Origin of the sequence: Chryseobacterium joostei (assembly GCF_003815775.1) — a bacterium.
In the GTDB taxonomy this organism is placed as follows: Bacteria; Bacteroidota; Bacteroidia; order Flavobacteriales; family Weeksellaceae; genus Chryseobacterium; species Chryseobacterium joostei.
In genome coordinates this window covers 4,727,170-4,784,840 of the sequence record NZ_CP033926.1, presented here as the reverse complement: position 1 = coordinate 4,784,840, position 57,671 = coordinate 4,727,170, and the positions used below count along the sequence as shown (strand labels likewise).

52 protein-coding genes (2 of these 52 only partly in view) are annotated in these 57,671 nt (G+C 35.9%); 14 read left to right on the top strand and 38 right to left on the bottom strand.

The features are described 5' to 3' along the window. Positions 1–1,342, bottom strand: the 5' portion of a protein-coding gene (locus EG359_RS21785; protein ID WP_076353991.1) for a TonB-dependent receptor plug domain-containing protein. It extends 773 nt beyond the left edge of the window; the window shows 1,342 of its 2,115 coding nt (coding positions 1–1,342); its start codon is at positions 1,340–1,342; the stop codon falls past the left edge of the window. A gap of 96 nt (positions 1,343–1,438) precedes the next feature. On the opposite strand from EG359_RS21785, the gene EG359_RS21780 reads away from it, so the two are divergent. Both EG359_RS21780 and EG359_RS21775 read left to right on the top strand, forming a co-directional pair. Beyond that, complete coding sequence (locus EG359_RS21780; RefSeq protein WP_076353989.1) at positions 1,439–2,251, top strand: T9SS type A sorting domain-containing protein; 813 nt, start codon at positions 1,439–1,441, stop codon at positions 2,249–2,251. Between the two features lie 187 nt (positions 2,252–2,438). Next, positions 2,439–3,755: a T9SS type A sorting domain-containing protein gene (locus tag EG359_RS21775; RefSeq protein ID WP_076353987.1), complete on the top strand. Its 1,317-nt coding sequence runs from the start codon at positions 2,439–2,441 to the stop codon at positions 3,753–3,755. 118 nt (positions 3,756–3,873) lie between these two features. Here the strand turns inward: EG359_RS21775 and EG359_RS21770 are convergent, their stop codons facing one another. The 4 genes from EG359_RS21770 to EG359_RS21760 all read right to left on the bottom strand — a co-directional run bounded on the left by EG359_RS21770 (position 3,874) and on the right by EG359_RS21760 (position 5,762). After that, on the bottom strand, positions 3,874–4,164 hold the full coding sequence (locus EG359_RS21770; RefSeq protein ID WP_076353985.1) for a putative quinol monooxygenase: 291 nt from the start codon (positions 4,162–4,164) through the stop codon (positions 3,874–3,876). Positions 4,165–4,253: 89 nt separating this feature from the next. Further along, a complete protein-coding gene (locus EG359_RS21765; RefSeq protein WP_076353983.1) occupies positions 4,254–5,141 on the bottom strand; it encodes a sulfite exporter TauE/SafE family protein in 888 nt (295 codons plus the stop codon). Position 5,142: 1 nt separating this feature from the next. Beyond that, a complete protein-coding gene (locus EG359_RS22835) occupies positions 5,143–5,265 on the bottom strand; it encodes a hypothetical protein (protein ID WP_262488039.1) in 123 nt (40 codons plus the stop codon). An 89-nt stretch (positions 5,266–5,354) separates the two neighbouring features. Further along, positions 5,355–5,762, bottom strand: a complete 408-nt coding sequence (locus EG359_RS21760; protein ID WP_076353981.1) for an RrF2 family transcriptional regulator — start codon at positions 5,760–5,762, stop codon at positions 5,355–5,357. Positions 5,763–5,905: 143 nt separating this feature from the next. Here EG359_RS21760 and EG359_RS21755 point away from each other — a divergent pair, with 143 nt between their 5' ends. The 3 genes from EG359_RS21755 to EG359_RS21745 all read left to right on the top strand — a co-directional run bounded on the left by EG359_RS21755 (position 5,906) and on the right by EG359_RS21745 (position 7,953). After that, a complete protein-coding gene (locus EG359_RS21755; protein ID WP_076353979.1) occupies positions 5,906–6,334 on the top strand; it encodes a DUF4268 domain-containing protein in 429 nt (142 codons plus the stop codon). A 112-nt stretch (positions 6,335–6,446) separates the two neighbouring features. Further along, positions 6,447–7,085 (top strand): hypothetical protein, encoded by a 639-nt coding sequence (locus tag EG359_RS21750; protein WP_076353977.1) that lies wholly within the window; start codon positions 6,447–6,449, stop codon positions 7,083–7,085. 52 nt (positions 7,086–7,137) lie between these two features. Then, a complete protein-coding gene (locus EG359_RS21745) occupies positions 7,138–7,953 on the top strand; it encodes a DUF2314 domain-containing protein (RefSeq protein WP_076353975.1) in 816 nt (271 codons plus the stop codon). Positions 7,954–8,069: 116 nt separating this feature from the next. Here the strand turns inward: EG359_RS21745 and gldG are convergent, their stop codons facing one another. The 4 genes from gldG to kbl form a co-directional block, all read right to left on the bottom strand. Beyond that, complete coding sequence (gene gldG, locus EG359_RS21740; RefSeq protein ID WP_076353973.1) at positions 8,070–9,740, bottom strand: gliding motility-associated ABC transporter substrate-binding protein GldG; 1,671 nt, start codon at positions 9,738–9,740, stop codon at positions 8,070–8,072. A 4-nt stretch (positions 9,741–9,744) separates the two neighbouring features. Next, on the bottom strand, positions 9,745–10,473 hold the full coding sequence (locus EG359_RS21735) for an ABC transporter permease (protein WP_076353971.1): 729 nt from the start codon (positions 10,471–10,473) through the stop codon (positions 9,745–9,747). Between the two features lie 60 nt (positions 10,474–10,533). Beyond that, positions 10,534–11,085 (bottom strand): CopD family protein, encoded by a 552-nt coding sequence (locus EG359_RS21730; protein ID WP_076353969.1) that lies wholly within the window; start codon positions 11,083–11,085, stop codon positions 10,534–10,536. 172 nt (positions 11,086–11,257) lie between these two features. Beyond that, entirely contained in the window at positions 11,258–12,454 is a 1,197-nt protein-coding gene (gene kbl, locus EG359_RS21725) for a glycine C-acetyltransferase (protein WP_076353967.1), read from the bottom strand. A 158-nt stretch (positions 12,455–12,612) separates the two neighbouring features. Here kbl and EG359_RS21720 point away from each other — a divergent pair, with 158 nt between their 5' ends. Then, a complete protein-coding gene (locus EG359_RS21720; RefSeq protein ID WP_076353965.1) occupies positions 12,613–13,491 on the top strand; it encodes a cupin-like domain-containing protein in 879 nt (292 codons plus the stop codon). 33 nt (positions 13,492–13,524) lie between these two features. Here EG359_RS21720 and EG359_RS21715 read toward each other — a convergent pair whose 3' ends face one another. The 8 genes from EG359_RS21715 to EG359_RS21680 all read right to left on the bottom strand — a co-directional run bounded on the left by EG359_RS21715 (position 13,525) and on the right by EG359_RS21680 (position 25,806). Beyond that, entirely contained in the window at positions 13,525–15,456 is a 1,932-nt protein-coding gene (locus tag EG359_RS21715; protein ID WP_076353963.1) for a M1 family aminopeptidase, read from the bottom strand. An 87-nt stretch (positions 15,457–15,543) separates the two neighbouring features. Then, on the bottom strand, positions 15,544–17,013 hold the full coding sequence (gene dacB / locus EG359_RS21710; protein WP_076353961.1) for a D-alanyl-D-alanine carboxypeptidase/D-alanyl-D-alanine endopeptidase: 1,470 nt from the start codon (positions 17,011–17,013) through the stop codon (positions 15,544–15,546). Between the two features lie 160 nt (positions 17,014–17,173). Continuing rightward, on the bottom strand, positions 17,174–19,621 hold the full coding sequence (gene priA / locus EG359_RS21705; protein WP_076353959.1) for a replication restart helicase PriA: 2,448 nt from the start codon (positions 19,619–19,621) through the stop codon (positions 17,174–17,176). A gap of 114 nt (positions 19,622–19,735) precedes the next feature. Then, the gene (locus EG359_RS21700; protein WP_076353957.1) at positions 19,736–20,644 is read right to left on the bottom strand and encodes an AEC family transporter; all 909 of its coding nucleotides are present in this window, start codon (positions 20,642–20,644) and stop codon (positions 19,736–19,738) included. A gap of 137 nt (positions 20,645–20,781) precedes the next feature. Continuing rightward, a complete protein-coding gene (locus tag EG359_RS21695; RefSeq protein ID WP_076353955.1) occupies positions 20,782–23,262 on the bottom strand; it encodes a beta-mannosidase in 2,481 nt (826 codons plus the stop codon). 137 nt (positions 23,263–23,399) lie between these two features. Continuing rightward, positions 23,400–24,062: a copper homeostasis protein CutC gene (locus EG359_RS21690; protein WP_076353953.1), complete on the bottom strand. Its 663-nt coding sequence runs from the start codon at positions 24,060–24,062 to the stop codon at positions 23,400–23,402. A 14-nt stretch (positions 24,063–24,076) separates the two neighbouring features. After that, a complete protein-coding gene (locus tag EG359_RS21685) occupies positions 24,077–24,640 on the bottom strand; it encodes a hypothetical protein (RefSeq protein WP_076353951.1) in 564 nt (187 codons plus the stop codon). A gap of 170 nt (positions 24,641–24,810) precedes the next feature. Further along, positions 24,811–25,806 (bottom strand): isoaspartyl peptidase/L-asparaginase family protein, encoded by a 996-nt coding sequence (locus EG359_RS21680; RefSeq protein ID WP_076353949.1) that lies wholly within the window; start codon positions 25,804–25,806, stop codon positions 24,811–24,813. Between the two features lie 112 nt (positions 25,807–25,918). Here EG359_RS21680 and EG359_RS21675 point away from each other — a divergent pair, with 112 nt between their 5' ends. The 4 genes from EG359_RS21675 (at position 25,919) to EG359_RS21660 (ending at position 29,651) form a co-directional block, all read left to right on the top strand. Beyond that, the gene (locus tag EG359_RS21675) at positions 25,919–26,524 is read left to right on the top strand and encodes a Crp/Fnr family transcriptional regulator (protein ID WP_174567020.1); all 606 of its coding nucleotides are present in this window, start codon (positions 25,919–25,921) and stop codon (positions 26,522–26,524) included. A 205-nt stretch (positions 26,525–26,729) separates the two neighbouring features. Continuing rightward, the gene (locus EG359_RS21670; protein ID WP_076353947.1) at positions 26,730–27,098 is read left to right on the top strand and encodes a DUF3302 domain-containing protein; all 369 of its coding nucleotides are present in this window, start codon (positions 26,730–26,732) and stop codon (positions 27,096–27,098) included. Next, the gene (locus EG359_RS21665; RefSeq protein ID WP_076353945.1) at positions 27,092–28,249 is read left to right on the top strand and encodes an HlyD family secretion protein; all 1,158 of its coding nucleotides are present in this window, start codon (positions 27,092–27,094) and stop codon (positions 28,247–28,249) included. Before EG359_RS21670 ends, EG359_RS21665 begins: the two co-directional genes overlap by 7 nt. Before the next feature lies 1 nt (position 28,250). Continuing rightward, positions 28,251–29,651 (top strand): efflux transporter outer membrane subunit, encoded by a 1,401-nt coding sequence (locus EG359_RS21660; RefSeq protein WP_076353943.1) that lies wholly within the window; start codon positions 28,251–28,253, stop codon positions 29,649–29,651. Positions 29,652–29,795: 144 nt separating this feature from the next. Here the strand turns inward: EG359_RS21660 and EG359_RS21655 are convergent, their stop codons facing one another. The 6 genes from EG359_RS21655 to EG359_RS21630 form a co-directional block, all read right to left on the bottom strand. Beyond that, positions 29,796–30,278, bottom strand: coding sequence for a DUF6691 family protein (locus EG359_RS21655; RefSeq protein ID WP_174567022.1), 483 nt, complete (start codon positions 30,276–30,278; stop codon positions 29,796–29,798). 26 nt (positions 30,279–30,304) lie between these two features. Continuing rightward, complete coding sequence (locus tag EG359_RS21650) at positions 30,305–30,868, bottom strand: YeeE/YedE family protein (RefSeq protein ID WP_076353939.1); 564 nt, start codon at positions 30,866–30,868, stop codon at positions 30,305–30,307. Between the two features lie 20 nt (positions 30,869–30,888). Then, positions 30,889–32,301 carry an MBL fold metallo-hydrolase gene (locus EG359_RS21645; protein WP_076353937.1) on the bottom strand — a complete coding sequence of 471 codons (1,413 nt, stop codon included), beginning with the start codon at positions 32,299–32,301 and terminating at the stop codon, positions 30,889–30,891. Positions 32,302–32,385: 84 nt separating this feature from the next. Beyond that, entirely contained in the window at positions 32,386–33,189 is an 804-nt protein-coding gene (locus tag EG359_RS21640) for a sulfite exporter TauE/SafE family protein (RefSeq protein WP_076353935.1), read from the bottom strand. A 183-nt stretch (positions 33,190–33,372) separates the two neighbouring features. Further along, the gene (locus EG359_RS21635; RefSeq protein ID WP_076353933.1) at positions 33,373–34,014 is read right to left on the bottom strand and encodes a Crp/Fnr family transcriptional regulator; all 642 of its coding nucleotides are present in this window, start codon (positions 34,012–34,014) and stop codon (positions 33,373–33,375) included. A gap of 20 nt (positions 34,015–34,034) precedes the next feature. Then, positions 34,035–36,284, bottom strand: a complete 2,250-nt coding sequence (locus EG359_RS21630) for a beta-N-acetylhexosaminidase (protein WP_076353931.1) — start codon at positions 36,282–36,284, stop codon at positions 34,035–34,037. Between the two features lie 263 nt (positions 36,285–36,547). Between EG359_RS21630 and EG359_RS21625 the strand changes: the two genes are divergently transcribed. Then, entirely contained in the window at positions 36,548–37,369 is an 822-nt protein-coding gene (locus tag EG359_RS21625; protein WP_076353929.1) for a DUF4197 domain-containing protein, read from the top strand. Between the two features lie 209 nt (positions 37,370–37,578). Here EG359_RS21625 and EG359_RS21620 read toward each other — a convergent pair whose 3' ends face one another. Both EG359_RS21620 and EG359_RS21615 read right to left on the bottom strand, forming a co-directional pair. Then, the gene (locus EG359_RS21620; RefSeq protein WP_076353927.1) at positions 37,579–38,232 is read right to left on the bottom strand and encodes a CoA transferase subunit B; all 654 of its coding nucleotides are present in this window, start codon (positions 38,230–38,232) and stop codon (positions 37,579–37,581) included. A gap of 5 nt (positions 38,233–38,237) precedes the next feature. Continuing rightward, the gene (locus EG359_RS21615) at positions 38,238–38,936 is read right to left on the bottom strand and encodes a CoA transferase subunit A (protein WP_076353925.1); all 699 of its coding nucleotides are present in this window, start codon (positions 38,934–38,936) and stop codon (positions 38,238–38,240) included. 382 nt (positions 38,937–39,318) lie between these two features. Between EG359_RS21615 and EG359_RS21610 the strand changes: the two genes are divergently transcribed. Then, positions 39,319–40,866, top strand: coding sequence for a toxin-antitoxin system YwqK family antitoxin (locus EG359_RS21610; protein ID WP_076353923.1), 1,548 nt, complete (start codon positions 39,319–39,321; stop codon positions 40,864–40,866). A 277-nt stretch (positions 40,867–41,143) separates the two neighbouring features. Here the strand turns inward: EG359_RS21610 and EG359_RS21605 are convergent, their stop codons facing one another. Then, positions 41,144–43,891, bottom strand: a complete 2,748-nt coding sequence (locus EG359_RS21605) for a fibronectin type III domain-containing protein (RefSeq protein ID WP_076353921.1) — start codon at positions 43,889–43,891, stop codon at positions 41,144–41,146. Positions 43,892–44,183: 292 nt separating this feature from the next. Here EG359_RS21605 and rplS point away from each other — a divergent pair, with 292 nt between their 5' ends. Beyond that, the gene (gene rplS, locus EG359_RS21600; protein ID WP_065393784.1) at positions 44,184–44,540 is read left to right on the top strand and encodes a 50S ribosomal protein L19; all 357 of its coding nucleotides are present in this window, start codon (positions 44,184–44,186) and stop codon (positions 44,538–44,540) included. A gap of 70 nt (positions 44,541–44,610) precedes the next feature. Here rplS and EG359_RS21595 read toward each other — a convergent pair whose 3' ends face one another. Further along, on the bottom strand, positions 44,611–45,054 hold the full coding sequence (locus EG359_RS21595) for an SRPBCC family protein (RefSeq protein WP_076353919.1): 444 nt from the start codon (positions 45,052–45,054) through the stop codon (positions 44,611–44,613). Between the two features lie 110 nt (positions 45,055–45,164). Continuing rightward, positions 45,165–45,947, bottom strand: a complete 783-nt coding sequence (locus EG359_RS21590) for an AraC family transcriptional regulator (protein ID WP_076353917.1) — start codon at positions 45,945–45,947, stop codon at positions 45,165–45,167. A gap of 75 nt (positions 45,948–46,022) precedes the next feature. On the opposite strand from EG359_RS21590, the gene EG359_RS21585 reads away from it, so the two are divergent. Next, positions 46,023–47,168 (top strand): MFS transporter, encoded by a 1,146-nt coding sequence (locus tag EG359_RS21585; protein WP_076353915.1) that lies wholly within the window; start codon positions 46,023–46,025, stop codon positions 47,166–47,168. On the opposite strand, the gene EG359_RS21580 is transcribed toward EG359_RS21585, so the two are convergent. From EG359_RS21580 to EG359_RS21535, 10 genes are all read right to left on the bottom strand, one after another. Then, positions 47,169–47,660, bottom strand: a complete 492-nt coding sequence (locus EG359_RS21580; protein WP_076353913.1) for a DUF3592 domain-containing protein — start codon at positions 47,658–47,660, stop codon at positions 47,169–47,171. 27 nt (positions 47,661–47,687) lie between these two features. Further along, a complete protein-coding gene (locus tag EG359_RS21575; protein ID WP_076353911.1) occupies positions 47,688–48,398 on the bottom strand; it encodes a hypothetical protein in 711 nt (236 codons plus the stop codon). Positions 48,399–48,450: 52 nt separating this feature from the next. Then, positions 48,451–49,236 (bottom strand): hypothetical protein, encoded by a 786-nt coding sequence (locus tag EG359_RS21570; protein WP_076353909.1) that lies wholly within the window; start codon positions 49,234–49,236, stop codon positions 48,451–48,453. Between the two features lie 2 nt (positions 49,237–49,238). Beyond that, positions 49,239–49,919 carry a hypothetical protein gene (locus tag EG359_RS21565; RefSeq protein ID WP_123867483.1) on the bottom strand — a complete coding sequence of 227 codons (681 nt, stop codon included), beginning with the start codon at positions 49,917–49,919 and terminating at the stop codon, positions 49,239–49,241. 1 nt (position 49,920) lies between these two features. Next, positions 49,921–52,656 (bottom strand): hypothetical protein, encoded by a 2,736-nt coding sequence (locus EG359_RS21560; RefSeq protein ID WP_076353905.1) that lies wholly within the window; start codon positions 52,654–52,656, stop codon positions 49,921–49,923. 2 nt (positions 52,657–52,658) lie between these two features. Beyond that, positions 52,659–53,135, bottom strand: coding sequence for a DUF4280 domain-containing protein (locus EG359_RS21555; RefSeq protein ID WP_076353903.1), 477 nt, complete (start codon positions 53,133–53,135; stop codon positions 52,659–52,661). Between the two features lie 48 nt (positions 53,136–53,183). Further along, complete coding sequence (locus EG359_RS21550) at positions 53,184–54,173, bottom strand: hypothetical protein (RefSeq protein WP_076353901.1); 990 nt, start codon at positions 54,171–54,173, stop codon at positions 53,184–53,186. Between the two features lie 116 nt (positions 54,174–54,289). Then, complete coding sequence (locus EG359_RS21545; protein WP_076353899.1) at positions 54,290–55,285, bottom strand: alpha/beta fold hydrolase; 996 nt, start codon at positions 55,283–55,285, stop codon at positions 54,290–54,292. A gap of 84 nt (positions 55,286–55,369) precedes the next feature. After that, positions 55,370–56,356 (bottom strand): EamA family transporter, encoded by a 987-nt coding sequence (locus EG359_RS21540; protein WP_076353897.1) that lies wholly within the window; start codon positions 56,354–56,356, stop codon positions 55,370–55,372. Positions 56,357–56,484: 128 nt separating this feature from the next. Continuing rightward, a protein-coding gene (locus tag EG359_RS21535; RefSeq protein WP_228435038.1) for a T9SS-dependent M36 family metallopeptidase crosses the window boundary here: on the bottom strand, positions 56,485–57,671 show its end. 1,450 nt of this gene lie beyond the right edge of the window; the window shows 1,187 of its 2,637 coding nt (coding positions 1,451–2,637); its start codon lies beyond the right edge, outside the window — the gene reads right to left on this strand; it ends in the stop codon at positions 56,485–56,487.

Genomic DNA, 57,671 nt, shown 5'->3' with positions numbered 1-57,671 from the left:
TTTTGTATCTCGCAGAAAGGGAGTAATTAAACTGGTTATTGAATTTTTCACTTACAGAAAGTCTGGCTCCCGGTCTTACAGAGAACTTATCAGAAATATTCCATTCTACTGAAATGAAGTTTGAATACGTGAAAAGTGTTCTTTTGATAGCCTCTGTAAAAAATTTACCGGCAATTAATGAAGCATAACCATCTGTGTAGTCTAACTCATATCCCAATTGAAAATCAAAGGTTTTATTATCAAGGAAATTACTGAACATTCCTCTTGAATACATGACATTCGTTTTATAATAAGACAGCTCCTCATCTTTGTTGATGATAGACCTGTTAGGAATGTCATAATTATAATCCTGGAACTTTCTATCCTGACTTTGGTAAGAAAAATCTCCCATATACTGGATATGCCCCAGATTGGTCTGGATATTAAACTGATGTATCCATCGGTTCGTATTATATTTTCTATCTACACTTCTGTATAAAGCGCCGCCATTTCCATCATTAAGAGGATCTACATTCACTTCAGGGTTGTAGAAATTAAATTTCTCATTCAAATAGGAAAGCTTATAGTAGAAAGAGGTTTTATTCTTTGAATATCGGATCAAGGCAGAAGCATCGTACTGGTCCTTAGGGTTCCATTCATATCCTCTTTTCAGATCACGTTCTAAATATTTATACCCCATTTTATTTCCTTCATACCCCATAAACTGGTTATGATTGAAGTTAATATTGGCAAACCAGTTATCATCGATATTATAGTCTACGTTTACATTCTGGATGTGTCTTCCGTTTCCTTTTTTCTTAATATCGTAGTTATTTCTTACGGTCTCTTCCTGAAGTGAGGCTCTTACACTGATCTTTTTTGAACTCCCTTTTTTCGTAATGATATTGATAACCCCGGCAAGTGCTCCATTTCCATATTCTACCCCCATACTTCCCTTTACAATCTCGATTCTCTCGATATTATTCAATGACAGTTTGGTAAGGTCAATATTACTACCCAACCCTGTATCTCCTACTACGGGAATATTATCGATTAGGATTTTAACATAGCTGCCGTCCAGCCCCATCATGTTGGCTGTTGAATTTCCTGAACGGGTATCTGGCGTGATCTGTATATTAAGACTTTGATTCAAAACATCCGCAACATTGGTAGCAGCCATGTTTTTGATCTGCTGTGCATCTATTACTTCAACCTTATAGATAGATTTGCTGATAGATCGTTGCATGTATTGTCCTGTAATGACAACTTCTTCAATTTTCTTTTGATTAAGAGAATCCTTTGTTTGTGCATTCATCCAAAAGGCAATGGATAATGATAGAATGGAAAGCACTTTCTTCTGCATAAGGCTTTAAAATTTTCGACAAATATAAAACTTTATTTAGAATCATTAAAAATAAATATATACTTTTGTGTAATAATTCTAAATAAATATAACAGCATGAAACTAAAATTACTTTTAGGAGCGTTGATTTTTACAGCGTTTACAGCTAAGGCACAAGTTCCAACTATCAATGAAAACTTCAATACCTTCACTGCCGGGAACACCACTTTCCCTCAGTTTGGCTGGTCTGCAGTAGTAGCCCCTATGGTTGCCAATACGGCGCCATTTCCTGTTCCGCCAAGAATGTTGGTTACCAATACTGCTAACAAAGCTGTTCAATCCTATTCCGGAACTAATCCTTCAGATTCATCTTATTTGATATCTCCACAGATCCAGGCTCCTGCGGGAGACAAAACATTAAAGTTTACGACAACATTAATAACTCCGTCTCCTGGCCCTGCAAACATTCAGATAGGACTGGCATCTAATCCAGCAGACATGTCAACCTTTGTTCCTGTAGGAGATCCCATTACGGTAACTACCATTGGAGCTATCCTGAATATAAGTGTTCCAATTCCTGCATCTACTTCATCTTATATCGTTTTTAAATTTACGCCTACAGCTATGCACGTAGCAGTACAGGTTGATGATGTAGTCTACGATACAACGGCTTCATTGGCAGTTAATGACAAGGCTTTTTCAAAAAATGAAGTTAAATTCGCTGTTAATGCAGACAATACATCTCTTGATTTTGTAACAAAAAAAGATCCTAAAAACATTCAAATCTATTCTTCTACAGGTCAGAAAGTAGCGGAAGGAAAATTGAACGGACAAAAATTTAATATCAATGGACTTCAGACTGGTGTTTACTTCATCGCTATCGAAACGGCTGAGGGAAAAACAATTCAATCGAAATTCATCAAAAAATAAGGTTTATTAGACTATTATTTGACTTTAATAAAGCCGAGAGGAGCATTCCTTTCGGCTTATTTATGCTCCTAATCCAAAGATAATTCCAATAAAACACGATAAAAATCATATTTTTATTTAGAATTATTAAAAATAGTTATATATTTTTGTAGAATCATTCTAAATAAGGATTTGAAAAAAATAAGTTATGAGAACAAAACTACTTTTATCTTCTTTGCTTGCTCTTACTGTTCAACAAACAGTATTGGCGCAAACAGATGCTAACGGATATACAACAGCTAATCTGACGATGGGAAATAGCTATCAAAACCGTGTATTTTTTGACTTTGCCTCCAATAATATCGTAGCAAAACCGGCTAGCACATGGGATGTAGCTTTTTACAGAAATTCAATATATGCTTTTGGTTCAAGAATTAATGATGCCCTTGGTATTGAAGTATACACTGCATCTGTTAATATGGCCGACTGGGATAACATCAGCCTTAGCAATGAAGCATCTTGGGGAGAACCTCTTTATAACCCGGATCAGACGACTGATTTAAGCCAGGGAGCTTTTGAACAGGGACCTGTTACAGGTCCTAATCCTAATACTCCTTCAACAGGTTGGGGAGTATATAATCCCATTACTCATCATATTGTAGGGAAAGCCATCTTTGTTTTAAAATACCCTTCAGGAGACTATATCAAATTTGCCATTGAAGATGCCTATGGAGGATATACTTTTAAGTATTCTAAGTGGAACGGTTCTTCTTGGGGAACAACGGAGACGAGAACCGTGTCTAACGGAACAGATGATGCTTATTTCAACTATTTCTCTTTTACATCCGGAACAACAGTGCCTAGCCAGGAACCATCCAGAAACGCATGGAATCTGATGTTTACTAGATACTACACAGATTATCCTTATGTGGACCCACAAGGGAATCCACAGACAATGAAATACAGAATGGCAGGAGTTATCCAAAATTCCAATATTTCTGTAGCAAAAGTAAGACCTGAAGTGCAGGAAACTGCAACGTCTAATATTCCTGCAAATTCTGCATTCTCTACGAACATCACTACTATTGGTCACTCTTGGAAGCCTACAATGGGAGTTCATTCTGATGCTGTTTATTATGTAAAACAAGGATCAGATTATTACAGAATGTATTTTATTTCCAATGGAGGTACCCAGACCGGTAATATGTATTTTAAATACAAAAAAATTACAGCAACGCTGGGAATTACTGAGGTAGGTAAAAAGGCTTCTTTTGGAGTATACCCCAACCCTACTACCGCTGATAAAAGAGTTACGGTTCTTTTTGATGTAAAGGAAAAAACAAATAATAAAGGTAGTGTAGAAGTGTATGACCTTACAGGAAAGAAGGTACATTCTGCAGAGCTAAGCAACCAAGCCGGATTCTATAGACAGGATATGAATTTATCTCATCTTCCATCAGGAAATTATCTGGTAAAAATTACCTACGGAGGCAATTCGGAGACGAAAAAGCTTATCGTAAAATAAAATATTTTATTTCTAATACTTTCTATTTTTTCTAATAAAAGGGCGATTTCAAAATTTTGAAATCGCCTTTTGTATTTTATAGATTAAGAGAAACTTTGATAGTAGTACACTATTCTTTCTAATAGATCTTGAATCCCTTATAAACCTGAGCCGAGCTTTCCATGATCTTGGAAGCATCCTTACGGAAATCAAGCAAATGATCCTGTCCGTTATGCCTGTTATGATGTTCAACACTTTCCCAAAGCTCAATTAGAAAGAAAGTTCCTTTGTTATCTTTATCCTCAACAAGATCATACTGCAGGCAGCCCTCTTCTTTTCTGGTTTCTTTTACAAGATTCTGAAACAGCTCTACTGCTTCCATCAAATAATTTTCATTAAACTTAAAAAGTGCAATGATATGTAAATTCATGTTTTAATATTTAGTGATGTAAAAGTAAAATATTTTCGAAGTCAAATATATTTTTATTTCCTTTATTTTTTAATGTTAATTAATATTTTTTAGCTGAATACTGATTTATAAATAGTTATAGAACTCATTACAATCACCAGAATTCCTATTACCAGAAACATTTTCTTCACAGGAAGCTTTGCTGTAAGCATGGCAGAAAAAGGAGCTGTGATAATTCCACCGATTAACAGCCCAAGTATAATGTTCCAGTGCTGAATTCCGAGGGTAAGAAAAAAGGTAATGGCAGCGGTAAGGGTCAGAATAAATTTGGCTACTGTGGAACTTCCGACTGCAAATCTTGGTGTAAAGGCATTTTTAATTAATGTCCCGGTTACAAGCGGCCCCCATCCTCCTCCTGCAAAGGAATCTATGAAACCTCCAATCACTCCCAATCTGGTAAGATTTGTTTTTCTTTTAAGAGCCTTATTTTGCTTTTTCTTAAATGCATTGGATAAAATTTGAATTCCCAGATAGAGGGTATAAAATGCTATAATGGTCTTGGTAATCTTAGCGTAGTATTCTCCCAGATAGGTTAGGCTTATAGCGCCAATCACGGCACCAATAACCGCCGGAATAGCAAGTTTTTTCACCAGACTTTTACTTACATTTTTAAGTTTAATATGGCTTATACTTCCTGCTGCTGTTGTAAAACTTTCGGCAGAATGAATACTTGCACTTACAATATGTGGCGGAATATTCAGTAGCAAAAGCGTGGTTGTACAAATTACTCCGTATCCCATTCCCATTGATCCGGCTACAATTTCAGCAAAAACACCCACCAGAAGCATCCAGTAAAATATATAATTATCCTTAGCCAGAATATTGAAAAGCTCATCCAAATATCCCAACTCATACATTGAAAAGAATGTAATCAGCAAAACTGCAATAGTTACAAAAAATACATTGAGCCTTATTTGAATTTTCCGTGAAATAACCATGCTACAAAATTGTTGGTTTAACTGATTCTACATTATTACGGGTATCTTCCCCCGGAACAACAGCATCACTCCATACCTCTTCTGTAGCCTGCTTCACAATATTTGTATCTTCTTTTGGAATCATAGTTTATTCATTTGAAGTTCTACAAATATCCAATAAAAATATTATCCTACCAAATAAGTAGACTAACAATTCAAAAAAAAAGGATCAGGTCAGTCGACCAGATCCATTAAAGTTTTTTTCTCAAGAATATTCAATGAGGCATCCCGAACTTCAATCAAGACGTCATGCAGTCCGCAGTGATCTTCATTACAGTCTTCACACTTTTCATAAAAGTTCAGACTTACACAGGGAAGCATTGCAATGGGACCGTTTACGAGACGAATAATTTTCGCTAATTTTACATTTTCAGGATTTTCTTTTAAAAAATATCCTCCTCCTTTTCCTTTTTTACTATCAAGGATTTCTGCTTTTTTCAGTTCAAGCAAAATATTTTCTAAAAACTTTAAAGGTATCTTTTTATGTTCCGCAATTTCGGAAATAAGAATTGGCCCTTCATTTCTCTTTTCTACAAGATATGAAAGTGCCTTAAACGCATATTGAGATTTTTTTGAAAGCATCACAGCAAAAGTAAGAAAATTGTTTAATATGTTTAAGTGAAAAGGAAAAATTGCAAAAAAATGAACTGGTAAATTAGCCTTTTTACCCTTTTACAACCTCTTAGTTTTTGCCTTTTTGCTATTAAATCATTAAGTTTGCCTCTATGTTCAGTAAACAAGAAGCACAGCAATTAAAAAAGGAGTTTTGGACAGCTTTTGGAAAATCATTCCCTAGAAAATGGCTCCTGTATGACACTAAAGTCAAGGATATGGCCTTTAAATTTTCCGCAGACAATAAAAAAGCAGAGGTTTCCCTTGATATAGAAATGAAAGATGAAATTTTCCGAAATGCCTATTATGAAAAAATATGGTCTCTGGAAGATATTTTAAAAGACTTTATCGGCGATTTCCAAAAAGATGAATTTTATACTCTTGAAAATGGAAAAGTAATCAGCAGAATCTGGGTGGAGATGCATGGAGTCTCAGTTTTTAACAGAAACACGTGGCAAGAAATTTTTGAATTCTTTGTTGACAAAATGGACGGTTTTGAAAGATTCTACTACGAATATGAGGATTTTATAAAGGACATCTAATATACTTATGAAATAAATACCGTTTTACACTTTAGGTTAAGATAAAAAAGAAAACCTATCTTTGCCTCCTACCACTTAAACTAATAGATGAAACTAAATAACATGATTAAAAATGAGAAAAGTGTACAAAAACATTTTTGGAGAAGTCATCTCCAAAAGCAATGCCGTAAAGCTTAATGAATATCATCTGTACTATTATGATGGTGACTCTGATGTACTGAAAGAGATTGAATTTATCAATGATGACAGTATATACAATATCAATTATTTCCTAAGTGATGGTGAAAATGAGGACGAAGTTCTTAATTACCTGAAAGAAAAATCTGACTTCTTTGACATCGAAAAGAGAGAATCTGCTGACGGATTCATTATTTCCACCAATAAACTTTATTCTTTGTCAGTAGATGACAAGCCTCTGATTTCCAAGACTGTTTTTAAGACAGATGACCCCGAAAACTTTATCTGTTCGCAGGTTATTGATAATGAAACACAGGAACCCCAGCTTGAAAGAACAATAAAATGTTGGTACACTACGGATGAAAACGGTGAAAAATATGCAGCCATAGAATGCAGCTATCAAGAGGATGGCAATCTGGAACTCGCCATTGATAAAACATCGGATCCTGATAACGAGCAAAACTGGGCACATTATGAATTTGAGACGTTCCAGAAACTTCAGGAACAACGTTCAACAGACCTAAGTTACTATAAAACAGCAGCATTACTTCCTAAGGAAGCTTACCAAAACTAGAAACCAAAATACAATCACAACAATTTACATCAAACACGCCACAAATTAGTATATGGAAGAGAACCCAACTTTTTTTGCAGATGGGAATGATCCGGAAATGATCAAAGCCTTTAAAAAAGCACAGGAAACGTTTAAATATTTCTGGAGGGAACAATCTTGGGAATATAGAAGAATTATTCCCGGATTGAATGTTTCATGCGTAAAAGCAGCATTTTCCGAAAAAGATGAAGCAGGAGAAACAATTGTTGAACACATGTGGATCAACGACATTAATTTTGATGGGGATACTGTAAAAGGCTACCTGATTAATGAGCCTAATAATCTTAAAAATGTACAAGTGGGAGACTATTTTGAAATTCCTTTGACGGACATCAGTGACTGGCTTTTCGCGATTACACCAAGTGTACAGAAACCTAAGGGACTTTCTAAATTATTCTCTTCCTCCACAGAACCTCTTCCGAAAACCTATGGCGGATTCAGTATCCAAAAGATGCGTTCAGATATGTCTGATGCGGAAAGAAAAGAACATGATAATGCATGGCAGATGGACTTTGGAGACTTTAATGATATTCTGGTCGTTAATAATCAGAAAGAAGAGCCCGAAAACCTTATTGAACATCCAATGAGTAAAAACATGAAGGAGAAATTTATTGAGTTTTTACTACAGAATCCTGACGACATTCGGCATATAGATGAAGATGGCCTCAGTCTTCTTCACAAGGAAACAATTGCCGGAAATTTAACTACTGTAAAGGTTATTTTAGAGTCCGGAGCCGATAAAAATGTTCAATCAAAAGCTGGCAAAACAGCCTTGGATTATGCCAAACAACTGAACTGGGAGCATATTATTCCGGTCCTGGAAAATTAAGATACAAGACTTTAACGTCAAATAAAAATAGGCTGCATCCATTCACGAAGCAGCCTATTTTTTATCATTATTTTCTTAAATAAAAAAGAGAAGTAAGATACTTCTCTTTCTATTTTCTATCCAAATTTCTTCTTTCTTAACCAGAAGAATAAACCTCCAATAAGGCCAATAACAGCCAGAGGAAGCAGTAAGTTCAGCCACTGCCAGTTGGTTTTCTCTTCTTCTATTCTATGTCTGTCCAGAAGTCTTTCTTCGATGTTTCTGTTTCGTAATTCCATCAGATTACTGTCATCCAACAGGTAATCCAAAGCATTTCTAAGGAACTGTTCATTTCCGAATTGCTCATTGGTTAGCATATCTGCACCCAAAGGAAGCGGTTTTCCTTTAATTACTTTATTTCTTCCTATATCCCCATCAGCAATCACGATCATTTTATTTTCAGGGCTTTCTGCCTTAAAGCCTGGGTAAGATTTTCTTTCAATCCTAGACGCATAAGCAGAATTAAATTTCCCTTCCAGTGCTACAGCAAATATCTTTGGGGTACTTGGTTTTTCCATTTGTCCAAGGCTGTCTACGCTGGCAATTTCCTTTAGATCAACATAGTTGGGAACCTGTTTCAACAAAGTTCTTTCACTGGATTCAAAAAGCACCTTGGTCTTAATATTCTTTCTTCCTCCCAAAGTATCTATGGAGGTTGGGAATTCAAACTTTACAGGATTAATATTTTTGGTAATCGGATTATTATTTTCAGCAATTCCCAATGGGAAGTAAGGCCAAGGGAGACTTGTAAACTGAGGGTTTCCACTCACCTCTCCTGTTACCAGCTTCAGCAAGGCAAATTTCTTTACATCCTTTACCAATGCAGTATTAATTCTTATTCCGTAATTGAAGAAGAAATCTGTCATATTAATATCAATTGGGAAAGGCATTACTTTTTTAGATCGAGTTAATGTATCCATTTCAGCATTCACCGCATCAATCATCCAAAGTGTTTTCCCGCCATTCATAATATATTGGTCAAGAATCACTTTTTCATTATCTGTAAAGGCTTTTCTCGGCTTTGCAATAACCAAAGCGCTCATCTGCTTCAATAAAGGAAGATCTTCAAGGCTAAGCTCTGTTTGATTTTTAGGAATAATGGGGCCTGCATCATAATTTTCCATCGCCAGTTGTACAAATCCCTGGAATTCATCAGGGCTTAATTCATCCTGATTAACCAAAATACCTACTTTTTTTCTTTTATCGGCAGCAATATTTTTAATATTTGAAACAAGGCTGTATTCTAATCCCTCAATGGATCTTGTAAGTTGTTGATCAGCATCTATACCTGTTTGCTGAACGATTAAAGGAATGGAAACTCCTGTTTTATTATATTTAATAACAGCGTACGGAAAAATAGTAATCTGTGAGAACTTCCCATCCTTGGAATCTGGAAGGTATGATGGCTGCATTCCCATTGCCGCCAAGCTATCTGCAGGTATTTTAGACTTCAACGGATCGATGAATTTAAAATCAATCTTTGAATTAATTTTTCTGAATTCTTCCAGCATAAACTTCGTTTCTCCCTGAAGCTGCTTAAAGCTTGCCGGAAAGTCTCCCTCAAGATAAACTTCAACGGTTAAAGGCTTCTTAACAGATTCCAATACCTTAATGGTACTCTCAGAAAGGGTGTATCTTTTTTCCTTTGTCAGGTCCAGTCTGATCCCTGAATAGGTCAGAATAATAACCAAAGGAACAATAGCAAATAAGAAAATTCCAAATGGAGATTTAGCATTGATCTTCTTCATAATTCTACTTCTTTTTGTTAATAAAATGATTAGACAATACTAATGAAGCACCGATCACCAGAATAAAGTAGGCTACATCCTTTACATCTACAAGGCCTCTTGTAAAGCCTAGAAAATGTTGATAGAAACCTATATTCTGAAGAATAAAGTCTGCTCCTCCTAATAATTTATAGCTTGCCAGCTGCTCAATTCCAAAATACATAATAAAGCACATGAAAACACCCAACAGATAAGCCATGATCTGGTTTTGTGATAATGAAGAGGCTAAAATTCCAACTCCTGAAAAAGCAGCAATCAGAATAATCAGTCCTATATAGCTTCCGAAAGTCATTCCTAGGTCAATATTTCCCTCCGGAACTCCTAAAACATATACAGTATAGAGATAAATCAGTGATGGAATCAGGCATAAAACCCCGACAATCCATACTGAAAGGAATTTTCCCATTACAAGATCTGAAACCTTTAACGGTTGTGAAAAAAGCCAGTTCAGTGTTCCGGTTTGCTGTTCTTCAGCGAAAGTCTTCATTGAAAGTGCCGGAATGATAAACATCAACAGCCACGGAACTAAAACAAAATAACTCTGCAGCGATGCTGCCCCGATCTCAAAAATATTAGAATCGTTGTCGAAAAAGAACAGGAAAAGAGTCGTGATCAAACTGAATGCGGCAATGATTACCCATGCGCTCCAGTTTCCAAAGTAACTCCAAAGTTCTTTCTTTAAAATTGCAATCATAGTTTTTTAGTAGAATGTAATAATTAGGAATGCATTAGGGCACATGTCCTACTTTCACAATTATTTCTTTTTTTTATTCTTATTAACAAGTTTTACGGTCATCATGATCAGAAATACAAGAACGAAAAATCCTGTAATTAATTGCCACCAGTATGTAATTACCATGGCTTTTAAAATCACGGTAAATACAACAAGAAACAAAATAAATGTAGCAATTTCGTTGGCTTGTCTCAATTTGATATTGGCCGTTTCTAAAGTATTCCCGTTAAGCGCTTTTAAACGAAGCACTTTCTTCCAGCACCAGTAGTGATAAACGGCAAGACCGATCAGGAATGTGAGCTTTAAATGAAACCAACCCATCTTCATTAAACCCGGATTTAAAAAGATCATAACCAATCCACATACCGCCATAATGACTCCGGCCGGAACAGTAATAATATTCCACAGTCTGCGGGCCATAAAGGTGTACTGCTCTCTCAAAATTTTCTTTTTATCTTCCGGAAATTCATCGGTATCCTTATAGTAAACGAAGATTCTTACGAGATAGAAAATCCCCGCAAAATAGCTTACCATAAAAATAATGTGCAGCGCTTTGATTATTGTATAAAGCATTCAGAAAAAATTAACAGCAAAGATAAGCTTATTATGTAATTGTTAAAAATATTTTTCTTTTGATCAGGAAAATATAATTAAACCATATTTATATAGAAAACACTTCGGCTCGGGGCAGCTTTGCTGCCCCGAGCCGAAGATTATATTTTATTGATCGTGTTCAACTCAAAAATTAAGAGATCACACCCAATTCTTTTCCTACCTTTTCAAAAGCAGCAATGGCCTTATCAAGATGTTCCTTGGTGTGAGCCGCAGATAATTGAACTCTGATTCTTGCTTTTCCTTTTGGTACTACAGGATAAAAGAATCCAATGACATAGATTCCCTCATCCATCAATTTTTCTGCCATTTTCTGGGAAAGTGGTGCATCATAAAGCATTACAGGAACAATGGCAGCATCTCCTTCAGGGATATCAAAACCTTTGGATTTCATCTCTGTTCTGAAATATTCTGCATTTTCCATGACTTTATCACGTAATGAAGTATCATCTGAAATCATGTCCAACACTTTCAAAGCAGCACCTACAATCCCAGGAGCCAATGAGTTGGAGAATAAGTAAGGACGAGAACGTTGTCTCAACATATCGATGATTTCTTTTTTACCTGAGGTAAATCCTCCTAAAGCACCACCAAGAGCTTTTCCTAATGTAGATGTAATAATATCTACTCTACCCATTACTTCGTTAGCTTCATGAGTTCCGCGACCTGTTTTTCCGATAAATCCGGTTGCGTGGGAATCATCCACCATTACCAAAGCATCATATTTATCTGCAAGATCACAAACACCTTTAAGATCAGCAACAATACCATCCATTGAGAAAACTCCGTCAGTAACAATAATCTTGAAACGGTGATTCTTTTCTGAAGCAGCAATCAATTGAGCCTCAAGATCAGCCATATTATTGTTTTTGTAACGGTATCTTGCAGCTTTACAAAGACGAACCCCATCAATGATGGAAGCATGGTTCAGTTCATCTGAAATAATCGCATCCTCTTCAGTAAACAATGGTTCAAAAACCCCACCGTTTGCATCAAATGCAGCAGCATAAAGAATCGTATCCTCAAGACCAAGGAAGTCTGCAATCTTTGTCTCTAATTCCTTATGAATATCCTGTGTTCCACAGATAAAACGTACAGATGACATTCCATATCCGTGGGATTCAATCATATCCTGAGAAGCTTTCATTACCTCCGGATTATTGGATAACCCTAAATAATTATTAGCACAAAAGTTCAAAAGCTTTTTACCGTTAGCTTCAATTTCTGCACTTTGTTGAGAAGTGATGATTCTTTCTTTTTTGAAAAGTCCATCATTTTCAATATTTTGAAGTTCGTTCTGTAAATGTTGTAGGTATTTTTCAGAAATCATTTTTAGTAATTTTTTAGATGTGCTAATTTACTAAAAAGGCAGTAAAATAAAACCTTTTATAGGCTTAATTCTAAAATTTGATTCAAGAGTGAGTTTTTAACATAATTAGTCTACAAAATTAGTAGGATAATAATTATATTTGTTTTAAAATTCAGAATATGCGATTGATTCCGGTACAGAAAATAAAGAAAATAGTTTCAAGAACCTTTATAAATGAATATATGAAGCCCAAGGTTCCTGTTATTCTTGAAGATTTTGTAGATCCCGAAAGTCCGGCCTTTAAAAAGTGGAATTATGAATATTTTAAAGAAATAGCAGGAAATCATCAGGTAGATATTTACGGCAGTGAAATGGATTCCATGGACAGAGTAGCAAGTGAGCCCATTATGCAGACTTCTTTTTCGGAATATCTGGATTTGATAGATTCTACTCCCACTGAACACCGTCTTTTTTTATTTAATTTATTAAGCATTAAACCAGAACTTAAAAATGATATTGTTTACAATGATGTTACCAATGGTAAAATATTGAAATGGCTTCCCTTTATGTTCTTTGGCGGACAAGGTTCTGCCACCCGAAATCATATTGACATCGATATGTCCCATGTTTTTATCACTCAATTTCAAGGAATAAAAAAAGTATGGCTGTTTCCCCGTGAACAATCTAGTTTTATGTACAAACTGCCTTATAACTTCCATAGTTTGACTCCTATTAAAAATCCTGACTTCAGGAAGTATCCGGGTCTCCTATACTTAGATGGCTATGAAGCTATTCTTCAACCTGGTGAAACCCTTTACATTCCCGCCGGATGGTGGCATTACATACAGTATGAAACCGGAGGCTACTCCATATCTGTCCGGGCACTTCCCTCAAGTTTTATTGAAAAATGGAATGGATTTAAAAATTTAGTTATTATAAGGAATTTCGATAATGCCATGCGCTATGTCTTTAAGGAAAAATGGTTCAGATATAAAGTAAAAATCGCCAGAGAAAGAGGGGCAAGAGCTGCCAGAAAACAAAGAAGCTTTCAAATTTGAAAGCTTCTTTTATATGATCATATTAAATATATTTTAATGCTTAATAAATTTAATATGTTTTTCATTGACCGTGAAAATATAAGTACCCGGAACCAATTCTGAAATTCCTATTGTCTTACCTGGTTGATAAATGTCTTTTCTAACCAGTTTTCCGTCTATTGCATGAATAGTGTAATCCGCTGCTTTATCAACCCCATTAAGGTAAAGTTCATTTTTTGCGGGGTTAGGATATAAACCAAATTTTTCTTTCTCTACTGAAGAAACACTCAGATTAGCATCCTGAACTACTGTTGAGTTTTTTTGCAGGATCTGATATTCATAGTTAAACTGAATACTCGCAATCGGGAAAGTGACTGCTTCTGTAAAATTTTGATTGTTCGAGGTATTATTCAGCACCAAATAAGCTGTTTGCCCTCCTGTTCCATTCACTTTAATGGGTAAAGGTAGCTCAAAAAAGCTTACAGATGGCATACTTTGCGTTTGGGAAACGTTAAACAGGACTTGATTGCCCAGTTGTCTCCATTTTATGTTGTAAGTAGGATATCCCTCACCATACACCCAGTCATTAAAAAACTCTGTAAAGTCCTTTCCCGTAGACTGAAGCAGCGATGCACTAAAGTCTGAAGTTCGTACATAATTATAAGCCAAAGCCGGTCTTCCGTGATAATCTTTAATAGCCTGATAAAAAGCTGTGTCCCCCAAAATCCATTTCAACATTCTTAAAACATAACCTCCTTTGGCATAAGAAAGCCTGCTGTCGAAAATTCTGTTGACATTGGTAAGGCTCGCATCAGGAACATATACAGTTCCTCCCGATGTTCCTGTAATATAGCTGGTTTGATTGGCCAAATAGCTCATAAATTCGGTGTTAGTCATTAGCAATTTTTCATTGGTTACATGCTCTCCAAAGGTTGCAAAACCCTCATTCAACCAGATGTCATTCCATGCACCACAGGTTACTTTATCTCCAAACCATTGGTGGGCAAGCTCATGAGCAATAAGACTTTTACCCCAACCACTCATAGAAGACATCGTTTGATGCTCCATTCCTCCTCCATTAAGGTATTCCATATGTCCATATTTTTCATCACGGAAAGGATAAGGTCCAAAATAAGTCTCATAGGTGTTCATAACCTGCTTCGTCCATTCAATATTGGATACCAGTGTAGAGTTCGCTGCTGTTGCGGGATAAACATAGTTCACAAACGGAAATGGCGGGTTTCCGATGGTGCTGTTTAGCTTTGTATAGTTGGTGATTCCAAGCGCAATAAGATAAGCAGGAGTAGGATACATTGTTCTCCAGAAAGTAAGCTTCTGCGAAGTTGCAGGAAGATTTGTTTCAGACATCAATTTACCGTTTGCTGCGACATTGTATTGTGATGGGGTTGTAATTTTAAAATCAACTCTTTCAATCTTATCATTCAGACTTTGTTTGGTAGGAAACCAATCCTGTGCCCCATAAGGCTCATTTAAGGTAGAAAAAACAGGAGTCCCTCCCTGAGTTCCCGTCATCACAGTATTGTAATACGGATCTGGAGTTCCGGAATAATGAATAGTTAAAGAATCTAATGTATTGGCTGCAATGGAAGCCGGAAAATCTATTTTAATTTCTTTGCTAGGAAGCTGCTGAAAAGGAATACTGTTTCCATGATATTGTACCTGGGAAACTGATAACAGATTGGTAAGGTCAAAATAAATACTTCCCATATTCTGATTAGGCTTAAAGTGAGACGTTACTGAACCGGAAATATTTTTAACGGTTGGATTTAAAGTAACATCCATTCTTTGATACCTAAGATCATAGTTGAGTGTATTCGGATTGACATTACCTGCAACCATTCTGTTGGCAAAGGATTTCTTTTCCTTTTTAATCAATCCTTTCATTTCGATATTCTGGTCCTGCGTTTGTGCATAAAACTGTTGAGATACCAGAAAACCCAACATCAGGAGGTAAACTTTTTTCATAGATGAAAATATTATAGAATTCAAATATAAAAAAAACCTTTTAATCATTGATTAAAAGGCCTTTATAATATACAAAATAAATACTCTTTACAGTTCCAGAGCCGGTTCCAGAATTTTCTCCATTCTTTTCTTCACCATATCCACCGATCCTGAATAGTTATTTACCATTAAAGAAAATACTAATGTTTTCCCGGAATTGGTTTTCAAATATCCTGCTAATGTTTTTACTTTATTTAAAGTTCCTGTTTTAGCAAAAATCTGTCCGTTCCCCTCTCCAATAAACATTCTTTTCAATGTTCCGGATTGTCCGCCAATTGGAAGAGAAGTTAAATATGATCTGTAATATTTCTCATTCATCAAAGAAGTCAAGAATTTAACCTGAGAAATCGGAGTTACATTATTACTTCTTGAAAGCCCGCTTCCATCCATATAATTCAATCCAATCATATCAAAACCGGCATCTTTTAAATGATCTGTCACTACAATTCTACCTGATTCTGAGGTCTGATCTCCCATTTTTTGGAATCCTACTGTTCTTAATAAAGCTTCCGCCAATGAATTATCACTATGCTGGTTAGTATAGTATACAATATCACTTAAGGTTGGAGACTTGTAAGCTGAGATCATTTTTCTGCTCTCAGGTGCAGCGTCTGTCATTTTAGGAGTTACTTTTCCGGTAACAGGAATTCCGCTTTTCACCAGTGTTGTTCTGAATGAATTAGCCAGATAAGCCGGTGCATCAGGAATTTTTGTGGTTAAAATACCATCTCCTTCATACTTTTCAGCATAAACCATCTGATGGGCATATGGTGAAACATAGAAGAATTTCTTGTCTGTAGAGAAACCTCCTTTCTTTACGATCAGTTTTTCATTAGCCGGGTTAATTCCTCGGGTTGTCCCTGCAGGCAGATAGTAATTATTGTTTTCTAGCCATACAACATTTTCCGGAAGCATTGAAATATTGCCTTTGAAAAGCGCTGTCTGAATAATAATATCACCATTTACCTTTTTGATTCCCTCACGTGAAACCCCACCTATGAAATCTGAGATAATGTCTCTGTAAGATCCTGCTCCAGCCTTATTTGTTCCTAGAGACGGATCACCGCTTCCTACCACATAAAGATTTCCATTTAAAACTCCATTCTCATCAACAGTTCCTGAATACTCCAGCTGAGTCATCCAGCGATAGTTTTCACCTAAAAGGTTTAAAGCTGTTTCTGTAGTTAAAAGCTTTGTAGTAGAAGCCGGAACCAACGGAGTATTCTCATTGTACGAAGAAATTACTTTCTTCGTTTTCGGGTCATACACTACGAATCCCCATGTTGCATTTTTCAGCACGGGATCCGCCATCATTGTGTTTACATTAATATCTACAAGTTCTTTAGCAGACAACACAGTCTTCTCCACCATCGTACTGACAGGTGAGGGCAGATTTAAGCTGCTTTTCTGATTGTCATAATTTTGGGAGTAAAGAACAGTAGAAACGGTAGATTGAGCCATGAAAAAACCAGAAGCCAATACCGCTGCGCTTGAAATATATTTTCTGAAATTTACCATCTATCTTCTTTTTGTTCTATAGTTTGACGCTATAAAAAATGATAAGTTAAATCATTCAATTAAAGAGCCAAACACTTAATCAACGTCCAAAAGTAGAAATTATTGTTATATAACGGACCATAGCCGTCTTATAAAAGAGTGTAAAGTTTGTTAAAAATTGTTAAAAATCAACAAAAACGTCTTTTTTAATGCTTTGATAAGCAGTGATTTCATCGAATTCCTTCAAACTTATTAAAACCAATCCTTTAAACCTCTCATAGTTTTTCCCACGGGGTAATTTTAATAGAATTTGGAATTGATATAAATTATTAAGCCTTGCAATTTGTGCCCTTTCCGGACCTAAAATACAATCCTCAGGAAGATATTTTCGAAGAATTGAGCCTAAAAACTGAGAAGCACGGTCTACTTTATCATCTCTTCTGTGCTTCAGTTCAATCATAATTAACTTGGTAAACGGCGGATAATTAAATTTCTGGCGTTCTGTTAGGATATACTTATAGATCTTCGCAGGGTTATTCATTTTGATCAGCTGAAATACAGAATGATCAGGATTATAGGTCTGAATCAGGATTCTTCCTTTTCCGGAAACCCTCCCGGCTCTTCCGGAAACCTGTGTTATTAATTGATACGCTCTTTCCTCGGCTCTGAAATCCTGTACATATAATAAGGAATCAGCCTTAGGAATGGCTACCAATTCTATATGGTCAAAATCCAGCCCTTTGGAAATCATCTGTGTACCCACCACAATATCCGTTTCTCCATCCTCAATCTTTTCATACAGCTTTTCGTAGGCAAATTTCTTACGCATGGAGTCTACATCCATCCTATCCACTTCATTTTCAGGAAATATTTTGGAAACCTCCTCATGAATCTGCTCTACACCAACACCTCTTTCATTTAGTTTTTCAGAATTACACTTCGGGCAGGTTTTTGGTTTTGAGGCTCTTTGCCCACAGTAATGGCATTTCATTTCATTGGCAGCCTTGTGATAGGTCATTACCACATCACAATTGGAGCAATAATTAACGTAGCCACATGTTTCACACTCAACAACGTTAGCATAGCCCCGTCTGTTATGAAGAACGATTGCCTGATTTTTTTCATCAACCGTTTTCTTAATCTCATCAATCAGTCTTAAGGAAAAATTTCCGGACACTTTCTTGGATTCCTGAGCTTCCTTGAAATTGATAAGTTCATATTCCGGCAGATTAACATTCCCGAACCTTGCATCCAGAAAGATGTATTTCATCTTATCTTTTCTGGCTCTGTAATAGCTTTCAACGGATGGGGTTGCAGATCCGAGAATCACTCCCGCTTCATATAAACCTCCCAAAACCAAAGCAGCATCCTTCGCATTAAAATACGGGGAAACTTCTCTTGGCTTATAGGCAGAATCATGTTCTTCATCCACTACGATCAAGCCAAGATTCTGGTAGGGTAAGAATAGGGCATTTCTAGTTCCTACAAGGATACGAATGTCATTCTGCTTAACTCTTCTCCATACTTCTACCCTTTCAAAATCAGTTAATTTTTGATGATAGAAACCTAATTGCCTGCCATATTTTTTTTCTAATCTTTGGGTAATTTGCTTGGTTAACGAAATTTCAGGAAGCAGAAACAGAACATTTTGTCCGTTTCTAACGCATTCCTCTATTTTCTCTAAATAAATATGGGTTTTTCCGGATGATGTTACTCCATGAAGTAAAACATTCTTTTTTTCTTCAAAGGCTTCATCAATTTCGGATTTTGCTATTTTCTGTTGTTCAGAAAGTTCCTCAAGCTCTTCAATTTCTCCATCATAGCTTTCAATCCTGTCTTTCTGCATATGATATTCCTCTACAAGACCTTTGTCTGCCAATGCCTTGAAATGGGAACTTCCGAAGTAACCGTCTTCAAACAGCTCCGCCTTTTTAATATGAAGATCAGGCTTTTCAGTTTGTTTTTCCAAAATAAGAAGAAACAATTCTTTCTGCTTGGGGGCTTTATTTAGTTTTAAAAGAATTTCCGTAAGGTTCTGATTGTTCAGAACATCTCCGTTAACTTTCACATAGGCAACTTCTTTTGCCTTATACTTTTCAGCAATTTTCTCGTCGATCTCAATATACTGCAGATCAATAAGTGAATTGATGGTTTTAATAATTTCTTTCTTAGGAATAAATGCCTCGATATCTGTGAGATTCACCAGCTGTCTTACTTCCAACGCCTGAACCAGATACATTTCATTGACATCAAGGTTTTCAAAGTCAACAACAACTCCAGGCTTTAATTTTAAATAGGTTTCACTTTCAAGTTTCAGAGAAGATGGAAAAGCAAATCTGTAAATTTCCCCAAGATTACATAGATAATACTCGGAAAGCCAGTTCCAGAAGCTGATCTGCTCTTCGGGAAGTATTGGTTTATCATCCAAAATACTGATAACGTCTTTCGCCACAAAGTTCTCCGGCGCAAGATCATGAAGCTCGAAAACAATTCCCGTATAGATCTTTTTACCTCCAAACGGCACTAAAACCCGCATTCCTAACTGAATTTCAGACATTAATTCTTCCGGAACCCTGTAAGTAAAGGATCCTTTTAAATTCAGCGGTAAAACAATCTGAGTGTATTGCAAGGGAAATATTTAAGGTGTAAAATTAATTTTTTCTTGAGAGAACTGCAACTTTGATGAAATTCTTTCGTGTCATAAAAAATGTCTGTTTAAACTTCTGGTACTAGCCATGAGAAGTTAAAAAAGCAGTTCAGTAATTTCATACCACATGGCAGAGGTAAAAAATCCAACAATAATACTGACTCCGATGATAAGATTGGTCAGCTTTGTATTTAATCTGAACTGTTCTGCAATGATACTTGAAGTGACTAACGTAGGCATTGCTGCTTCAAACACGGTAATTTTTGCGACATCTCCTTTTATTCCGAATAATAATGCCATTCCTAAGACAATTGCCGGTGCCAAAATCAATTTATAAAGCATGGAAGCAGACATTTGCGGAATGAGTTTTTTCCAGCCGTTAAACTTCAATTGTAATCCTACTGAAAATAATGCCAACGGACTTACTGTGGCTGCAAGTTTATCAAAAAATGGCTCTGCAATAGTGAAATCTATGAATTGAGATAACACCAATGCCGAGATACATCCAATTAACGGTGGAAATGTGATCAGGCGTTTAAGAATAAATATTGCACTTACTTTTCCGGACTTACTTCCACCTTTTACAGCGGCAATAATTCCTAATGTTGAAAGGGCAAAGAACATGGTTTGGTCACAGATAATAGCGATGCTTAACAAACCCTCTCCATAAAAGGCGCTAATCAGGGGAAAACCGATGAATGACGTATTACTGTACCCACTCGCCAGCTCCAAGGTACTTCTGGAGCGCCTTGAATAGCCCCGGCTTTTACTATAAAACATCATATAGATGAAGCAAAATACAGAGATTAAAAAAGTGGCTGCAATCGGAAAAAGCATCTCCGTTGTCCATTGTACTTTTGGCAGATATTTAAAAGAAACTGCGGGTAGAGCAAGATAAAGAATCCAGGTATTGATCCCCTTATGGGCATCCGGGTGGATAGATTTTGTTGCTTTGAATACCATTCCTGCAATAATGCACACTGCAATCAGAACAAAATTTACCATAACTGTAAAAATATGGTGCAAATTTACGGCTGATTTTTGAGTTGGGAATGGAAAAATTCTATTTTTTTGAACAGACTGTTTGCTAAAAAGAATAAGATTTATTGTAGAGCAGATTCTTGCAGATTCTGCAGATTTAATTATTCAATCAAAGCATCTATCAGGCTCATGACTTCTACTTTATCAAAGGATTTGGAAAGAGTGATTCTCTTTGAAGTGTTGGGTAACAGATCAAAAAAGTTATCACTGAAATGAGTGTCTCCTATCAGGTAAACATCTTTTGCCAAAACATCTGTAGAGACTTCAATTTCTGTCGGGGATATTTTTTTGATGGTGAGATTAGGTTTTGAAAGTTTTAAATCCTTGGGTTTTACAAGAAAGAAAAGTTTCTCTAACTTGGTTGAATCATTGTTTGAGGTGATTTTTAGAAAAGCTTTCGACAAGTCAAATTGGGAAAGTTCAGATTTATTAATGCTAAAAATATTCTCACTGATATTCCCATCAATTTTTTTCATCTTATTGGATTTCCAAATTTGTCTTCCCTCAAAATCTACCAACTCAAATTTTGCATTTATCGTTATCTCTTTTAATAAATCATTGATTATAAAAATATCATAAGTCTTATCTTTCTCTGCCATTGAAAGCAATACAGGTTCAAAACTTCTTTTTACCTGATAGTGAAAGGCTTTCCAGTTTCCTAAATAATCTATGGAAGACCATGAAACTACGGGCCAGCAATCATTAAGCTGCCAATATAAGGTACCCATATTGTAAGGTTTTGCACGTCGGTGAGCCTCCATTGCTATTTGCATTCCTCTTGCCTGTAGGAGTTGTGAAACATAGTTATACTTCACAAAGTCTGTCGGAATTTTATAGTCCCGTTTCATGTATTCATTGATAATTTCCCAACCTCTTGCATGTTTTTCGTGAGCCTTAATGGTAGAATTCTGTAGGTTTAGATCCGGAACACCTGAAAACATTGTTTTAGAAGTTCCCAGTGTAGGCATTCCCTGAAAACCGTATTCAGACATAAAACGGCCTACTTTTTCATTGTAAATTTCAAAGGGCTGTTCTCCCCACCAAACTCCCCAATAATGAGAATCTCCCTCTGTAAGGCTCTTTTTGTGTCCCCACCCTATGGATGGTGAGCTTGGCCAATAGATATTTTTATCTGGTGTAAGGTTTTCTTTTAATGTATTGGGGATCACTTCATGAAACAGTTTTTTATAATCTTTCCAGACCTGTAATGAGTCATTTTTTGAATATTTAAACTGCTTTTGATATCCCCAGTTGACAATGGCTTCATCAATTTCATTATTTCCACACCATAAGGCTATGGACGGATGATTCTGGAGTCTGTTGACCTGATCTTTTACTTCTTCTTTTACGTTATTCAGAAATTGTTCATCTGCGGGATAGAAACTGCCTGCAAACATAAAGTCCTGCCACACCAGGATTCCGTTTTCGTCGCAAGCTTTATAAAATTCTTCGTCTTCGTATATTCCGCCACCCCAGATTCGGATCATATTCATATTGGCTTCTTTTGCAGCCTTAATCAGTCTCTGGTATTTTTCTTTTGTGATTCTTGGTGAGAAACTATCGGCAGGAATCCAATTAGTTCCTTTGATGTATAAAGGATTTCCGTTTACCTTAAAATAAAACGTTTTTCCTTTTTCATCCTTTTCCTGAATAAGTTCAACATTTTTCAAACCATAGGTAACATTGATATCACGAATAAACTTCCCTCCTTTTTTATATAGTGTGATCTTCGTAGTATATCGATCGGGTTCCCCCCTTCCGTTAGGCTGCCATATTTTTGGGTCCTTAATCTTATAAGGAAGTACGATGGTATTTGAGCCTTTTTTAAGATGAAAACGATGCATTCCTCTATTCAGGTTGAACCGTGTAAAGTATTCTCCATCTTCATCAGCAAAGACTTTCATATTAAAAGAAACCTCAGCTAAAGTATCTGTCAGTTTTTTCTGTTGAACCTGAACATTATTAACCTTTGCATTATTCCAAAATTCCAGCCTTACGTCTTTCCATATTCCGGCAGTAACGAGTCTTGGACCCCAGTCCCACCCGAACTGATATTGTGCTTTTCGTACAAAGCTTCTTGGTGTTTCCGGCATGGTAAACGGAACTTTTTTTGCCAGTTCTTTTCCTGTATTGATGGCTGATTTAAACCTGACCTCCACTATATTATCACCTATTTTCAGATTCTGTTTCACCGGAATTTCCCACGTTCTGAACATATTATCTGTTTTCCTCAGTAATTTTCCGTTAAGGTAAATTTCGGAAAATGTATCTAATCCGTTAAAAACAAGATCAATATTACTGTATTCCAATTCTTTTGAGGAAACTTTAAAGCTAGTTTGATAATCCCAGTCTTCATCCTCTATCCATTGTACTTTCTTTTCATTTTCATCCTTGAAAGGATCCGGAATGAGTTTATTAGTCATCAGATCCAGATGAACTGTTCCGGGTACTTTTGCAGGCAGCCATTGTTTATCTTTGGTATTTTTGAACTGCCATTTCTCAGAAGATAAATTCCTTTCAGAAAACTGTGCAAAAAGGATATTCTGAATGAAAAGGAAAGCAATAAGGAGAGATTTATTCATGAATGGTTTTTTAGAGTGTACTGGAGTGCAGTTTGTTTAAATGAATAAAAAATTACTACCATTCCTTACTCAATTAATATCAAACAATTTCATTTAAAACTTTTTGTTTAGGATACCCTAAACAAAAAGCTCTGGCTTTATTTATTTTTCAGGGTTACCACCTCATCAGCATTGGCAAATGCTCCACCATCAGTGATGGCTGAAGAATGGAAATACTCTGCCTTTGTATAAGCTCGTATATCTTCAATATTTGAGGAACGAAGGCCTCCACCTACAAGAATTTCCAGTCTTCCATCTGCAAGTTCTACCAGCTTTTTCAGATTTTCCTTTCCTTCAGAAACGTTAGGTTTTTGACCTGAAGTAAGAATGGTAGTAAAGCCACATTCAATTACTTTTTCCAAAGAACTATCTAAACCTTTAGCTCTGTCGAAAGCACGATGGAACGTACAAGGAAGTGGCGATGCCAGTTCTACCAGAATCTTATTCTGTTCGCGGTTTACCTCATCATCTTCATCCAGAATACCGAATACAAAGCCGTCTACATTTAATGACTTCAGGGAAATTAAATCAGTTTTCATCTGCTCAAATTCGGCATCGGAATAGGTAAAATCACCTCCTCGTGGACGGATCATCACGAAAATGGGGATGTTTATTTTCTCCCGAAGTTTTTTTGTTGTTTCAAAATTAGGAGTTGTACCTCCTTCGCTTAATCCGTCACACAATTCTATTCTGTCTGCTCCGCTTTCAAAGGCAATGATTGCTGATTCCGGATTGAAGCATGCTATTTCTATTTTTGACATTTTATTGTTTTTAATTAATTAGGTTCTTCCTGCAATACATCTGCAATCAGAAAGGAACCGTTTTCCTTTACTACTTTTACAACAGAGTAATAGTGAGCTTTAAAACCATCATCTCTCAATACTACATTGAAGACATATTCATCCTTTGAAGATGATTTTAAATCACAATTTTCAACTTCAATATTGATCCAATCCTGCGAAGAAATAAGAAATCCTATACCAATTCCTGCTTTTTTTGTATCAAACTTAGATTTCCATTTATCATCGAATTCTTTTTCTGTAAGGCTTCCGTCTACATCCATATCTACATTCATTGCATCGGTCTTATATTCATAGTAATCCTTGGTTGTTATTTTCTGCATTTCCTTATCCAGATTACCAAGATCAGTCTTAAAATAGCTCACCACATTTTTTTTCAGCCACTGTTGTGCTTCCTGAGATTCATTTACAGGAGTCTCTGCTTCAGTCTTTTCAACAACATTTTCCTTTATCTGAGGTTCTGTTTGTACGTTTGTCTCTTTCTTTTCTTCCTTGCATCCTAACATTAAAAATAGGGAAGCTATCATTATTCTTTTCATATTCTTTCTGTCTATTTATATTTTGCTAAGCTATTTAGTGTAAAATTATGGAATTAAACAAAGGCCGCGAGTTGATACCATATGTATCATTACATCTCAAAGTATCGGTATTCAATTTTATCAAAGATAAAATCGTTGTGCATTTGCCTAAAACCAATATATTAATTAAGTTATTTTAAAGCAAATTCAGGTTTTTCAAGGCGGTTTCCTTTTTGATCATATACCGCAAAGTTGAATCCATCCTGAATACAGTAAGATCCATATTCACCATTCTTGTTGATGGCAATAAAGCCTACCTGAATATCTTTTAAATTTTTATTTCTTCTCTGATTAATCTTTACAATTCTGTCTACTGCTTCTTTGCAGGCTTCCTGTGGACTTCTCCCTTGTCTCATCAATTCTACCACCAGATGGGTTCCTACTGTTCTAATGACCTCTTCACCGTGACCAGTTGCCGTTGCAGCCCCTACCTCATTATCTACAAACAAACCTGCACCAATGATTGGGGAATCTCCCACTCTGCCATGCATTTTAAACGCCATTCCACTGGTGGTACAAGCACCGGAAAGGTTTCCTTGGGCATCCAATGCGATCATTCCTATGGTATCGTGATTTTCAATATTGGCAATGGGTTTATATTTACTTGTTTTCAGCCACTCTTTCCATTCTTTTTCTGATTCGGGAGTGAGAAGATTTTCTTTTTTAAAGCCTTGTGAAAGGGCAAACTGCAATGCTCCATCACCTACCAGCATTACGTGAGGTGTTTTTTCCATTACCGCTCTGGCAACAGAAATTGGATTTTTAATGTTTTCCAGACATGCCACAGAACCGATATTATAGTTTTCATCCATGATACAGGCATCCAGCGTAACTCTTCCATCTCTATCCGGACGTCCGCCATAGCCTACACTTCTTTCTTTGGGATCCAGCTCTACCAGACGGACACCTATTTCCACGGCATCCAGGGCTTTTCCTCCCTTTCCAAGAATTGTCCAGGCTTCTTCGTTTGCTTTTAACCCGAAATTCCAGGTAGAAAGAACAATGGGTTTATTGATGGCTTTATTGTTTTGAGGTAATTTTGCAGCCATTAAGTCTAACGGATTTACAGCAAGCGCTGCTGTTGCAATTCCCAGCTTTTTGATAAAACTTCTTCGGTTATTGTTCATTGTATTTCAAATTATATAATACCTAGCAAATATCTTAAAAAAAGTTCAATGAAAGCCACAAGACTACTTAACCGGCATGTATATATTATTTTTATTTATCTTTACGACTGTAATGGACCCATTTAAAACTTTCAGAAATATTGTTTTCTTTCAGGAATTATCTGATGAGGAGATTAATATTTTGGTGAGTATCAGTACTCCAAAACTTCTTCGTAAAAAGGAAAAACTAGTGGCTCCTGGACAGTCTTTTAACCATTTGTTTATTCTTTCCAATGGTTTACTAAGATGCTTTTTTGATGATGAGAATGGTATTGAGACGAATCTTTTTTTACCTTCGGAAAAGGAAGCCGTTATTATGGAAAGCCCAGAATCTTATTCGGGAGAAATTGAACGAAAATATACTATAGAAGCTGTTATTGAAAGTCAGATTTTTTTATTTAACAAGAGTGAATTTGAAGAAATGGCTTTTCAGCACAGAGGCATTTATAATATCTACCTGAAGTCTTTGAAACAGATTATCAGTATTTTAAAATTTCGTACTGAGCAGTTCTGCTCTACTTCTCCGCACTCCAGATATGAAGAGTTTCTGGAAAGCCGCCCATTCACTTCTCAAAATGCCAACAGAAAGTATATTGCTAATTTTCTGGGCATTACTCCCAACTCTCTTTCACGCATGACTGCACGCATTCATAGAAAAAGGAACGAAAGAAAAAAATAACTTAGGAATACTTTTTCTCACTTTATTCATTCTATTTTTGCTTACTCAAAATACTGTTACACAATTTATTAAAAGCAAAATGAGAAGAATATCATTCACTAAACATTATCTATTATAGAATTATCTTTAAACTAAGGTAGCTACCCTATTATGGTGTAGTTACAACCTTGTTTAACATTTCATTATTACCTTATACAATTATATTATGCAAAGAATATCCTTACTTCTCTGCCTGTTATTATCATGCAATTTTGTTCAAGCATCAACAGGTCATGTAGAAGACAATATAGCAAATGCCGCTTCATGGTTCATTTTACTTGTTTTACCAATCGCCGGCATCTATCTTTTCTGGAAAGTTCACATCTATCCTGAAAAGGTTGCTGAGGAAAAGAACCATCCTCAGCTGAAAGCCATAAAAAGCATGTGCCTCCTTTCCCTAATTTTTGGAGGCCTTTTATGGCCGGTTGCCTTAATCTGGGCCAACTATGATTATGGTAATCAAAATGATCAGAAAAAAGACACAGATCACACTGAAGAAGAACGTAACACAATTGAAAATCAAACCCAATGCTAGAATTACTTGTTGCCATATATGCCGGAATCTGCTGGCTGCTTATCAAAAAATTTAAACTTATTCCCTGGACATTTACTACTCAGGTTGTGGTATACTCTCTTCCTATTTTCGGGAGTATTGCTTTAATTCTGAGTCTTAATTACTACTGCCCCATTACTTCTGATGTAAAGGTGGGAAACAGAAGTGTTGACATCACTACCCAGGCTTTGGGAAAGGTAAAAAAGGTATATGTAAATACCAATCAGGAGGTAAAGAAAGGAGATACATTATTTGTTCTGGACAGAGAACCTTATGTACAGGAGATTAAATCTCTGGAGGCGAAACTCAGCAATATGAAAGCTACTGTAAATTCCTATAACACAGATATTTCAGCCTCCAGAAAAAATATAGCGGGATTGCAGTCTCAACTGGATCTTGCCAATAAAAGGGTTGCCCAGTATCAGGAATTGGTAGAGGCAGGTGCTGCAAACAAGTTCGATCTGGAGCAGGCGATTACCAATGTACGTGATCTTCAGTCCCGAATCAGTGCGGCACAATCACAGCAACAATCTTTGGAAACAAAATCCAATGCTTCCTATGGTGGAGAAAATTCATCTGTTTCTGAGATTCAGGCGAAACTGGATCAGGCGAAATGGAATCTTTCCCAAACGGTTGTTCTGGCGCCTACAGATGGTATTATTCCCAATGTTCAGTTGAATGAGGGGGCTATCATGGCTCCATTTAAGTCGGCCTTTGTTTTAATTCAAAAGCAGCAATCTGTTATTGGGTTCTTTGCCCAAAATGAGCTTGAATCTGTAAAAAATGGAAATGAGGTTGAACTTGCTCTTAAAACAGAACCCGGAAAGGTTGTAAAAGCCAAGCTTGAATATGTTATTGATGCCACCAGCCAAGGTATTATGAACAACGCAGGAGGAATGCTGGGCGGAAACGGATCTACCGCAGGACTTCCGGACACAGCCAGACAACTCCCTGAAACGGATGGAAAACTTATTGCCAAGTTTGTATTGGTAGATGAACAAAAACAACTTACTGTTGGGGCAAGAGGTACAGCCGTGATCTATTCTGATCACATCAAGCCACTTCATCTTATCCGAAAGGTAATGGTGCGCATTAGCAGTAAAATAAACTTCCTGATCCCTAAACTTCACTAAGATGTATAAAAAATTAATTGTACTGGGAGTTCTTTCTTTAAGCCTAAGTTCTTGTATTGGATACAAGGAACCTACGAAAGAAAATATGGATCAGCTCAAAGAAAAAAGCGAAATTGTTTCTCATCTTCAAATTCCTGATGACTGGATCTTTGACCGAAAAACTGATGCCGACTCATTTTCTTATGAATGGATCACAGATCTTAAGGACCAGCAACTGGAAGCCCTGATTAATGAGGGAATGCAATACAATGCTGATATTATTATCGCCAGAGAAAAGCTCAATCAGGTGGAACTGGCTATGGAAATTGCAGGAAGTGATCTGTACCCAAGTGTAAGTGCTGTTGCCAATACCTCCAATAATCTGGTGAGTGAAACCCAGCTTCGTCGTCTTGCATTGAAAGCTAGCTGGGAAATAGATCTGTGGGGTAAAAATAAGTCTTCACAAATGGCAAGTACAAGCAATTATTTTTCGGCAAAGCATCAAAATATCCTGCTGCATCAATCTATTGCGGGCATGATTGCAAAGGCTTATTTTTTAAATATTGCAGGAAATATTCAGGAAGATAAGATTGAAAGTTATATTCAGAAGTCTAAGGATCTGGAAAAGCTGTACACCCTCCAAAAAAAGGTGGGAACGGCTAATGCATTGGATATTTCTAATATATCTGCGGAAATTATTTCTCTGGAAGAATACCTCGAAAAGGTTAAAAACGCGAATATCCAGTCCAGAAGATCTCTTGAATTGCTTACAGGAAAATATCCTGAGGGAAAGCTAATGACACAGAGTTTTTTTAATCCTGTAAACAATGATATCCCTGAATCTTTTCCGTTACAGCTTCTAGAAAACAGATCAGATATACAGGCCAGTCATTTTCAAATAGAAAAAGCTTTTTATGAGGTACAGCAGGCCAAAGCGGCAAGACTGCCTTCCATTAGCATAAGTTCTTCTTTAGGAACCGCCGGAAGTAATGTGGAATCTCTCAATTCTTTATTTTCCAATCCGTTATTAAAGGTAGGTAGTGGATTGGTTTCTCCTTTATTCAACAATGGGAAACTGAAAAAGAATGTAGAAATAAAGGATTCTCAGCAAAAACAGATCGTAGAAGAGTATTCAAAAACGGTACTGAATGCTTTAAATGAAGTGGAATCATCTTTAGCCAATCTACACTCCATTGAAAAACAATCCTCCTATAACACAAAGGCGATCAATGAATTGAAAAACAATATTAGTCTCACTCAAAAACAAATAAAGGTGGGTGCTAACAATAGTTTTGTACTGATCCGAAAGCAAAGGGATCTTCTTAAAAATGAGATGAACCTGATTAATCTGGATCTTCAGTACAGAATAGAACGCATTAATCTTTATATGGCCCTGGGAGCTGAGCACTTCATATCTTCATAATTTTATACAAAAAAAAGACTACGGATTATTATTCGTAGTCTTTTTTATTTGGGCTAAAACCCTCCTCCAATTTTTCAATCTGAATTTCTACAATACAAAATTGTTATATGGAAATGGTTCTTTAATTATTTCTTGTTTAAAGTATCAATGAGGTAATTGATCCCTGAAGTATCCGTATACCCAGGTTCCGGCTATAGCACTCAACAGGGTAACAGACACTGCGAGAGCTCCTGTTCCAATCTGAGCAAAGAGAGGTCCGGGACAGGCTCCTGTAATAGCCCAGCCAAAACCGAAAATTAATCCACCGTAAATCTGTCCTTTATTGAATTTTTTCGGAGCTAAGGTAATGGGTTCTCCATATATTGTTTTGATATTGAATTTCTTAATCAAAAACACTGAAATCATTCCCACCACCACGGCACTTCCGATGATTCCGTACATATGAAAAGACTGCAGGCGGAACATCTCCTGAATTCGGAACCAACTAATCACTTCAGCTTTTACGAAAATAATTCCGAATATAATTCCTGCTGCAAGGTATTTCAAATTATGATACCATTTATGCTGAAGACCGCCTTCGTTTACACAAGAAGTATCTTGAACGTCATGTTCTTTTTCTTTTATCATTTCTTTCATTCAGTTTAAAATTAGATTTATAGGGAAAGTATCATGGGCAGGATAATATTGGCCATTAGAAAACCTCCTATCATAAAACATACAGTTGCCACCAAAGATGGCCATTGAAAGTTAGAAAGTCCCATAATGGCATGCCCACTGGTACATCCACCTGCATATCGTGTTCCGAAACCCACCAAAAATCCGCCTACAACCATCATTATAAAGCCTCTCAGTGTAAAAACACTTTGAAAATTCATCAGCTGAACCGGAACAAGATTACTGTAATCTGTAATTCCATAGCCTGCCAATTCTGTTTTCAGATTAGGATTAACCATAATTTCAGTTGGATTGAGCATAAAGTTGGCGGCAATCATTCCACCGAAGAAAATTCCCAATACGAAAAATAGGTTCCATGTTTCTTTTTTCCAGTCATATTTAAAAAAATTGACATTAGCCGGTACACAGGCAGCGCAGATATGCCTTAGTGAAGAACTTATTCCAAAGGATTTATTTCCCATAATAAGTAAGGCGGGGACAGTTAACCCGATCAAAGGGCCTGCAATATACCATGGCCATGGTTCTTTTATCATCTCCAACATATATTCTTTTTTAATCTAATTTATTTTAAAATTTTAGTCTGACATACAAAATCACTTTTTTTAATCTGTGTAGAGGCAATGGCTTTAAAACCACCCTCAATTTCCGTGAAATTTCTGTACCCTCTTGCCTGAAGAATACTTGCAGCCATTGTGCTTCTGTAACCGCTTCCACAATGCATGTAAAAATGTTCTTCCGGATCTAAAGTATGAATCCACTCATTGATATAGGCTAAAGGCTTACTGTAGGCTTCATGAATGTGTTCCGCATTGTATTCACTTTCTCTTCTTATATCAATGATTTTTGCGTTTTTTCCTTTAATCTCCTTTTCAAATTGTCCGGCAGAAATACGAGGGACATGATCTATTTCTTTTCCACTTTTTTTCCATGCATCAAAGCCTCCATCCAAATATCCTAAAACCTGATCAAACCCTACTCTGCTTAATCTGGTTACTGTTTCTTCCTCATCTCCTGTTTCTGTCACCAGCAGAATAGGCTGATTCACATCTGCAATTAAAGCACCTACCCAAGGGGCAAAGTCACCATCCAATCCTATATTTACTGATTGCGGAATGAAATCCTGAACAAATGTACTGCTGTTTCTCACATCCAGAACTAAAGCTCCGGAAGCTTCTGCTATTTCCTCAAACTGTTCAGGAGCAAGAGGCTGCAATCCTTGTGACAAAACCTCATCAAAGCTGTGATAGCCTTTTTTGTTCATCATCACATTCATTCCAAAATAGGCCGGTGGTGGTAAAAGTCCATCTGTTACTTCTTTGATGAAGCTTTTTTTATTTTTTTGATTCAGGACATAATTGGTTTTCTTTTGATTTCCAAGAGTATCCATAGTTTCTTTCTGCATATTTTTCCCACAGGCAGAACCTGCTCCATGAGCGGGATACACCATAATATCATCTGCTAAGGGTAGAATTTTTTTGTATAGGCTTTCATATAGTAATCCTGCAAGCTCATCCTGTGTCATATCTGTGGCTTTCTGAGCAAGATCTGGACGTCCTACATCTCCCAAAAATAAGGTATCTCCACTGAACAGAGCTTTTTCTTTTCCATGTTCATCCATCAACAAATAGCAGGAACTTTCCAACGTATGTCCCGGTGTATGAAGAACCTTAATTTTAATTTTCCCCACTTCAAATATCTGATGATCTTCAGCGATGATAGCCTCAAAGTCAGGCTTCGCAGTCGGTCCATAGACAACTGGAGCGTTTGTTTTTTTGCTTAAATCAACGTGTCCACTTACAAAATCAGCATGAAAATGGGTTTCAAAAATATATTTTAATTGTACTCCGTCTTTTTTCAGCTTTTCTATGTAGGGTTTTGTTTCACGTAAGGGATCAATGATCGCAGCTTCTCCATTTGAAATAATATAGTAAGCACCCTGAGCCAAACAACCTGTATAAATCTGTTCTATTTTCATTTTTAAATATTTTGATTCTGTTATCTGATACAAATCTCCTGTTTTTCATTTTCAGCCACAGTTACTTTTGTTACATAACTGTTTTTAAATGATTAATATATGATAGATTTCCTTTGTAATAATGTAAATGCCCATTACCAAGATAAACCACCCGAATGCAGGCTTGAGCTTTTTACCATCTATTCTTTTTGATAGATGTATACCAATAACAATTCCTATTACAGCAATAAAAGTAATGGACATCAATAATTTCCAATCTATTACAGAATGATTTATAGAGGAAGCAAAGCCAATCAGCGAGTTTAGGGAAATAATCACCAGAGAAGTTCCTATGGCTGTTTTCATCGGAACTTTCAAAAGATTAACGAGAGCGGGAATAATCATAAATCCTCCGCCGGCTCCCACCAATCCTGTTACAATCCCAACAACAGTTCCCTCTCCTGCTGCTGACAAAGAATTTTTATCTGAATGATTTTCCGGTGAAACAGTAGAAGAATTGTTTCTGATCATTTTGTAGGAAGCAAGGATCATCAAACCTGCAAAAATCAGAAGCAAGAAAATATTTTTAGTGATAAGAAAACTCTTTATCTGAATGAGTTCATCAGGAATCAGGGGAAGCAAATAGGTTCTGGTAATAAAAATTGAAGTAATGGACGGTATTCCAAATATCAATGACATTTTAAGATCCACCAATCCTTTTTTTAAATACGAAAATGATCCTACCACACTACTTACTCCTACTATAAAAAGAGAATATTCCGTTGCCAGCAAAGCATCTATACCAAAGAGATAAACCAATACCGGAACGATGAGAATACTTCCGCCTCCACCAATTAATCCTAAAGAAATCCCTATTAAAACTGATGCTGTATACCCTATAATTTCCATTGTAATCTTTTCTTTCTGAGTACAAAAATGGAATTGTTTGGAGGGATATACAGCTACTTTTGTTACATAAGGGTGCTTTTAAACACAAATTGTTTCACGTTTAGATTGTTTAGAAACTTCAAAATGAACCACCCCGTCAAATCTTTGATTTGCCACCCCTCTAGCGGAGGGGAATATGGTCGTTTACAACTGATGGAGAGTTTCCAGAAGAATAATTTTGTTTCTTCCGAGCTTCACCTTTCCTTCGTCTTCAAGTTGTTTCAGGAGTCTGGAAACTACTACTCTGGCGGTTCCCAGTTCATTGGCAAGCTGCTCATGGGTAGTATTGATGGTATTTGTACCGGTAATTTCTGCCTTTTTATGAAGAAGATTCAGTAATCTTTCATCTACTTTCTTAAAGGCAATGGCATTGATGATATCCAGTAATTCTTCAAAACGTTTGTGATAAAGCCTGAAAATATAATCCAGCCATTCCGGATATTCCTTGATGAATAAAGAAACCTTATCTACGGGAAGAAAAAGAATCTCTGCGTCTTCTTCTATCTCTGCTTTTACAATACTTTTTTCATTGTGCATTCCGCCCAGAAAAGACATAATGCAACTTTCTCCTGCCTTGATGTAGTAGAGCAGGATTTCACGCCCGTCTTCTTCAGTTCTGATCACCTTCAACATTCCTTTCATTACGATAGGAATAGAGCGTATGGAAGCATTTTCGTCTAAAATAATATCTCCCTGATTGTAATTTTTAGTAATCCCGTTCTGGTATAATTTTTCAACCAATTCCGGTGATGATGAAAACTCTGAGGAAAGTATCGTGTCTTGCATCTTGTAAAATTCAATAGTTGCTAATTTACGCCAATTTCATCAACAAACAGCCATGCTTTTGAATCAGCACCAGGGTTTCCTGCCGGAATAATTCCAGCATTTTCTATTCTCAGCTTCATATATCTTGAGCTTTGCTGGCCAACATTCAATTTAATTTTCCCATTGGCATTTTCAATTTTCGCCTTTCCTATTTCCTTGATGAGTTTAAAGTTTTTATTGTCATCAGAGACGAAAATCTGGGCAGATTTTGCAAGGTGGATCCAGCTTCCTTTATTTTGCAATGTATTAAAATAAACCTCTGAAAAATCCGTCTTCTGTCCGAAATCTATTGTTGCCGCCACATCTTTTCCCATAAAGCCCAACCATGTTTTGCCCAGCTGCTTTGGGTTGCCAATAATTCCGTCTACAAGGGTAAAGGCGCCCCCAAAAGAATAATTTTCGCTTGGTAGCTGTTCAAGAGTAATATTTTTTCCTGTTGCTTTTGAAATGATAAATTGCTGTGAAGAGACAGCGCTTTTAAGCTTCCCATCTTCAAAATAAGCAGATTTTATAGTTAAAGAACCAGGTATTGAAACAGGACCCTGATACGTTTTAGAATGTATTGTGGGAGTAGTTCCATCCAGAGTATATCTTATTCCATTTGAATTTTGTGAGGTTGAAAGTTCATAGGCAATACCTTTATTGGCAGAAATTACCTTTCCTGAAATATTGTAAATGCTTTTGGCATAATTTACATTCATTTTGTCCAAAACCTTAAACTGGTGTATCACTCTGCTTTCAAATTCTTTATAATTCTTAGGATCCGAAGTTCCCCATCCTACTTCCGAAAGCGCCATCAATCTAGGAAAAATCATATACTGAACCTGCTTGAAATCCAGAATGTATTCTGTCCATAGATTGGCCTGAACCCCCAAAATATACTTTGCCTGCTCCGCATTCAATTCATCAGGAATCGGATTATAGGAATAAACTTTTTCCAGTGGTGTAAAACCTCCAAAAGCATTGGGTTCTGTCTGCGGATCTCCCTGATAATGGTCAAAATAACAATATGCTCCGGGCGTCATTACAGCAAAATGCTTTGACTTTGCGGCTTCAATACCTCCGTTTACTCCTGTCCAGCTCATAACCGCTGCATTAGGAGCCAATCCTCCCTCTAAAATTTCGTCCCAGCCAATAATCTTTCGACCTTTACTGTTGACATATTTTTCAATTCTTTGGATAAAATAACTTTGCAACCCATGTTCATCCTTCAAATTATTTTTTTTGATAAGTTCCTGGCAATGGGCGCATTCTTTCCATCGTGTTTTAGGGCATTCATCTCCGCCAATGTGAATATATTGTGATGGAAATAGCTGAATAACCTCATCCAAAACGTTTTCCAAAAACTTAAATGTTTCATCTTTAGGGCAAAATACATCGTCAAAAACGCCCCATTTTGTGGCTGCCTCAAAAGGTCCTTTGGTACATGCCAGCTCCGGATAAGCTGATAATGCAGCCAAGGCATGCCCAGGCATTTCAATTTCAGGAACAATCGTTATGTGTCTTTCCTGAGCATATTTCACTACATCTTTTATTTGCTCCTGAGTATAAAAGTATGGTCCATAAGGCTTTCCGTCAAAAGTATTATCAACGTAAGCACCAATCATGGATTCCTTACGTTTTGAACCGATTTGTGTTAACTTTGGATATTTTTTAATTTCAATTCTCCAGCCTTGATCATCTGTTAAATGCCAGTGAAAGGTATTCATTTTGTACATCGCCAGATAATCGATGTATTGCTTTACCTCATCAACGGTAAAAAAATGACGGCAAACGTCCAGATGCATTCCCCGCCAAGCAAACTTGGGTTGGTCCTCAATCTTCATGGCCGGAATTTTCTTTTCAGTCTGATAATTTTCAAATAACTGAATCAGGGTTTGAATCGCCAGAAAATATCCTTGCTGAGTATAGGATTGAATGAGAATTCGTTTGGGTAAAATCTCTATACTATAAGATTCTTCCTTTCCTGCAGAGGCTTTTGGCCACTGAGAATAAACCAATTGGGCATCTGATTTTTTAGAGTCTTTCAATGTTATCATAGAACCCATACGCTTTCTGAAATAATCTGTTTCTTTTTTAGGCAAATCATTGCTCATATTCAACACTTCGGAAAGAATAAAACTCCCCTCTTTTATCTCAACATTTTGAGGATAAGGGATCAGGTTCAATTTATTTTGTGAAAAAACAAGACTTGAAGTCATTATAAAAAATGCTAAAAAAATACGAGTCATTGGATTGGGTTAACGGTATAGCTAATATACTTATTTTCTAAAACTTTTGAATAATTAAATGGTCGAGAAGTTTATTTTAAAACTTATAATTGTAGGAATGTTTCCATTTAAAACTCAGTAAACACTAATATTATAAGTAACTACAAATCAAAATTTTGAATTAAAAAAAAGATAATTATTTAAATTTATAAAATTTTATGGTTTATTTTTTGATAGCATACGTCACTTAAAAGATTAAACATCTAAATTTGTAAAAAAATACAATGAGAAAAAGCATTTTTATAGCAGCAGGATTATTATTTTCAATATCTACTCAGGCTCAGCTTCTTGATATCATCAAGTCTACGGTTAAGGATAAAACAGGTATTGACCTTAATACGCCGCCAGCTACTAAAGGTTCCACAACAACGAGTACGAATACGAATACAACAACTGCTACACCTATTAAAAGTTCTACGGCCAACCTTGGAAATCTTACATCAACCCAAATCTCTTCGGGATTAAAGGAAGCCTTGAGTATTGGGGTAACGGATGGAGTGAAAAAACTGGCTTTAAATGACGGTTTTCTAAAAAATGAAGCGGTAAAAATCTTAATGCCTGAAAAACTGAGAAAGGTTGATACTACGCTACGTTCCCTTGGTATGGGAAGCCTTGCAGATGAAGGAGTAAAGTTGCTTAACAGAGCTGCTGAGGATGCAGTAACGGAAGCGGCTCCTATTTTCACCAATGCGATCACCTCTATGACCATTACAGATGCTAAGAATATCTTATTGGGAACGGATAATGCTGCTACCAACTATTTAAAAGGCAAAACACAAAGTCAGTTATTTACAGCTTTCCAGCCCAAAGTAAAAGCTTCACTAGGAAAAGTAGGTGCAGATACTGTTTGGAAAAACCTTATTTCAAAATATAATACATTTACAGGACAATCTGTAACAACAGACCTTAATGAGTATGTTACCACTGAAACCATCAATGGGGTTTTCAAAATGGTAGCTGATAAGGAAAGCGGAATCAGAAATACTCCGGCTATGAGAACTACCAGCATATTGCAGAAGGTTTTCGGGGCACAGGATAATAAATAAGAATTAGAAGTTAGATATTTGAGGTTACAAATTAGATTGATAATAACCGCTGTATCTTAATGGATAAAATAAAAGACTGCTTCATAACTGAGACAGTCTTTATTTTTTGTGTTTCGGCTTCCTCTGTCATGTAAAGGAATACATATCCCCACAAAAAACAATCTTGTACAATAAAAAAACCTCGCTGTGGGCAAGGTTTTGTATTTTACTTATAGCTGCATTTCAGGAACTTCGCCATCAATGATCAGATCTGCTTCTGTAGCTTTGATAATGTCTTCTACTGAAACACCCGGTGCTCTTTCCACCAGTTTGAATCCGTTCGGGGTGATGTCCAATACGGCTAATTCCGTAACCACTCTTTTTACACAATTTACTCCTGTTAAGGGCAGTGTACATTTTTTAAGAATCTTGCTCTCTCCTGCTTTGTTTACGTGCATCATTGCTACGATAATATTTTCTGCAGAAGCCACCAAATCCATTGCTCCTCCCATTCCTTTTACCATTTTTCCCGGAATTTTCCAGTTGGCAATATCTCCGTTCTCTGAAACTTCCATCGCTCCAAGAATGGTAAGGTCAACTTTTTGTCCGCGAATCATTCCGAAACTAAAAGCTGAATCGAAGAATGAACCACCCGGCAAAATAGTGATGGTTTGTTTTCCGGCATTGATGATGTCTGCATCTTCTTCACCTTCAAAAGGGAAAGGCCCCATTCCCAGCACTCCATTTTCACTTTGAAATTCTACGGAAATATTTTCTGAAACGTAGTTGGCAACCAGAGTTGGAATTCCTATTCCCAGGTTTACGTAATAACCATCCTTAACTTCTTTGGAAATACGTCTTGCGATATCTTCTTTTGATAACATTCTTCTTATTTTTTTCTGGTTGTACGTTGTTCTATTCTTTTTTCAAATTTCTCACCCTGGAAAATTCTCTGGATCATGATTCCCGGAATATGGATCTGGTTGGGGTCTAATTCTCCCGGTTCTACCAATTCTTCTACTTCAGCAATCGTAATTTTCGCTGCTCCAGCCATTGGGTGATTGAAGTTTCTTGCGGATCCTTTGAAAATAAGGTTTCCGGCGTGATCTCCTTTCCATGCTTTTACAATAGAATAATCTGCTTCATAGGCATGTTCCAGAATATGAGGTTTTCCGTGAAATTCTTTCACTTCTTTTCCTTCTGCTATCTCAGTTCCATAGCCTGCAGGGGTATAAAAAGCAGGAATTCCGGCCTGCGCTGCTCTGCATTTTTCTGCCAAGGTTCCTTGTGGAGTTAGTTCAACATCAAGCTCTCCTGAAAGCATTTGTCTTTCAAATTCAGCATTTTCTCCTACATAAGACGAAATCATTTTTTTTATCTGTCTTTTGTGAAGAAGTAATCCTAATCCGAAATCATCTACTCCAGCGTTGTTTGAGATGCATGTTAAATCTTTCACATCACTTTCTACCAAAGCATTAATTGAATTTTCAGGGATTCCACAAAGTCCAAACCCGCCCAGCATCAGTGTCATTCCATCTTTAATTCCCTCGATGGCCTCCTTTGCATTTTTTACTCTTTTATCTATCATGAAATATTAGATTTTTCTGTTGGCTAAATTTAATAAATTTTATCGTATATCCGATGCTCAGAAATAATCCGGGGGTTTATGGTTTCCTGAATGGTATTTTCAGATTCTTTAAAACGATTGTAATCAGATTTTTACACGCAAAAGTGAACAAATCGGTTCATTTTATTTATATTTCTCGTCAAATTGATTTATATTTGGGGTTTTAAATCAAAAAGCACCACATATTTTATTGTCTTCGGACTTATGATATTTAAACACAATTTCAATGTAAAATTATTTCAGACAGATTTATCTCGTCTCTTCAACAGCTTTTACCCTCTTACTTTCAGTAGTACACGAAAGCGAATTAACCTTAAACAAAAAATCAAACCTTAATAAAAACATGAAAAAACTATTTACATCCGCGTTACTTGCGCTGGTACTCAGCATCAACGTATATGCTCAGGAAAAAATTTATTTCGATGAGAATTGGGAAAAAACGACAAAGGAGAACATGGAATATTACCGTGAAACTTCTGCAAAGGGTAAGCTTACCTTAATCAAGGATTTTTACAAAAACGGAACTCTTCAAATGGAAGGCCTGGCTTCTGATACTACTCCAAGCAATGAGGTTTTCGATGGAAAAGTAACATGGTATACTCCCGAAGGAAAGGTAATGAGCATGGTAACTTATTCTAACGGGAAACAGGTGGGACCTTCTCAATCTTATGATGATAAAGGTAGATTGCTGGAAGATATGGTCTATAAGGCAGATGGTACTTTCTCCGGAAAAATCTTCAGTTATAAGGATCCGGAAAGTGAATATTATTATAACAGCCTTACTGTATACGAGAATTCTACACCTTCCCAGACAATTATCTATGATGAAGACATCAAGGGAATCAGGACTGAGACCATTATGGGCAAGGATGGCAGCTATGAGAATAAATATTATGGCGAAAAGGGTAAATACCTGGGGAATTCAACTTCTGAATCCGGTGAAAATTCATTTGCAGATTATTACTACAATCCAATGAGGCTTTCCAAATTCGAAAAATATAAAAGTGACGGCAGTATAAAGGAAAGCGTTATCTATTCTAAAAGCGGGAAGATTCTGCAGGAACAAAAAAGAAATAAAAAAGACGGTTATAAAACAACCTATGATGAGTCTGGAAAAAAAATAGGAAATCTTATTTATCAATATGATAAAGAAAATGATAACTACAAACCTATGGATGGTGAGGATTATCAGCTAAGCTATGATTACAGCAACATTTCATCCATTGATGTTTACAAAAACGGTTCTGTGATATTGAATAAAGTGTTTGACGAAAACGGAAAGCTTTCAACAGAAAAAATATCAAAGGATGATGTTACCCAAGAAATTAAATATTATGCTCCGGACGGAAAACTGAAATCAATATTAACCTATCAGGATGAGATGCCTTACAACGGTACAGCATATGAAGGATTGAGCGAAATTCAATATAAGGACGGTGTTTTAGTAAGCACAAAAACATATTCTGAAGAAAATAAGCTGAAATCTGAGAAGAAATTAAACTCCAAGAAGACAGCTTATGATGCTACAATTTATGATAATAAAGGCAACATTTTATTCACGTATAACCAACCCATGAATGAAGAGGAAGGCCTTGCCTCTGGATATGACTATAATTTCACAGCACAGATTGTACAATATATAAAGGGAAAACCAGCCAATAAAGCGTCTGTAAAAGAGGGAGTTCTTCAAAGTGGAAAAATCAAGATAAGAATGATCAGTGGAGTAAAGGAACTTGAACGCAGCGGAAAATGGATCTTATTAAAAGCGTACAATCCGGAAGGAAAACTTGTTCAGGACACTAAGATTCTGGCTGATACCGGTGATGATTATTTATCCGGAGAAAATCAGACTTTTATTCAGGAAGATTATTTATCTGCGGATTTTGAATAACATTTAAATCATTTTACGATAATGAAGGCAGCCTCAGTTTTTGAGGCTGCTTTTTTTATGCGAAATCTCTTCATCCTTGGTTATTATAAAGAGGGTAAAATTTGGAATCAATTGACATTGATTTCATGAAGAGATTTTTATAGCTCGCAGATTTCACGGATAAGGCTGATGTTTGTGGAAAATCTGCAGAATCTGTGGGAAAACTTAAAACTACAGTATATAAAAAGAGGTCATCATTGCTGAAGACCTCCTTATTTTTATGATTGATATTACTTTATTACTGAATGATCAGCTTTAAAGTAAATAGTTTTCTTGCGTGAACTTTTACAAAATAAACTCCTTTTGGAAGGTTTTCATTCACTAAAGAGAAACGCTGGTTATGAATATTCTTTGATTCATACAGTAATTCTCCTGCTGCTGATACCAATTCAATTTTCTCGATTGGATAATCACTCTTAATAAAGGTTGGTTCCCCTGGTTTTGTAGGATTTGGATACAGAATTACATTTTTCTCTGTACTTTTTACCTCATCTACTCCTAAAGTCCCTGAACTTACCTGAAACTGTACTCTGTTTGAAACTTCTGTATAAGAATCGTTGGTAAACATCACCATATAATAATTTCCTGGTGTGGTTGGTACGCCGTTTACATTTCCTGTAATTGTTTTGTTCCCCTGTGTCACTCCATCAAAATAAGTATAAGAAACAAAGTTATCATCCGGTGTCTGGATATTCTGAGGATAAATTCCTAACCAGTCCTTAATAATCCCTGGAGAATCCGTCCATGAAGCGGTGATATTTTCTCCTAATGAATACACAGGTTTGTTGATCCATAATTCAGTAACAATATCTCCTACTTTAAAGAATACCTTTTCTCCGATTCCGTTATAGCCATCTTCCAGTAAGTACTGAGCATAATAATATCCTTTTGGAAGCCCTGTAAAATTAAGCGTTCCAGATGCAGTGGTTACATAACTCCATTTTATGGAATTTGTAGTTCCCGGAGTCTGTCCCATTTTATAAATTCCGATCCAGTCTTTCTGTAAACTTGGAGCATTCGCAAAATTAATAGTTACGGTTCCGCCTACCGGATAAGTATCTGCCGTGGCCTGTAATTGTACTTTCGGGCCTACATAGAAGCTTTTTCTTGATGCAATGTCCGTATATCCATTATTCGCAAAGAATCCTGCAAAATATTGACCTTTATTTGGCAAACCATTATTGAAAGCTGCTGTTCCTGCTGTTTGTCCATTGGTGTAAACATAGGTTTGTGCAGTTGTAGCTCCTCCCGGCGTCTGTCCTTTTTTATAAATTCCTACCCAGTCCTGCTGGTTTCCTGGTCCTCCGGTAAAGGTAGCTACTATAGGTTCATTTTGGGCATATTCAGTTTTATCTAAAGTAAATGTTGGGTTTGAAACAACACTTCCCGTAATCTCAAACTGCTTCACATCACTCCAGTCACTCCATTCAAGATTTCTGTCTCTGTAACGGGTTTTCACGTAATAAATACCATTCGGAATAGAATTGGCAGCCAGCATTACCTTTGTAATATCTACCCCTTCATTTAAGTTTTTAGCCTTATCAGGATTTCCGTTTCCATCTTTCCCAAACCAGTTTTCAAAATCACGATACACTTCTTTTTCAACTACAGAAAAATCAGAAGCCTTACTTATTAAGAATTGAGTAGTGTTTAGCAGTTCCCCGTTTGAAGATGAAAATGCACTTCCATTCAATGTCAAAGGCAATGTAATTGGACCGGTAAAAGCATTGGTAATGGATGGTTTTGCCGGCTTAGGCTGGTTTTTATATCGGTGGAAAGAATCCACCAGCTCATTATTTTTCTTGGTATAAATCCCACCAATCGAATAACATTCTATGTCTACTTTTCCTGTCGGGATATCTACTTCAACAATTTGATATGTCCAGTCTGTTAATGTTTTCTGAACATCATCAAAATCCTGCTCATTAGACATTCCCCAATACTGATCCCAAGCCGTTCCTCCGGAAATAATCTGGTAATTTGGGGTGTTTTTCAGCTGTCCTCTGTGATATAAGTGATGGTGAGCCCCTACGTGCATCAGGTATTTATCAGAAGTTACCAAAAGTGGTACGGCATTGTTTCTTACCCAAGTGGAAATATCTCCCACATACTGCTCTGCCTGATAAGGCCTGTGGCTTAAAGAAATAATCCAGTCTACAGTAGAATCACCATTGGCTGCTGTTAAAACCTGCTGTAACCATGTTTGTTGTGCTGATCCTGTGTGCTCTGAGCTTAAGCTTATAAATAATACATTACCTGCCTGCTGAGCATAATAATTTTCATTTCCTGAGCTGATGTTCTTATATTTTATTTCATCTATATAGAAGTGAGCATAATAGGAATTCATCCCCAAAGTTCCATAGGTTTCATGGTTTCCTACTGTTGTCTGAATAGGCAAATAAGGAGATAGTTTCACGTTCTTTTTGAAGTGAACGTTCTCATAATGATCCAGTGTTCCTACATCTACCTGGTCTCCTACCATAAATGTAAGAGCAATATTATCGGATGGATCTGAATTGGCACCAAATTTTTGCTTCAACTTTTTGAAGGCATTTAAGGTAAGGCTGTCATATCTTGGTTCTGCCTTAATCTGATTATCTCCCATAATTAGAAACCTGATTTTGCCGTCATTTGTTACAGCCTGCCCAGGTAATGGAAGTGTTCTGAAATTGTAGACTGCAGACTCATTGGCTCCGGTCTTTATTTTATAATAATACTTGGTATTAGGCTGCAGGTTTGTAATTTTTGCAGTGTGATAATAGTAGTTATTATTATATCCAGTATCTGAAAAGATATTGGTAGTACCTGTTACGGTAACGTTCAGGTTGGATGGTGAGTTTCCATAGATCACAGTTGTTTCGTTATCGGAAGCGGTCTTCCAATTGACGATCATGGAATTCGGAGTGGGGTTTTGCAGATATGGGAACAAAACCTGTCCGAATGCCATTTGTGCTACGAAACAAAAAAAGAAGAAATAGTGTTTCATAATAGTTTAGTTTTAGAATGACATATTGATTTTTAGTTTGTAAATCAGGAATTTAAAATCTGTATCTCAGATTTTTATTTCGGGCAAAAGTAGATTTCCCATGTAAACTGTGGCTGATGGTACTTTAAAGAAACTGTTAATTTTTAAGCAAAATCAAAATGAAAAAATTATAGTTTTTGCTACATTAATTATTTGGTGTATTTAAAAACTATTTTGTACATTTGCAACCTGTTATTCAACCTCTGACGATAAACGTGTAAGTTGCTTAGCTTTAACATTTTATTTTATAATAATGGATTTATTAAAGTACGTTCAAGAAAAGTACATTGCGAAAAAAGAATTCCCTGAATTCAAAGCAGGTGATACAATTACTGTGTATTACGAAATTAAAGAAGGACAAAAGACAAGAACTCAGTTCTTCAAAGGAACAGTTATCCAATTAAGAGGTACTGGTTCTACAAAAACTTTCACAATCAGAAAAATGAGTGGTGATGTAGGTGTAGAAAGAGTATTCCCTATCAACATGCCGGCACTTCAAAAAATCGAGGTTGACAGAAGAGGTAGAGTTAGAAGAGCTAGAATCTATTACTTCAGAGATCTTAGAGGTAAAAAAGCGAGAATTAAAGACGCTGCTTACAAGAAGAAATAATTCAGACAACAATACATACAAAAAGAGGCTGTTTACGTGTAAACAGCCTCTTTTCTTTTTTATATTCCTATTATTCTTTATATGGAATTCCTTTTCCTGTTTCCAGAAATAGTTTCAGGCTATTGATAAATTGCACCCACCCATTAGAGCATATATCATAGCACTCAATAAACGGATGCAAACCAATATGGGTAAGCTTCAGCAGAGTCAAATTTTCTTTCTCCTCTATTTCCCAAATCACGGTTGTACCAATCCATTCTGTTTGATTCTTCAATTCAGGAATAGCAATCAATGAATCTTCAATATACCAGATAATCTTTGAATTGCCTTCGATCTCTTTTACTTGTATCGTTTTATGAATATGATCTCCAAACCGCACAGTAAATACTTCACCGGCTTTGCCAGATGATCCCTTAAACATTTCCGTCCACCACAAAGGAATTTTATGAGTCAGAGCATCATATACCTCATCTGGCCTGGCTTTTATCTCGATTGTATTGCTGTAATTGTTCATAAAATCTATTGTTACTTGGTAATACAATTTTATGTAAATTATTTTTCAGGTATCCTTCCATAAGGCAAGAAATTGTTTAAGAGCATATTAACCCTATAACCTATAAGTTTCTACTCGTTCTTCATTAGATATTGTAATGGTGTAGATCCTGTATGCTTTTTGAAGAACTCTATAAATGCACTATCTGAAGAGAAGTCCAAAATATGGGAAACCTCTCCTATTGAGTTACCCTCCACCAAAAGTTCTATGGACCTCTGAAGACGCCATTGCTGCCTCCATTCCTGATAAGACAATCCGGTTTCCTTTTTAAAAATACGGGTAATTGTTTTTTCTACCGCACCAGTTTCCTCCGCCAGTTTTTTCAACATAGGTGGTATAGACAACCGCTTTGTCCATTCTTCTGTCACATTCTTAAAACGTCTGTCCTGAGGCATTTTTAGTTCTAGTTTTTCTTCGGGTGCGTCATCCATTTCATTCCAGAATACTTTTAGAATATTCTCCTGATTATTACCAAGGGCAGCCCAATCCCAGAAGCAGATTCTTTCAATAATTTCTTTCAACAATGGGTTTACATGTAAAACCTTAAGGCTGGAATTGATATGTTTTTCTGCATATTCTTCATCAAAATAAATGGATCTGTACGCTACTATATTTCGAAAATTCACACGATGAACCTCATGAGCCGGAATCCAAAGCATTCTGAACGGAGGCAGCACAAACTGTTTATCTGATGTGGTAACCGTCATACATCCTGATGGTGCATACAGCAACTGGGCCTTGCTCGTATGGAAATGAAATCCGGAATCATGCATGACCATATCGGCAGCAATTCCAATTACTTTTTCTTGAATAGAATCTGCATCAAATTCTTCATTTTGCAGGAGTATGGCCATGTCCTATTTTTGATGTTTTTTGTTTTTATATCATTATAAATATAAGTTGAAATTTTCAAAACTTTGCAGAAAAAAATGAAAAAGACAAACCCTCTTTGGTTACTGACCTTGCTGGTAATGCTTCCTCAGTTTGTAGAAACCATCTACAGTCCTGTTTTACCAATGGTTCAGGAAAAATTTGGAGTGAATGAAAAATCTACTACTTTAACTATCAGCTTATATTTTATAGCTTTCGCTCTGGGAGTTGCATTTTGGGGAGTACAATGTGACAGGATCGGAAGAAAAAAATCCTTGGAGTACGGATTGATCACCTACGGAATAGGAACTTTTGCAGCTGTTTTTGCCCCTAGCTTCATCATTCTGCTTACTGCAAGAATATTTTCAGCCTTTGGAATTGCGGTAGGTTCAATCGTTACCCAAACCATCCTACGAGACACTTATGACAAGGACCACATCAGTAAAGTATTTTCCAGGATAGGAATCGGTTTATCCATCAGCCCAATTATCGGGATGACCACCGGTTCGGTACTTGCAACTTCTATAGGACATCAGGGTGTTTTTATCACTTTATATCTGCTGGCTGTGTTATTTTATATTCTTTCAAGAAAAAGGATTTCCGAAACCAATCATTCAGGAAAAGAAATAAATATCCGTACTCTCTTCCATCTATTAAAAAGAATGCTTGGTGATCGGGAGATTATTAAATGCTGTCTGCTTATTATGAGCTTTAATGTTCTGTTATTTTCTTATTATTCATTGGCTCCATTTATTTTTAAGGAGCACCAGTATTCATCCTATATTTTTGGATACAGCAGTATCATATTGGCTGCAGGTACTTTTACAGGAGCAAAACTTAACAGATTTCTGTTATTAAAAAACATTTTACCTAAAATTTTAGTTAACGGAAGTACATTGGGAGCATTTGCAGCTTCTGTTTTTGTCTGGTTGTTAATAGATTATGGAATCTATTTTTTAATTCCTTACTTTTTTATTGTTATGGCATTCAGTATGGCCATTCCTAATATTTTAAGCACTGCACTAATCCATTATAAAAATGAAACGGGAAGCGCTGGGGCTTTACTGGGGCTTATTTATTATGTATTAATTGGTCTTGGACTGGTAAGTAGTGGATGGATTCAAAATCTGGGGATATCATGTATGATCTTTTCCGGCATTGGTGTTTTGGCTCTATTCATTCAACTGAAAAGGAAAGCCGTTTAACTATAAACGGTCTTTTCTTTTAAATAATAGGTCGATATAATATTTAAGAACAAACAAGCCTATTCCTAATGGGATCATTGAAAAGCAAAGAATCATAAACGGCCAAAACCATAAATGCCAAAATCCACCACGAATGGCTTTTGACGGATTATCCTTGTCAAAATATACGATTACTTCATTGGACCATGCCCTATTGCTGGAACTGTAATCCGCATAAAGTTCATGAGACTGATTGGATGTATCATAGTATCTGATTATGGGAGAGTACATTTTGGTATATCCGCCATCGTCGTCCTTTGACCAACTTTCTTCGTAGCCGGTAATGTTCCCTCCTGTTTTGATGCCATTGGAGACCAGCTCTATATGTCTGGAAAATTTACTGTAGCTGTAATATACTCCACCGCCCCCCATTCCCAGAAGTAAAAGCATGAATATAATGGAGAAAAAAACCACCCAAAAACTATCTCCTTTCTGTTTCTTATTGAATTTCATATCTGTATTTTAATGATCAATATATATTTATTTATTCTGAGAAATTAATTGCTTTTCCCTGATCATCACCATTAAAAAAGATAGGTTAACCGCCAGTAAAGCTGCCGGCACAAAGGATTCCTCGGTCTTTCCCGAAAAATAGATCCGTACGGCATATAAAATGATAAATATGGGTATTGAGATTTTAAAACTATTCATAATGAGACTCAATCTATTAGCCACATTGGACCTCATATCTTTTGCTTCATGCTTTAACTGATAATAAAGAAATATGGCCAATAGCACGCAGGGTATTAATATTTCAATATTCTTTATCATTACTTCATTAAGCCCTATTACCAGCTTAAAAAAGTCTCCAAAAGGAGATTTTAAGATCAGGACAATAAAAAGAGATCCTAAAATAAGAATTGCTATCAGCATAGATAAGAATGCTTTACGTTTATTCACTCCCTGGCTTTGCATATCTTCTAGATATTTTGAATACATCACCTTCAGTCCTGCAATTTTTTCATTTTTACTATTCTTAATCTTATTGTACAATAGGTACAAGAATAACACTTCTGCCTGAAAGAAGTTGATTACAATGACTTTCTCAAACTCAAAAAAGGTTTCCCTATTCAAGGAAAACCATAGATCTATATAGGAGTTTATGAAAACATATACGATGGCATAAATCTGAAAAAACAGCAAGAAGTTTCTTCCTAAAAAACTTAAAATGCCCTGTAATCTACTTGTCAAAGTTTATGTATTTAAATGCTGTAATTTGTATTGAAAAATTATCTAGAATATCTTATCTAAATAATGTTAAATCACCTTTGTTATTCCTGTAGAAAATGGCACTTTCTATAAAGTGTAATCCCTCTTCTTGGGAGTTCTTGTCTTCCAATATTAATCCTGGGGCATTATTCAATTTTGCTAAATACACTAATCTGTTATTAAAGCAGAACTTTAAAATATATTCTTCTTTTGAAACTAAAGTTAAATCATAGTCTTTATATGAAAAAAGAGCTTTATTTGAATAATATTGTTTTTTCTTCTCATCTAAATAATGAGCTGTCATAAAATCATTAAATCGAAGTGTAGTAAACTCATTATATTTTTTTAAATCATCATTCTTAATATAGCTGGCCAGTAGATCGTATTGTTTATATACCTCAGAAAACAGAAGATCCTCATCCTCTCTGGAGAAATCATATTTTATATCGCTTATGTTCAGGTTGTAAGGAAACGTTGCATCAAAATTTAAAATATTCTCAAAGAATGATTTATTTTCCAGAGATTCATCGAGTGTATAGGAGTTTATAACCTGTTTTTTCAAATAGAAATCGTTTGCTTCCTTTACATAGATATTTACTTCAATTGTAGTGTCTTTATGAAAGTTTTTATTATTAAAAAGTGGGGTAATTCTAAATTTAACATCTTGCTCTCCTGAAGAAAACATCAGGTTATTGATGGGAATATCGGTTGCAATTTGAGATTCATTAAAATAAGAAAAGCAAGGAATACCATTAACTTCAATTTCAATTGAACATAAATATGCTTTTACTTCAACTTTATACATAGGTTGCTGGATCATTCTTATTTTGTTTTTTGGTTATATTCTCCTTTTAGTTCCTTGAATTTTTCTTTATAAAAACTTTTATCATTACTTGATGGCTGAGTTTTTAATTCCTTTAAATAAATTTCTGAATGATTACTTCTCAATTGGGTTAAGTTTAAAAATTCACTGTAAAAGACTTTATCAAAAAAGTGAGGCAGTTCATTCTTATTTACTACAATTATGGCAATACTCTTATTAACTTTCTCGTATTTTATTCCTAGTATATTTTCTTTTGACTCCCATTCATTCATTAAGATATTTGAATCATGGTTTTTTAATTCAATCTGAGAATAATCTTTGTCATTTGATATATTTTTAATTAAGGCTTTATATATTTCATCTGCATTATTTTTAGCTCTTTCTTCAAAATATCCTTTAAATCCTATTATTTTTTCTTTATTAAAATATACATCCATGTAATCCAATTTATTACTGATCTTAAAAGGCTGCCATTTTTCCTGGATTTGATTTTCTTGCAACACCACCCGATTGTGCAAATCATCAACATAATCACGATATCTTAGAGGATTGATCTGCTTATCCTTAACCATATTTTGGTAAGGTTCAGCCAAAATACTTAAATTGACTTTATCCGATTTAGATTGACAAGAAACCATCATTAGGCTTAGATTAAGAAGAATAAGAATTATATACTTCATTTTACTTTTCATCTTTTTTATTATTTAAATATTCTATACTTTCAGGGCAGATTTTATCCTCCTTCATTACTTCAAATGTTTCATCAATTTTTGGTATAACTGAGAGTTTATTTCTACTAAATACATTTTCGATAATAACTACTTTAACATTTAGTCCTTTAAAAACATAACTATTCTTTTTATAAGGACCCGTATTATCTGTCCCTAATTCTTCTGTAATTTCAATCCCAGAATTTATAGAAATTTCAGCTTCAAATTTCTCTTTCTTTTCACCTGTAGGTAAGATAATTACATTTTCTTCGTTACTTTTTATTCCCCCTTTTACACCAAAAGGAATACTTAAAATAGCTTTCTTGTTGGACTTTTTATTATCAATACCATTTATTGAGTTATATACTATTGTAAACTCACCATTTAATTCAATATTTACATAAGCAATTAAATAAATATCTGTTTCGGTAACCCATTCAATAGCTTTTCTAATAAATTTGGTTATATCTCCAATCCCATAAACCTTTATACTATCTGTGATAACAAACAGATCCACTTCAAAGTTTATTCCAATAAGGGGTGCCAATTTAAAGGCTCCATTAAGCATTGTTACGGCTCTATGGTTGTTTTCCTTTTCTACAACACTACCCATATTCCACTTAAAAGCTAGTACTATATTGGGAGAGACAAGTTTAAAACTAAAATACTCCTTAAAGCCTCCTGTGCTGGCATTTGCAGAATTATCACTATTGAATTTATCCAAAAACTCTTTAAGATCGGCAAGCTTTTTTATGATATTTTCAATCTTCTCAAATCCAAGTTTATGAACATTTCCGTTAATCTTTGCGGAAATATCTGTGGAAAAACTAAAGCCTTTATATTCACTTTTAGTTTTAAATTTATCCGAGAATCTCAGCCCTTGCCCCGCAGGATAATTGGTTAGATCCTCTTTTTTCCCAAAACTCAAGGTGTGCGTTTCGTTGGTAGAAATAATGAATGACACTTCCCATTCAATATCCGGCCAAACATTTATTTTGACTAATTGATTTGGATATCTACAGGTAGATACGGGTAAAAAATAAGTTTGAGCAGTATCATCGGTGAACCAAAAATACCTGAAGATCCATAATAGATTTACACCGGCATTTACATTTTTATTGTCAGGATTTTGAAGACTTTCAAAAGCAGTCTTATTATACATATATCTCAGCATCAGGGTGATCTTCTCATTACTATCTATCTTGTAATCAACACCTTCTCTCCACTGCTGGGCCACTCCTGCGTTATATGAGCTGTTTGTTTTTACAACATCTGTGTCATTCTCATTTTCTTTAGTAGTAGCAACTCCTGCATTTTTCTGTTGTTCCTGATGGGTGGCATCTGTACGTCTTACATGGTCATTTCCATTCTTTAAAGCGGCATACACCTTATCAACCTGAAAAACATTCTTTTTCTCAGAATGCTTCTGCCCCTGATCCAACAATAATCCCTGACAAAAAGTATCCTGAGTGGTAAGCTGGTCCAGGGTAATGGAAATATTCTTTCGGGTATCTCCGGTTATAATAGCAAAGCTTTGTTTGGTCTTATCTATTGCCCCTACAGCTGCTGTTTCATCAAATATGACAAATGATTCCCTATCCTTATCATCCTCATCTTTTATGGTAATCTTTGAATACCCACATGGATCAAATTCTCTCTGGCTATATTCAATATCTCCGATATATTGGATCATATTGTTTTTATCCTGTTCAATGCGTTTAAGGTAGTCACCCATTAGTTCTTTAGAAACTATAAACCTGCTGGAAATAGATTTTTTATTATCTATATCTTTTAAGCCCAGTATTTCAGGATCATATTCTACGAGATCAGTTGTTGGATCATCTGCATAATTTTTATAATTAACCCTTTCTTCTTTATTATTAGTTCCATAAATCATTCCCGGTTCTACCCAAAACTTATAAACTTCCAGTACAACCGTAAAATTTTTATCTGATTTTTGATCTTTTTTCCATTCTATATCTATTGGAAAATTAAGATTGATGTAAGAATTCCAGTTATCTCCACTTGCACCGTTTTCTATATTATATACTCTGGGTTCTTTCCAAAGGTTATTATCTTCAAAATCATCCGTTTCTTTAAGGCCTTTTGCAATATCTTCTTCTAATAAATATAATTTTGCTTTGTATTTATTCTTCTTATCCAGATTATAGGCATGCAGCATAATCTGCAATGAAACATTTTCTCCATAGTGTTTTACCTCCTCACTTTTTGTAAAATAAGCAAAGGATATCTGAGGCTTATCCACCGGAATAATATAAAAATAAAAACCCGTTCCCGGACTTTCAGTAAAAAGCTCAACCCTTTGTTTATATCCATAATAATAGCTATAGCTTTCAGGTTTAAAAATAAGTTTGCTCCCTTGTTTGTATTTGGTACCCAGACCATATTTAGCTACATTATCTGTACCTCCACTAAGAGGCCCCCATAAGTTTTCAGAGATATCTTCCTGTTTTGCTTTTTCTAGTTTCTGAAAGAAAAATTCATAAATAAAAGCCCATCTGGCCTTACTAACTGTTTCCTTAGGGTTCTTGGTTTTTCCGCCAACACATCTTTCATCAACACTAAACTCGTTACTATTATTTGTATATAATATAAAGGTTCCTCCCTTAGACACAGAGAATAACTTGTCATTTTCTTTCCAGTAACAACCTTGTAACCCAACTTTATTTTCAATATTTTCTGCCATAATTATTCAGCATTTAGAAATTTGTAAGGGTCCTTTTTGTCAAGGTTTTTCATATCCATCATTGGGTTCACATGTGACTGCAGCTCACTGTCAGCTTTCTCAATGTTCTTTTTGGTGGGTTCTCCCATTTGTCCTGTCTTGATGATGGTAATGCAGTCGGTACCGCCTATTGGGCAGGTAGCTTTACTGTCTTCCAGTAAAATATAGCCTCCGGGTGGGTCGTAGAGTTCTTTTTCATAATAACCGTTCCATTGTGTAACAACAGCAGAACAAGGGGTATTATTCTTTTTGGCGCATGAACCGAAAGTATTCTTTTCAAAAGTAGCTCCAATATCTTTATGAGTAGCTGCCAGTTTACTGCTACTCTCATGGTCATTCACATAATATTTGGTTTGCGTAAGTACCTTTAGCTTATCTGGTGCAGTGCCAAAATTGCATTTGCAGAGTGCTCCCTGTACTACTTTTTCTTTTAGTGACATTTTGGTGTGTTTTGGTAAAAATAAACCTTTTTATTGAACTGGTGGTTTCTACCAGTCATTTTCTATTCTTTCGAAATTATCAAATCCCCACTTATTAGGTGGTACCTTTACCAGACCTCCTGTAATAAAGGGACTGCTCTCATCCAGCACTTTATTTTTGTACTCATCTACCCCAATCTGGTATTGGGTATACTGTATTTTTTTAATAAAACTTTTCACTCCTTTTCTATCCTTGGAAAACACTTCAAAATAGGCTCTTGTATGCATGGGAAAATGATGATACAGATCATGATCAAAAATCACCTTTAATGTCATGAATAAAGGATTTTCCCTGGTATGCTCTTTGGGATAAAAATAATCGGGAGCCAATATTTCCAGACTTTCAAATTCTATCACAAAAGAATGGTAATCTGTAGGAAATTTATTGATGGTCTGTCTTCCTGAAAACTTCAAAGGTTCCTGATATGGAATAACAGCAAGATATAAATCCCTGGTTACGCTTCTGGTATCCCCGTAATGGATAAACTTAGGATGGAAAAAAAGATTCCAATACCAGTCATAACGCAGACTCTGTTCAATAAAGGTTTTATTTTGAAGTTTCTTTTCAAAGTTGGTGAAAAATTCGGTCAAATCATCACTGCTATACTTTTCGGATAACTTTGATTTTTGAATATTCCATCTTTCTAAAATCTTGTCGTAGTTGGTAATTTCACCCGTTCCTGTTCCTTTTTCATTCAGATCTATTTCAACAGGATAAACCGTTGCAGATAACGCCGACGAAATGATCTCACTGATCTGATCTGCTTCATGATGGTTATAAAATATATTTTCTTTATTCAGACTTAACACACCTTTACCATATTCTATGTTTAGATGGGCTGTCACTGTATAATCAATCCTTTTGGATGGACTTTCTTCATTACCCGAAAAGTATTTCACAGACACACCATATGTTCTCTGTTGAAGTCCAGAGGGCTTTATTTTGATGCTATTCAGCCTGCCTAGTATTTCTTTTTTGGATAATCTTATTTCTGACATTATTAACTCCTCGTGTTTCTATATCCTCAAAGTTAATAAATTTCTATTTTATCTGATTCTTTTGAAAAATAAATACAAAGAGCAAGTTAATATTATCTATTTGCCACCTAAATTAACTATTTAATAAAATTATATAAAGCCTCAAAAAACTTAGAATAGACTTCTATATGAGGAAGATGGCCTACGTTTTCAAGTTCTACCAATTGAGATTCTGTGATTTCATGTTGGGTTTTCTTCCCAAGCTCCTGATATTGTCCCATTTTAGGTTGAAGTTCTTTCGGTGCCCTATCTTTCCCTATAGCTGTTCTGTCTCTTGTTCCAATGATAAGCAAGGTGGGTATTTTTATATTTTTAAATTCATAGCAAACAGGTTGATTATAGATCATATCAGTGGTAAGAGCAGCATCCCACGCTACCTGCGGATAATCCTTATGAAGAGTCCACCCAGCAATAAGATCAAGCCATGGTTGATATTCTTCTTTCCATTTATTATCATAGTAGAATTTTAACTGATAGTTTTTATAAGTTTCCGCTGTATTTTTAAGCTCAGACTGGTAGGCCTGATCTATATTTTGGTATCCTGCAAAAGTTTTATAATCTTCCAGTCCAATTGGATTTTCCAAGATAAGTTTCTGAACTCTTTCCGGATAAAGCAACGTAAATCTTGTTGCAACCATGCCTCCCATTGAATGTCCTAAAACAATAGCATTTTCAATCTTCAGCTCATCCAAAATGGATTTTGTATTTTCAGCCAACTGTGAAAAAGAAAACTGATAGCTGTGAGGTTTTGAAGACTTTCCAAACCCAATCTGATCCGGAATAATCACCCTGAATCCTTTTGCTGATAAATCCTTGGCCGTTCTTTCCCAATAGGCCCCATTAAAGTTTTTTCCATGAAGAAGCATAATGGTTTTCCCATTAGATTTTTGTGGTTTCACATCCATATAGGCCATCTTCAAATTATTATCCTGAGATTTCAAATCTAAAAAATGAACCTCAAAAGGATATTGATAGTCTGAAAGCATCGCATCCAAAGGCTTTATCTGCGAATACATAAAACCCGGTGCAGCTGCTAATAGTATTGCCGCCATTACATTTCTGAAATACTTCATGGAATTTTCTTTAAGCTCCTAAAATTAAAAAAACCGCTCCAAAGGGAACGGTTTTCAACTGTTATTTTTAGTTAAATATTTTTTCTAAGATAATTCTGCCATTGAAACTTCTTTCTCTTTTTTGGACGGAAGGTTCATTAAAACAATAGCAAAAAGGATCAAAATAATTCCTACCCATTGTATTAAAAGTACTTTCTCACCCAATAAAACGAAAGCCATCGTTACGGAAACCGGAAGTTCAAGCGATGAAACAATACTTCCCAAACCTAAACCTGCATTCGGGAAACCAATATTGAATAAAATTGGAGGGATGATCGTTCCAAACAATGCTAAAACAAATCCATAGGTAAGGAAAATAGAATAATTAAAAGGATGAATATGCTCTGTATTGTCTGTAAAGTTCAGATAAAATGTTTTTAATCCATCAAAGTACATCGGTCCTATCTGTGCAAAGAATAGAAATGCAAAAACAACAATGGAACCACCTGTCAACATAATAAGACTCTTTCTGAACACCGGCAGATGCGTAGCCAGCGTATTTGAAGTAAACATCGTTAACGTATATGAAGCGGCCGCCATTAGTCCCCAGAATACCCCATGCCAATCCAGCTCTATATCCATATTGATAAGATTGGTTGCCAAGATCGTTCCTGCCAATACAATAACAACAGAAACCACTTTTCTTGCATTAGGTAGCTTTCTGGTAAGAATACTCTCTACCACAACACTGAACCATACCGATTGCATCAATAATACAATGGCAATGGAAACATTGATATACTGCACTGCGATATAATAAAACAAACTTGTTCCTCCCAATGAAGTTCCTGCAAGCATAAGCATTCTTAGCTCCTTGGAATTTGGCAGTGATAATTTCTGCTTAGAGGTTAATGTTTGGATAAAATTCAGGATCAAAAGTCCTGCAAGACCTAATACGAATTGGGAGGTTGTAACTTCAGAGGTTGTAAAACCATCATGATAAGCCATTTTCACAAAAGTGGCCAACATACCGTATATACTAGCTCCAATCCCTACAAATAAAACACCTTTTAGTATATTTTTCTTCTTCATAATTTTTTTAACAGCCTGCAAAGTTACAACATATAAATTAAAATGCCTTAAGGAGTAACTATGATAGATAAATAAAATCGCCACAAGCTTTGCTTGTGGCGATTTCTAAAATTGATTATATAAGTTAGTTATTTTTTAACAATCACTTTTGAATTGGCTTCAAAACCAAGTCCTTTCACTTTTACCATATAGGTACCGTTAACTAAACGATTTGTAGAAATTGCTTTTTTAGCTTCCGGTGAAATTTTATCTTCAGAAGATACTAGTTTACCAGACATATCATAAAGTTCTACGCTTACTTTACCAAGAGTCTTACTTGGAAATGTAATATAAAACTCGTCTCTTGCAGGGTTTGGATAGATAGAGATTTTGTTGTCTTTGATAGAAGTAACTTCATCAGTTCCAAGTGAAGCGCACGCTGCCGGTACATCAAAATTTTCTACCTGATCGTTAATATCTGTTTTAAGTCCTGCAGAAGCATTTACTCCTAAACCTCTTTTTGCAAAGACCTTCCATATCATACATTTATCCTGACCCTCTGTTGCTGCCAGCTCTGCTGCTAATATTGCATTTCTTCCGTCAATAAAGGTAGGATCACAAGTCTGTAGCTTAAGTCCGTCAACAATCAACTGCAATACTTTAGAACTTCCGTTTGTAGCATTAGCTGTTACATCCGATGAATACCCATATTTTTCAACATATTTCCAATGAAGATCCCATAGCATTGATGCCCATATAAATCCGATAGAATGTGAATCTGCAACCATTTCAGTACCATCAGCATACTCTAATCCATTTGTATCACCATAGGTAAATCCATTAACTGAGAAATCTGGAGAATATTTTGCTGGTCTAATCCCAACACCTGTTATTGGCTGCCCTATCGGGTAAGTTCCTATCCCTCTTGCTACAGAAGAATTATCTCCAGGTTTGTTAGTCACCATCAAAGCAAAGAAGTCCGACCACCCTTCACCCATTTGTTCTTTAGAATAGGTGGTATTAGTACCATAAGGTCTAGCATTTAGACAGGTATAGCCATCTCCAGTTAATCTGTTGGATATTCCATGGCCATACTCATGCGTAACAATACCATTATCAAAGCTTCCATCATATTTCGTATCAGCTTTCAATGTAGTATTTACGGATATATTTGCTGTGAGTTTATCTTTCATAAATATACCCTCAGCTTCAGTAATTAATATTGAAGGTATTGTAACTGTTGGAGAAATAACTCCATCTCCTGCCATATTACCAATGTTAGCACCGTTTACCGAATTGTTATAGATAATAGCTCCTATAGCTCCAGCTAATTGAG

What these genes read in the sequence shown, in the direction of transcription:
- EG359_RS21770 (WP_076353985.1), bottom strand. Translation starts at nt 4,164, where the DNA reads ATGAATTTACATATCATTGCACTTTTTAAGTTTAATGAAAATTATTTG.
- EG359_RS21550 (WP_076353901.1), bottom strand. Translation starts at nt 54,173, where the DNA reads ATGTCAGAAATAAGATTATCCAAAAAAGAAATACTAGGCAGGCTGAAT.
- EG359_RS21655 (WP_174567022.1), bottom strand. Translation starts at nt 30,278, where the DNA reads ATGATAAAAGAAAAAGAACATGACGTTCAAGATACTTCTTGTGTAAAC.
- EG359_RS21585 (WP_076353915.1), top strand. Translation starts at nt 46,023, where the DNA reads ATGAAAAAGACAAACCCTCTTTGGTTACTGACCTTGCTGGTAATGCTT.
- EG359_RS21630 (WP_076353931.1), bottom strand. Translation starts at nt 36,284, where the DNA reads ATGACTCGTATTTTTTTAGCATTTTTTATAATGACTTCAAGTCTTGTT.
- EG359_RS21780 (WP_076353989.1), top strand. Translation starts at nt 1,439, where the DNA reads ATGAAACTAAAATTACTTTTAGGAGCGTTGATTTTTACAGCGTTTACA.
- EG359_RS21660 (WP_076353943.1), top strand. Translation starts at nt 28,251, where the DNA reads ATGTATAAAAAATTAATTGTACTGGGAGTTCTTTCTTTAAGCCTAAGT.
- EG359_RS21765 (WP_076353983.1), bottom strand. Translation starts at nt 5,141, where the DNA reads ATGGTTATTTCACGGAAAATTCAAATAAGGCTCAATGTATTTTTTGTA.
- EG359_RS21555 (WP_076353903.1), bottom strand. Translation starts at nt 53,135, where the DNA reads ATGTCACTAAAAGAAAAAGTAGTACAGGGAGCACTCTGCAAATGCAAT.
- EG359_RS21745 (WP_076353975.1), top strand. Translation starts at nt 7,138, where the DNA reads ATGGAAGAGAACCCAACTTTTTTTGCAGATGGGAATGATCCGGAAATG.
- EG359_RS21650 (WP_076353939.1), bottom strand. Translation starts at nt 30,868, where the DNA reads ATGTTGGAGATGATAAAAGAACCATGGCCATGGTATATTGCAGGCCCT.
- EG359_RS21560 (WP_076353905.1), bottom strand. Translation starts at nt 52,656, where the DNA reads ATGGCAGAAAATATTGAAAATAAAGTTGGGTTACAAGGTTGTTACTGG.
- EG359_RS21720 (WP_076353965.1), top strand. Translation starts at nt 12,613, where the DNA reads ATGCGATTGATTCCGGTACAGAAAATAAAGAAAATAGTTTCAAGAACC.
- EG359_RS21620 (WP_076353927.1), bottom strand. Translation starts at nt 38,232, where the DNA reads ATGTTATCAAAAGAAGATATCGCAAGACGTATTTCCAAAGAAGTTAAG.
- EG359_RS21685 (WP_076353951.1), bottom strand. Translation starts at nt 24,640, where the DNA reads ATGAAAAGAATAATGATAGCTTCCCTATTTTTAATGTTAGGATGCAAG.
- EG359_RS21665 (WP_076353945.1), top strand. Translation starts at nt 27,092, where the DNA reads ATGCTAGAATTACTTGTTGCCATATATGCCGGAATCTGCTGGCTGCTT.
- EG359_RS21700 (WP_076353957.1), bottom strand. Translation starts at nt 20,644, where the DNA reads ATGGTAAATTTTGTTCTGATTGCAGTGTGCATTATTGCAGGAATGGTA.
- EG359_RS21570 (WP_076353909.1), bottom strand. Translation starts at nt 49,236, where the DNA reads ATGATCCAGCAACCTATGTATAAAGTTGAAGTAAAAGCATATTTATGT.
- EG359_RS21645 (WP_076353937.1), bottom strand. Translation starts at nt 32,301, where the DNA reads ATGAAAATAGAACAGATTTATACAGGTTGTTTGGCTCAGGGTGCTTAC.
- EG359_RS21755 (WP_076353979.1), top strand. Translation starts at nt 5,906, where the DNA reads ATGTTCAGTAAACAAGAAGCACAGCAATTAAAAAAGGAGTTTTGGACA.
- EG359_RS21565 (WP_123867483.1), bottom strand. Translation starts at nt 49,919, where the DNA reads ATGAAGTATATAATTCTTATTCTTCTTAATCTAAGCCTAATGATGGTT.
- EG359_RS21760 (WP_076353981.1), bottom strand. Translation starts at nt 5,762, where the DNA reads ATGCTTTCAAAAAAATCTCAATATGCGTTTAAGGCACTTTCATATCTT.
- kbl (WP_076353967.1), bottom strand. Translation starts at nt 12,454, where the DNA reads ATGATTTCTGAAAAATACCTACAACATTTACAGAACGAACTTCAAAAT.
- EG359_RS21640 (WP_076353935.1), bottom strand. Translation starts at nt 33,189, where the DNA reads ATGGAAATTATAGGGTATACAGCATCAGTTTTAATAGGGATTTCTTTA.
- EG359_RS21775 (WP_076353987.1), top strand. Translation starts at nt 2,439, where the DNA reads ATGAGAACAAAACTACTTTTATCTTCTTTGCTTGCTCTTACTGTTCAA.
- EG359_RS21690 (WP_076353953.1), bottom strand. Translation starts at nt 24,062, where the DNA reads ATGTCAAAAATAGAAATAGCATGCTTCAATCCGGAATCAGCAATCATT.
- EG359_RS21595 (WP_076353919.1), bottom strand. Translation starts at nt 45,054, where the DNA reads ATGAACAATTACAGCAATACAATCGAGATAAAAGCCAGGCCAGATGAG.
- EG359_RS21605 (WP_076353921.1), bottom strand. Translation starts at nt 43,891, where the DNA reads ATGAAACACTATTTCTTCTTTTTTTGTTTCGTAGCACAAATGGCATTC.
- dacB (WP_076353961.1), bottom strand. Translation starts at nt 17,013, where the DNA reads ATGGTAAATTTCAGAAAATATATTTCAAGCGCAGCGGTATTGGCTTCT.
- EG359_RS21635 (WP_076353933.1), bottom strand. Translation starts at nt 34,014, where the DNA reads ATGCAAGACACGATACTTTCCTCAGAGTTTTCATCATCACCGGAATTG.
- EG359_RS21615 (WP_076353925.1), bottom strand. Translation starts at nt 38,936, where the DNA reads ATGATAGATAAAAGAGTAAAAAATGCAAAGGAGGCCATCGAGGGAATT.
- EG359_RS21540 (WP_076353897.1), bottom strand. Translation starts at nt 56,356, where the DNA reads ATGAAGAAGAAAAATATACTAAAAGGTGTTTTATTTGTAGGGATTGGA.
- EG359_RS21735 (WP_076353971.1), bottom strand. Translation starts at nt 10,473, where the DNA reads ATGATTGCAATTTTAAAGAAAGAACTTTGGAGTTACTTTGGAAACTGG.
- EG359_RS21625 (WP_076353929.1), top strand. Translation starts at nt 36,548, where the DNA reads ATGAGAAAAAGCATTTTTATAGCAGCAGGATTATTATTTTCAATATCT.
- EG359_RS21590 (WP_076353917.1), bottom strand. Translation starts at nt 45,947, where the DNA reads ATGGCCATACTCCTGCAAAATGAAGAATTTGATGCAGATTCTATTCAA.
- EG359_RS21675 (WP_174567020.1), top strand. Translation starts at nt 25,919, where the DNA reads ATGGACCCATTTAAAACTTTCAGAAATATTGTTTTCTTTCAGGAATTA.
- EG359_RS21670 (WP_076353947.1), top strand. Translation starts at nt 26,730, where the DNA reads ATGCAAAGAATATCCTTACTTCTCTGCCTGTTATTATCATGCAATTTT.
- EG359_RS21715 (WP_076353963.1), bottom strand. Translation starts at nt 15,456, where the DNA reads ATGAAAAAAGTTTACCTCCTGATGTTGGGTTTTCTGGTATCTCAACAG.
- EG359_RS21545 (WP_076353899.1), bottom strand. Translation starts at nt 55,285, where the DNA reads ATGAAGTATTTCAGAAATGTAATGGCGGCAATACTATTAGCAGCTGCA.
- rplS (WP_065393784.1), top strand. Translation starts at nt 44,184, where the DNA reads ATGGATTTATTAAAGTACGTTCAAGAAAAGTACATTGCGAAAAAAGAA.
- EG359_RS21580 (WP_076353913.1), bottom strand. Translation starts at nt 47,660, where the DNA reads ATGAAATTCAATAAGAAACAGAAAGGAGATAGTTTTTGGGTGGTTTTT.
- EG359_RS21750 (WP_076353977.1), top strand. Translation starts at nt 6,447, where the DNA reads ATGAGAAAAGTGTACAAAAACATTTTTGGAGAAGTCATCTCCAAAAGC.
- EG359_RS22835 (WP_262488039.1), bottom strand. Translation starts at nt 5,265, where the DNA reads ATGATTCCAAAAGAAGATACAAATATTGTGAAGCAGGCTACAGAAGAG.
- EG359_RS21610 (WP_076353923.1), top strand. Translation starts at nt 39,319, where the DNA reads ATGAAAAAACTATTTACATCCGCGTTACTTGCGCTGGTACTCAGCATC.
- EG359_RS21695 (WP_076353955.1), bottom strand. Translation starts at nt 23,262, where the DNA reads ATGAATAAATCTCTCCTTATTGCTTTCCTTTTCATTCAGAATATCCTT.
- EG359_RS21730 (WP_076353969.1), bottom strand. Translation starts at nt 11,085, where the DNA reads ATGCTTTATACAATAATCAAAGCGCTGCACATTATTTTTATGGTAAGC.
- gldG (WP_076353973.1), bottom strand. Translation starts at nt 9,740, where the DNA reads ATGAAGAAGATCAATGCTAAATCTCCATTTGGAATTTTCTTATTTGCT.
- EG359_RS21680 (WP_076353949.1), bottom strand. Translation starts at nt 25,806, where the DNA reads ATGAACAATAACCGAAGAAGTTTTATCAAAAAGCTGGGAATTGCAACA.